Here is a 56,433-nt window from a genome sequence, read left to right as displayed (position 1 = left end):
GTAACGCGATAATCAAAATCGTCCCTTATTTGAAGGGGCGATTTTTTTATGTTTTCAACCTTCACGCCAGTAATGAACTTAAAGGAGAGTATGTAGGATATGGGTATTTTACAAGATCTTGAATTTCGCGGTCTAATTAATCAGCAAACAGATGCTGAGGGCCTTGAGCAATTACTAGAAAAAGAAAGCGTTAAATTATACTGTGGTTTCGACCCGACAGCGGATAGCTTACACATCGGTCATATGTTACCAGTATTAATGTTACGTCGTTTCCAATTAGCTGGTCACCAACCAATCGCACTTGTTGGCGGTGGTACTGGTATGATCGGTGATCCAAGTGGTAAAAAAGCAGAGCGTACATTAAATACGAAAGATACAGTTGCTTACTACACAGAAAGCATTAAAAACCAACTTTCAAACTTCTTAGAGTTTGAAAACGTGGACAACCCAGCAACAATGGCTAATAACTATGACTGGCTTGGTAACTTAGATGTAATTTCATTCTTACGCGATATCGGTAAAAACTTCGGTTTAAACTATATGTTAGCAAAAGATACAGTAGCATCTCGTTTAGAGACTGGTATTTCATTCACTGAGTTTAGTTACATGATTTTACAATCATACGACTTCTTAAACTTATACCAACACCATAATTGCCGCCTACAAATCGGTGGTAGTGACCAATGGGGTAACATTACAGCTGGTCTTGAATTAATCCGTAAATCAGAAGAAGATGCGAAAGCATTTGGTTTAACAATTCCACTTGTTACTAAATCTGACGGTACGAAGTTTGGTAAAACAGAAGGCGGCGCAATTTGGTTAGATCCAGAAAAAACAACTCCTTACGAGTTCTACCAATTCTGGATTAACACAGATGACCGTGATGTTGTTAAATACTTAAAATACTTCACATTCTTATCTCATGAAGAAATTCTTGAGCTTGAAAAGCAAGTAGCTGAAGCGCCAGAAAAACGTGTAGCACAAAAAGCATTAGGTTCTGAAATGACAAAACTTGTTCACGGTGAAGAAGCATTAGAGCAAGCAATTAAAATTTCAGCTGCATTATTCAGTGGTTCTGTAGCAGAATTGACTGCAAGCGAAATCGAGCAAGGATTCAAAGATGTACCATCTGTAGAACGTACTGCAGAAGATACAGTATTAATCGACTTACTTGTGGAAAGCAAAATCTCTCCATCAAAACGTCAAGCACGTGAAGATGTAACGAACGGCGCAATCTACGTAAACGGTGAGCGTACACAAGCATTAGACTACGTTGTAACAGAAAATGACCGCATCGAAGGTAAATTCACAATCATTCGCCGCGGTAAAAAGAAATATTTCTTAATTCGTTACTAATTAGAAACGAATATAAAACAAATAGTACCCCGAATTGTAGGCTGAAAAGTTTATGATTCGGGTTTTTTTATGTATGGATTTAAATCGCCGGATCTTTTCTTTTAAATAGAATATAAAGAATTAATATGAGCATATAAAGTAAACTAATTAGCATAACGATAAATGCCGCGGGATAAAATTTTGCTGCATATATAAAGAAATCGATTTGATAAATATCTTGGTAATTTGAGACAGTACCTTTAAAGTAATTGGTAAACTTAGCGCTATATTTCCATTCATCAGGATAATCTATTAAATTACTCCCCTGATACCAACTCATAAGTGCTGAAGTAATAAATAGCATACATGCACTGCCTAACTGAACCATTTGATTTATTGTCAAAAAGAATCCACCTCCTATTTTATGGTTATTATAGCGTGCATTCATATTCCTGTAACCTTTTTGTTGTAATCTCCTTTTCGAGTTCATACGGAAATCACATGTAAGCGGTATGATAAATGTATAACAACTAGAAAGGAGTGGTAAAACGAAATGTCACTAGAAGCGCTCATTATTTTTTCTTTGCTAAATGCGGGTCAGCTTGCAGAGAATTCGAAGGTGGATATACATAAAGAGCAGAAAGATGCTTATGTATATGTTCAGAAAGAGGAAAATAAATAATTTTATTTTATATATAAACGAAAAAAGCCAATCCACAGGATTGGCTTTTTTTTCGGAGAGGTAATTTCTATCCTTGTGATTCAGTATTTTGTTTCTCGATTTTTTAAATGATCTTGAACCATTGTTAGGGAACGGGAAAGGTGTTTATCTGTTCTAATTCGTGTAACGACATAATGCTCTACCATGAATATTACTTCATCTTGTACTAATTCTTCTAATAGCATTTTTATTTTTTTGAGGTTCTTTAAATGAAGAGGGATCGTGGTAAATTCTTCTTTCAAAACAAGTAGCTTCTTTTCTCATCTGTTTTTTGTACTTACCCATTTCTATATACACACCAGCTTTTTTATTTTTGGCCTAATTATATGTGTTTTATAAAATAAAAAAAGCCCAGGCCCCTCGATAAACAAGGTTCCTAGGGCTTTTAATAATACTCTTTTCAGAGTACCGAGATTAACGAGAGTAGAACTCTACGATTAATGCTTCGTTGATTTCAGCTGCTAACTCAGAACGCTCAGCGTGACGAGTGTAAGTAGCTTCTAATTTATCAGCATCGAAAGTTAAGTATTCTGGTACGAAGTTGTTAACTTCGATCGCTTCTTTAACAACAACAAGGCTGTTAGATTTTTCGCGAACGCTGATAGTTTGACCAGGTTTTACACGGTAAGATGGGATATCTACGCGAGATCCATCAACTGTGATGTGACCGTGGTTTACTAATTGGCGAGCTGCACGACGAGTGCGAGCTAAGCCCATACGGTAAACTAGGTTGTCAAGACGAGCTTCAAGAAGGATCATGAAGTTTTCGCCGTGCTTACCAGGCATTTTACCTGCTTGGTCAAATGTGCGACGGAATTGACGCTCAGTCATGCCGTACATGTGACGAAGTTTTTGTTTCTCTTGTAATTGTAAACCGTATTCTGAAAGTTTCTTACGTTGGTTAGGACCGTGAGGACCTGGTGCGTAAGGGCGTTTTTCTAATTCTTTTCCTGTGCCGCTTAGAGAGATTCCAAGACGACGAGACAGTTTCCAAGCTGGACCTGTATAACGAGCCATAGTTGACTCCTCCTTTAAAAATGTTTTTATTTACGTAAAATAAAAACAGACGTAATCGATATTTACGGGCATTTTGTTTTCATGTACCTTCGCTCCAGCAGCAGGGAGTTACGAGATACACCTCCGTAGAGGAACAAAATACAAACGATAAACTCACATTACAAGGCTGCCTTTTTATTTTACACAAACGCTATTATATCTTTTACCCAGAGTTTCGTCAAGCGAGTACGTTTTTGTTTTATGCATATAAATTTTGGAAATTAACAAGAAGGAATTTAAAAAGATATAAAAGAAGAGATAGAAACACAAATAAAACGCTTACATAAAATATGGTGAAAACGTTCATCAAATTTTTGTTGATGAATATGCGGCAGTAAAAACATAAAAGGGGATGTTTTTATGAAAAAGAAGCATATGGAGACAGCGTTAATTCATCACGGTTATACATCTGAGGAACATAAAGGAAGTTTAACACCACCTTTATTTCAAACGTCTACATTTACATTTGAGACTGCACAGCAAGGTGAGGCGAGTTTTGCGGGAGTAGATCCATCTTATATTTACTCAAGACTTGGAAATCCAACTGTAAAATTATTTGAAGAACGTATGGCGGTGTTAGAAGGAGGAGAGGAAGCACTTGCTTTCGGATCCGGTATGGCAGCTATTTCAGCAACCTTAATTGGTTTTCTAAAGGCTGGAGATCATATTATTTGTTCAAATGGATTATATGGGTGCACGTACGGTTTTTTAGAAGTGTTAGAAGAAAAATTTATGATTACGCATTCTTTTTGTGATATGGAAACAGAGGCTGATATTGAAAATAAGATTCGCCCAAATACAAAGCTTATTTTCGTTGAAACACCGATTAATCCGACAATGAAATTAATTGATTTAAAACAAGTGATTCGGGTTGCAAAGCGAAATGGATTACTTGTCATTGTTGATAATACGTTTTGTTCACCTTATTTACAAAGGCCGCTTGAACTCGGCTGTGACGCGGTTGTGCATAGTGCGACAAAGTATATCGGGGGTCACGGTGATGTTGTAGCAGGGGTAACGATTTGTAAAACGAAAGCGTTAGCTGAAAAAATTCGCCCGATGCGAAAAGATATCGGCGGTATTATGGCGCCGTTTGATGCGTGGTTATTGTTACGTGGATTAAAGACGTTAGCGGTAAGAATGGATCGTCATTGTGATAATGCAGAAAAAATTGTGTCGTTCCTAAAAAATCATGATGCGGTAGAAGGTGTTTGGTATCCAGAAGGGGAACTAGCATCTCGCCAAATGAAACGGGGCGGCGGTGTGATTTCTTTTTCAGTAAAAGGCGGGAAAGAAGAGACGCAAGCGTTTATCAATGACCTTCACTTTATTACAATTGCGGTAAGTTTAGGAGATACAGAAACGTTAATTCAGCATCCAGCGACGATGACGCACGCTGCGATTCCAGCTGAGCTAAGACAAGAAATGGGCATTTATGATAATTTAATACGTTTATCTGTCGGTTTAGAATCATGGGAGGATATTGCTTCTGATTTAGAGCAAGCGTTAAAGAACATATCTACGGTCAATCAATAAAAAAGAGCTAGCTATCGGTTTTGTACGTGATGTACTCAATCGATAACTCGCTCTTTTCCTTTTACATATGTGTTAGGAGTGTTTCCACAAACTTTTCTAAATAGCGCTGATCTACTTCGTCAAAACGATTTTTTTCAGGGCTATCGATATCAAGTACACCGATGACAGTTCCTTCTTTTACAATCGGTACGACGATTTCTGAATTTGAAGCACTGTCGCAAGCGATATGTCCTGGGAATTGGTGAACGTCTGCTACAAGCTGCGTTGTTTTCGTTTCAGCTGCAACGCCGCAAACGCCTCGTCCAAATGGGATGCGTACGCAAGCAGGCATTCCTTGGAATGGTCCAAGAACAAGCTGATTTCCTTCTGTTACGTAAAAGCCAACCCAATTCACACGATCTAAAAATTGGTTTAATAATGCGGACGCATTTGATAAGTTTGCGACTACGTTTGATTCGCCAGTTAATAATGCATCCAGTTGTTTAATTACTGTCTCATATTGCTCTTCACGAGATCCTGCATAACTTTCTTTAGTAAACATGGAAACAGCTCCTTTTTTATCGAGATGTGTAAAATATTAGCAAAACACGATGTATTTCACATGACTTTGTCGATAGAAAATTAAAGGAATTTGTCTTAAAAGTCAAGAAATTTAAACTATAGCTGTTCAGTGAGAGGAAGTGAGCGCATGAAACAGACGAAACAAAAAGTAATTGATGCGGCAATATCGTTGTTTAATACGAAAGGTTATGATGGAACCTCGGTGCGAGACATTGCAAAGCGAGCGGATGTGAATGTAGCGAATATTTCATATTATTTTGCTGGAAAGCAAGGTTTATTAGAACGGCTTATTACTGATTTTTTAGAAGGATATATTCATGTGATTGAAATGTCGTTTGAACAGAGAGAGTATTTGTCAGCTAAAGATGTGATGGTGCAAATGGTGCGCGGAATTTTACGATATCAATTTGAAAATAGGGAACTGACACGTTTCTTCTACCGAGAGCTTTCGCTTGATACGACATTAATTCGTGAAGTGATGACCGTTTATTTTTCTAAAGAAAGATATTATATAGAGCAAATAATTAGACAGGGACAAATGAAGCAAGAGTTTAGAAAGGTATCTTTTACAATGTTTATGACGCAATTAAAAGGCATGATGAATATGCCGTTTTTATATCCGCAATATATATCAGAAGTACTGCATTCTTTTCCGTCTGAAACATTTTTCTTAGAAATGTACACGAAAGAAATTGAACAATGGATGGAACAAACATTATGTATAACGAATATGTATTATGAATTGCCAAGAGCCGTTCATATGTGAAAAATCCCCACCTAACGAACTGAGGTGGGGATTCTTGTGCTTTCTTTTCTTTGCCATAAATTGTTGCATAATAGCGCGATAATTGTTAATGAGGCTCCGGTAACTTCAATTTTGTCGACTGTATAACCTCGAAAGATGGAACCGATAAGTGCAAGGACAGGAACTAAATTCATAAATAATATGCCGTTAATAGATGAAATATAGCGATTTCCTGTGTTCCAGCAAAATACAGCGATAACCCCTGCAATAATCGACATATATAAGAGTTCAAAACGAACGCTCATAATTGTAGAGAGTGACGGTACAGTAACGACGTTTGTGTAAGTGAAGAAAGTGACAATAACGATGAGTGAAATTGAGCCGAATAAACAAGTTAACGTCGTATATCGAAGTGGTGACCAAGATTGAAAACGAGCACCACCGTTCGTGTAAATGACCCAGCAAGTAACGCCGCATAGCATAAGTATATTTGTTGAGACGTGACTGGCAGCTCCAAATAATAAGTGAATATTTCCTTTTGAAATGACAAGCATAACACCGATTAGTGCAACGAACATACAAAGGAATGTGTAGTTTTGTGGGCGTTTGTTTTTTGTTATCCACTGCAATAATAAAGCGATGAGTGGCATAAGAGACTGAATCATAGCCGCATGGATGGCTCCAGAAGGTCCGGCAAGTTGTTGTCCGTAGAAAACGAGAAAACCATATCCAGCGAAACCGACTGTTCCGTAAAAGAATAACGAAAGTGTTCTCTTTTCTAAGCGGAGCGACTGTGTCCCTTCGGTAATTAATAACAGAATAAGAAAAATAATAGCTGCTGATCCGTATCGGATAGTTGTGAAGAAGAACGGATCGATAAACTGTAAGGCGTTTGCCATTACAGGAAACATAAATCCCCAAGCCGTTACGGCAAGTAAGCATAGGAGGGATCCGAGTAGCATTTGTTTTTTGTTCAAGAGTATCTTTCCCCTTTACATTTCGTTATAGTAAGTTGATGAAATAAGTATAAAGAGTAATTGTTTATAGAAGGAAATACCGATTTCTTATGACAGTTATAACTTTTTGTTAGAGGTGTGTACGATGGATTTAGAGGCAGTACGATCGTTTATTGAAGTAAAGAACACGCGAAGTTTATCAAAGGCAAGTAAGCTTTTACATATTTCTCAACCGGCGCTTAGTAAACAAATTCAAAGGTTAGAAGCGGATTTAGAGGTTACTTTACTCAAGCGTTCCGCGCAAGGAGTCGAATTAACAAGTGCTGGAGAGTTATTTATAACAAGAATGTTACCGGTTTTGGAACACATACATGAAGTGAAAGCCGAAATGAAGAAGTTTCAAGAGAAGCGGAGCATTTCTATAGGCATATTGCCAAGTTTAGCAGCACATTACATATCAAAATGTAAAGATATATTAGGTGACGGGTTCGAAGTAGAATGGAGAATTGAGCATACGAAAGTACTAATGGGACTCTTTAAAGAACGGAAGATTGAAGCGATGTTCATTGATTCAGTAGTAGAAGGCGCTACATGTATAAAAGAAATGCGAGAAGAAAAAATTGTTTGTGTCGTTTCAAATGATCATCTTTATAAAGAAAAAACAGTAATCCGAATGGAAGATTTTCAAAATGAAAAGTTAATCGTATATCCAGAAATCTGTGATGTAAGGAAAATGATTACGAATATGTTTCAAGGGATAGGTGCGAAACCAATCATTGCATTTGAAACTTCTTATGCAGAACCGATGCTTGCGATGGTCGGTGCTGGACTTGGTATCACGTTACTTCCAGAAATGTCAGTAGAGCAAGCGGTAAAGCAAGGGAATGTGCATGCGATTTCTATTGAGCCACCACTTGTGCGGAAAATTTATTTCGCATCTCATATGGAAGAAGGCCCTTTGTCCCGCTATTTGCCGGGCAGTAAGACCCCACCTCAAAATTCAGCGAAAGCAAAGAAGTTAGGTGGGGAATCAACTACCCGTAAAAGCCCGATTGGTGAGGGCTAATAATCAGTGGGCGGGAAACAACCCCCACTGATTAAAGTTTCACTTTATTGCATTTATTTGATGATGAGAGATAATCCAAATAGAATATTGAGAAAGATTACAATTGCATTGAAAGAAACATGAAATTTTAAAAAAACTAGGTCAAAAACAAGCCATTACATGGTATGATTAGTACATTGTTAGTTGTTAAATATAGGGGGATTCCCTTTTTATACATAATGCCTTCCATTTCATAAACGGAACGGACAAAAAAAGAGATATAACTAGGAGGCTTTTTTGCATGGATTCTATCCTGACGATCGTTATCATTGTAGTAAGCTCTATTCTAGTGCTGCTCATGATAGAGCTTGTGATAAGAAATCGTTCATATAAAGATATTGAGGCACTGGAGCAGTGGAAACAAGAGATAAAAGATAAACCTGTGGCAGATGAACTAAAGCGGGTAAAAGATTTAAATATGACGGGTCAAACAGAAGAGCTGTTTGGCAAATGGCGTGAAGAATGGGATGAAATTGTATCAACAACCCTTCCGAAAGCTGACAAAGATTTAGCGCAAGCGCGAAAATTCGCCTCGCAATTCTCCTTCCGAAAAGCAAAGCATGCGATGAATGAATCCATAAGTGGTTTAGATGACGCTGATAATCGTATTACAGACATTTTAAATGAATTACAGCAATTGTTAGAAAGCCATGAAAAAAATAGCTCGGAAATTGAAGAGTTACGTGATACATATCGTAGTATGAAGAAGAGTGTTCTTGCCCATAGACATATGTATGGAGCAGCAGAGCAGAAAATTGAAGAGATGCTAGATGCTGAATCTAATAAATTTAAAAGCTTTGAAGAGGCAACAGATAATGGTGACTATTTAAAAGCGAGAGAAATTGTTATTAGTTTGGAAGAAGGTTTAGCAGATTTAGAAATCATTATTCACCAAATTCCAGATTTATTGGTAGAGTGTCAAGCGACGTTACCAGTTCAGCTGGAAGACTTATTGCACGGACATAACGATATGGTAAGACAAGGTTATGTATTAGAGTATTTGGAAATCCCTAAAGAAGTTCGCGATATGACGACACAACTACACACATGTTTAATGGATATACAGGAGCTTCATATAACGGAAGCGACTGAAAAAGTAGAAAACTTAAAAACGCGTTTAGATGGTTTCTATGATCAGCTGGAGCAAGAGGTGCATGCGAGACATTATGTGGAGCAAAAAACACTTTCTGTTTATGAAGATTTAGAAGAAATTCGCACTGAAACGATTGAAACAAAAGCAGAAACACAACTTGTGAAACAAAGTTATCAGTTACAAGATAAGGACATTGAGTCTCAAAAAGTAATTGAAAAGCAAATGCACATTTTAACGAAACGTTTTGAAATGCTACAATTACGCGTTGCTGAACAAGATATTGCCTTCTCTATTATTCGTGAGGAATTAGAAGAGGTTTATGAGCAATGTGAAACATTGAAAGTACTTCATGCAGAATATAAAGAAATGCTGCAAACGATGCGTAAAGAAGAATTTGAAGCGCGTGAGAAATTACAAGAAATGCGAAATATCATTTTCGAAACGAAACGATTTATGCAAAAGTCGAATTTGCCAGGTCTTCCAGAGAGTATTATGGAAGATTTAAAAAGAGGACAAATGGCAATGCAAGCTGTATATGATCAATTAGAAGTGAAGCCATTAAATATGAACGCTGTAAATAGCAGTTTAGAAGAAGCATACACAACTGTTAATGGTGTAGCTGAAATGACAGAAGAGTTAATTGGACAAGCGTATTTAGTTGAAAAATTAATTCAATACGGTAATCGTTACCGTAGTCATGATGAGAGTCTTGCAGAGAGCTTAAATTATGCGGAGAAATTATTCCGTGAATATCAATACGATGCAGCTTTAGAACAAGCGGCTTCTATACTAGAGCAACTTGAACCTGGCGTTGTTCAAAAAATAGCTGAATATGTAGACAATGAACAAACCCTTTCATAAAGGGTTTGTTTTTTTGTGTAATTTTGAGGGCGATGTTGCTATAATGAATAGCGGAATACAGTAAGGTTATTCGTTTTAAAATAAAGTGAAACTGTAATCAGTGTGGGCATCCTCGCTAATTATTGTCCTTCACAATCGGGATAAAATGGAACCTTTGAGTAGTCTTAGCGTAATTACATGTATTTGTGATATGATTATATGATGTGATAGCGCTGAAAGGGGAAGAACGATGATCTATTTTGATAATAGTGCGACGACGAAGCCATATCCAGAAGCTCTTCAATCGTACGTAACGGTTGCTGGAAAATATTTTGGAAACCCTTCTTCTATTCATTCGCTTGGAGGAGAGGCAGAGCGTCTATTAACACAATCAAGAACGATTGCAGCGCAACTTCTTCACGTTAAACCTTCTGAAATTATTTTCACATCAGGTGGAACGGAAGGGAATAACCTTGCGATTAAAGGGATAGCGATGAGGAATCGTTCGCGCGGTAAACATATCATTACAACAAATATTGAACACGCGTCTGTGTTTGAAGCATATAAACAGTTAGAAGATCTCGGTTTTGATGTAACATATTTACCGGTTAATGAGCATGGTGTTGTATCGGTAGAGGATGTAAAACGAGCACTTCGTGAAGATACGATTCTTGTGTCAATTATTCACGTGAACAACGAGACTGGAGCGATTCAGCCTGTTGTTGAAATTGGAACGTTATTATCGAATTATCCGAAAATAAGATTCCATGTGGACCATGTACAAGGGATAGGAAAAGTACCGCTTGATTTATACGCTTCTCATATTGATCTTTGCTCAATATCTGGACATAAATTCCACAGTGTAAAAGGAACAGGTCTGCTTTATATACGTGATGGCGTAAGGTTAGATCCAATTTTATCAGGTGGTCAACAAGAGCTGAAGTATCGCTCTGGTACAGAGAACTTACCTGGCATTGTAGCGATGGTGAAAGCACTTCGCATGACAATGGAACAAGTGAAAGAAAAGGTAGCTCATTTGCAAAGTTTACAAGCAGAGCTTGTCCGTTTCTTTAAAGAGATGGAAGATGTAACGATCAATACGTCGCTTGCATATGCAGCACCGCACATTTTAAATGTATCATTTGTTGGTTTAAAACCAGAAGTGGTCGTTCATGCTTTAGAAGAACACGGTGTATATGTATCGACGAAGTCTGCTTGTTCTTCAAAAGCGAATGAAGTGAGCAGAGTATTAGTGTCAATGGGAGTACCGCATGCCGCTGCTGCAAGTGCGATTCGTATTAGTTTGGCACCAGAAAACACGATGGAAGAAGTAAAACAATTTGAAGGTATTGTGAAACAAACAATGCCAAAATTATATGAAGTGATGAGGTAAAGGAATATGATGACATATGAATATATTTTAGTTCGTTACGGAGAGATGACGACTAAAGGTAAGAACCGTTCTAAATTCGTAAGCACATTAAAAGATAACGTGAAGTTCAAACTGAAAAAGTTCCCAAATATTAAAATCGATGCAACACATGACCGTATGTACATCCAATTAAATGGTGAAGATCATGAAGCGATCTCTGAAAGATTGAAAGATGTATTTGGTATTCATAAGTTTAACTTAGCGATGAAAGTACCATCAGAATTAGAAGATATTAAAAAAGGTGCATTAGCAGCTTTCTTACAAGTAAAAGGCGATGTGAAAACATTTAAAATTACTGTACACCGTTCTTATAAGCATTTCCCAATGAGAACGATGGAATTATTACCTGAGATTGGTGGGCACATTCTAGAAAATACAGAAGATATTACAGTAGATGTTCATAATCCAGATGTAAATGTACGTGTAGAAATTCGCAGTGGTTATAGCTACATTATGTGCGATGAGCGTATGGGGGCTGGCGGTTTACCAGTTGGCGTTGGCGGAAAAGTAATGGTACTTCTTTCTGGTGGTATCGATAGCCCGGTAGCAGCTTACTTAACGATGAAACGCGGCGTATCTGTGGAAGCAGTTCACTTCCATAGCCCACCTTTCACAAGCGAGCGTGCGAAACAAAAAGTAATCGATTTAGCACAAGAGTTAACGAAATACTGTAAACGTGTAACACTTCACCTTGTTCCATTTACAGAAGTGCAAAAAACGATTAATAAAGAAATTCCATCTAGCTATTCAATGACAGTTATGCGCCGTATGATGATGCGTATTACAGAGCGTATCGCAGAGGAGCGTAATGCACTTGCAATCACGACTGGTGAAAGTCTTGGACAAGTAGCAAGCCAAACATTAGATAGTATGCATACGATTAACGAAGTAACAAACTATCCAGTTATTCGTCCACTTATTACGATGGATAAATTAGAAATTATTAAAATCGCTGAAGAAATTGGCACATATGAGATTTCAATTCGTCCGTACGAAGATTGCTGTACAGTATTCACACCAGCAAGCCCAGCGACGAAGCCGAAGCGTGAAAAAGCGAATCGTTTTGAAGCGAAATATGATTTCACACCATTAATTGATGAAGCTGTAGCAAACAAAGAAACAGTGGTATTGCAAACAGTAGAAGTAGTGGCGGAAGAAGAAAAATTCGAAGAACTTTTCTAAACCCATAAATTACCATATCTAAACCGTGTATGAAGTCATGTTATTTATCACACTCTATACTCACAAGGAGGTGATATAACATGGCACGTAGCACAAATAAATTAGCGGTTCCTGGTGCTGAATCAGCATTAGACCAAATGAAATACGAAATCGCTCAAGAGTTTGGTGTTCAACTTGGAGCGGATGCAACATCTCGCGCTAACGGTTCTGTTGGTGGCGAAATTACTAAACGTCTAGTTTCACTAGCTGAGCAACAATTAGGCGGTTTCCAAAAATAATCCCATATACGATGGCTTAGAAAGAGCGGGTTCTCCCGCTCTTTCTTTTTTTGTGTTGTGTCGCTATTTGTCGGTAAGTCAATATCCTTTGTCGAAACGTCGATATATTCCAAAAATCGTTGATATATTCCAAGTTGTGTTCGATATATTTAAAAAATCGTCGATACAATTTCATTTACCAATTCGACAGAACTAAAAAATTTGTCAAAAGAAGAGGGTTCAAAATAGACAGAAAATTCTTTATTATATAAGGGAGGCATAAAAAAGGAGGATGTTTATGAAGAGAGAACAATTGTTGGCACCGCCGTCTTATAATTTAGTTTCTGAAATAGAGAAATATACAGGTGATAAAGAGAAGCTTGCTTTAATTTGGCAAGATGATAAAGGGAATAGAAGAGAAGTTACATACGCTGAGTTAATGCAAGGTGCGAATAAAATTGGAAACGCTTTTATAAAGAGTGGTCTGCAAAAAGGGGACAAGCTCCTCATTATGATGCCGCGTTTAATTGAAGCGTACATGACGTATATCGCAGCGATTAAAGCAGGATTTGTCGTAATTCCAAGTTCGGAAATGTTGCGTAAAAAAGATATTGAATATCGAATCGGGCATGGTGAAGTAAAGGCAATTGTAAGTTATGAGCCGTACATTGGCCAGTTTGATGATATAGAAGTGATGGAATCTCTTCGAAAATTCGTTCTGAGCGAGCAGTCAGTAGATGGATGGATCAATTTAAAAACAGCGTTAGAAACAGAAAGTGACATGTTAGAAATGGCGAAGACAGATAAAGAGGACATGGTCTTTTTATCTTACACGTCAGGAACGACAGGAAATCCAAAAGGTGTTGTTCATACGCATGCGTGGGCATACGCTCATTTACGTACGAGCGCCCCAAATTGGCTTGGAATTGAAGAGAATGATGTTGTATGGGCAACGGCTAGTCCAGGCTGGCAAAAGTGGATTTGGAGCCCGTTTTTAGCAACTCTAGGCTCTGGGGCAACAGGATTTGTGTACAACGGTAAGTTTGAACCGAAAACATATTTAAATTTATTAAATGATAATAAGGTGAATGTGCTTTGTTGCACGCCGACTGAGTATAGATTAATGGCAAAAGTAGAGAATTTAAGTGAGTATAATTTAGAAGCGTTACATAGCGCTGTATCCGCAGGTGAGCCGTTAAATAGAGAAGTCATTGAGACGTTCCAAAAACACTTTGATATTACAGTAAGAGACGGCTATGGGCAAACGGAAAATACATTACTTGTTGGTATAATGAAAGGGATGGATATTAGACCAGGATCAATGGGGAAACCAACGCCAGGCAACCACGTTGATATTGTAGATGAGGAAGGTATGCCGGTAAAGGTAGGAGAAGTTGGTGATATTGCAGTTCACATTGAAACACCAGCCCTCTTTAAACAATATTATAAAGACGATGAACGCACAGCGATGCAATTTCGCGGTGATTATTATATTACCGGTGATAAAGCGAAGAAAGATGAAGATGGCTATTTCTGGTTTGAAGGGCGCGGTGACGATATTATTATTAGCTCTGGTTATACAATCGGTCCGTTTGAAGTAGAAGATGCGCTTGTAAAACATCCTTATGTAAGAGAGTGTGCGGTTGTCGCAAGCCCTGATGAAATTCGCGGAAGTGTCGTGAAGGCATTTATTGTATTAAGAGAGAATATAGAAAAGAACGAAGAAACATTAATTCCAATACTCCAACAACACGTCAAAGAACTCACTGCACCATATAAATACCCTCGCAAAATTGAATTTATAGATGAACTACCAAAAACAATTTCTGGAAAAATTCGCCGTATTGAACTTAGAAAACAAGAGATGGAGCTACCCTCAAAATAATTTTGAAAACAGTGAAGGAAATAGTTGAATGAAATGGAAAACAATGATAATATAAAAACGAACACAAGTTCGATTTTATAAACTTAAAAAAGAGGTGTCCGTATGATTTTAGGTATTAATCCTTACTTAGTTTTAGATGGTAGTGGGCAAGAAGCTGTACAGTTTTATAAAGATGCGTTAGACGCAAAAGTAGAAGTCATGCAAACTTTTGGTGACATGCCTGAAAATCCAGAATACCCGATTCCAGCTGAAGCGAAAGAGCGCGTTCTACATGCTACTTTAAAAGTTGGTAATACGGAACTTATGATTTCTGATACATTCCCAGGTCAAGGGCATGCAATTGGATCTCAAGTAACAATCGCAATTCAAATTAGTAACGCGGAAAAAGCGAAAGAAGTATTCGATAAGTTACAAGAAGGTGGAGAGGTTATCATGCCACTTCAAGAAACGTTCTGGAGCCCAGCATACGGACAAGTAAAAGATAAATTTAATATTGAATGGCAAGTTACAACGTCTACTACTGAACAAAAGTAATGTTTAGAAAAGCACCATGTTTTGAAATGGTGCTTTTTTTTATACAATAAAACAAAGGAGATGGGATATATGGGAGAAATTTGGTACGGCGGCATCATTTACACGATGAGGGAAGAAAATGAAAAAGTGGAAGCTATTTATGTTGAAAATGGCAGGATCGTTGATATTGGGAGTAAGGAAGAGTTAGAAAACCGATATGCTGCGATAGAATTGTACGATTTAAAAGGGAAAACAATGATTCCAGGTCTTGTTGATAGCCATATGCACCTTATTGGGCATGGAGAGAGGTTACTTCGTCTAGATTTATCAAATTGCACATCGTATAGTGACATGCTTACTCTCGTTCAGAAGCGAGTAGAAGAAGCACCAAAAGGCTCTTGGATTATTGGAGAAGGCTGGAATGAAAATAATTTTACAGATACGAAAGATGTTCATGCAAAAGATTTAGATGCGATTTCGAAAGAACATCCGATTTTATTAAAGCGCATTTGTCGCCACGTCACATGGGTGAATTCATACATACTGCAAGAAGCGAACATAACAGAAGCGACAAAAGATCCGAAGGGTGGAAGAATTGGCCGAGATTCATCCAATATGTTAACCGGGCTTTTATATGAACAAGGACAAGAATTAATAAAACATGTTCAGCCTGAAATTGATGAAGTCTACTTACAAAGCGCTTTGCAAACAGCGATTAAAGATTGTTGGCAATATGGACTCGTTGGTGGGCATACGGAAGATTTAAATTATTACGGTGGTTTTAGAAAAACGCATAATGCGTTTTCTCATGTTATAAAAGAAATGCCATTTAAAGCGCATTTGCTCGTTCACCATGAAGTAGCGCATGAGCGAAAAGAATATGAAAATGAACACTATATTGAATTTGGGGCGATGAAAATTTTTTCTGATGGCTCTTTTGGCGGAAGAACAGCTTTATTAAGTGAACCATATGAAGATGCGAAGGAAACAAATGGGGTTGCAATCTTCTCGCGTGAAGAGCTTGCAGAGTTAGTGAAAAAAGCACGAGACTTACATATGCCAGTTGCGATTCATACAATCGGTGATTTATCGCTCCAGTATGTTATTGATGCACTTGAACTATATCCACCAGCAGACAGATTGCGTGACCGCATTATTCATTGTCAGCTTGCCCGTGAAGAGTTGATTGAAAGAATGAAAAACTTGCAAGCCATTATTGATATACAACCAGTCTTTCTTTCATCGGATTTTCCATCAGTCATTGAAAAACTAGGCGAGCATCGTCTTCGTTATGCGTATGCTTGGAAGACGTTACTGGAAGCAGGATTACACTGTAACGGTGGCTCAGATGCTCCAATTGAACAAGTAAATCCATTTCTAGGCATATATAGCGCTGTTACACGTAGAAGTTTTATTGACGGCGTATGTTATATGCCAGAAGAAAGATTAACGGTATATGAGGCTGTTTCTTTATTTACAACAGGGAGTGCCTATGCAATCGGAAAAGAAGCGAAGCGAGGGCAGATTACAAAAGGATATGAAGCAGACTTTACGATAGTAGACCGCAATATTTTTGAAATAGAAGCAGAAGAAATAAAAGAAGTACAAGCAGCAATGACTGTAATAGATGGCCGAATCGTCTATAGAAAAGATGAGTGAAAATATATCAGCGATTTTCGGAATATATCGACCGCAACTTGAAATATATCAGCGATTATTGGAATATATCGACCACAATCCGGAATATATCAGCGATTATTAAATTATATCGACTTACCGACAAGAAATGACAAGAATAGTGACTGATAGCGAGAGAAATAAATAACCGCCGAATTATGGAATTCCATAATTCGGCGGTTATTTTCATGCTATAAAAACGTTCTCTGTACTTTTTCCCAGAAAGAATTGTTTTTTAGTTTAACTGTTTTAATTTGTTTATCGCTTAAGCGTACAACAGCTTTTTCCACTTGTTTAATGCTGAGCGCTTCATTATCCATACCGATAACAGGATAATCGTTACCGTCTGGTCTTAGTTTTAAAGTTAATGTACGTTCGTGATTTAAAATGAACGGTGAACCAAGTGTACGGTATGTGTTGTTATTTAAAGATGCTAATTCACTTACTTGGAAGCAAGGGATGAGCGGATCAACAACTGCACCGTGCAATGATTTATTGTAAGCTGTACTTCCTGTTGGGGTAGAAACAACTAAACCGTCACCTCTAAATGTTTCGAAATATAAATCATCAACGTGAACATCTACAACGAATGTTTTAATAATGCTAGAACGTAATGAGAACTCATTTAAACAATGGAAAGATGTACCGTGATCTACATCTACCTGAATTGTTGGATATTTTCGCACTTCAATTTCATTTTTTGTAATTTCTTGAAGGGCTGTATCAATGTGATCAAGGTGGAAATCGCAGTAGAACGAAATTTCATCTTTCGTAGAAATCCCTGCGTATAAACAATCTTCTCTAAAACCAGTTTTACGAACGGCTTGTAAGAAAGTTGCATCATCTCCAACACTGACGATAGCGTTTGCATTTTTTGGATGATCTAATATGGTAAATCCATTCTCTTCTAAAATACGATAGATTGGTTTCATTTTTTCAACGAGCGTTGCTTTGTCATCACCATAAAAGAAAAATAAATTGCGACGATCTGCCATTATGTATCCCTCCACTGCAGTTAAATTTTCTGTTTTTCGTGCTACATATCATTAGAGTCCGTTCCCTGATGATATGTTCAAATAATATATTTCGATATAAATTGTCAAAATACCTTTTTATTTTTAGAAAAATTTTTATATTCAATCTTATGGAACTCTGTTTAATGATGAATAAAGTTGTCGATAATGGGTACGGAGTGAAAGGATGATACGTATGAAGTGGCTTGCAATTGGAATAATAATTCTTCTCCTTTTTATTTTGTTTATACTATTGTCGAAAATAAAGCTTAAGGTGACATTTTTATATTCAGAAATGGAAAAGCAATGTTTGCTTCAAGTGAAAATATGGATGATTCGATATACATTTGATGTGTTGGAAAGAATTGAAAAACAGCAGAAGAAAACAGGACAAAAAATCGAAAAAGCTGAAGAGGACGGCGGACTAGATAATAAAATTATGGCACAACTTGATAGCATGGGGGAACTGATAAAAAAGCTTCAAGAAGTTCATACTATTGTTAAAGATTTTCTCAAACGAGTGAAAATCAATGGTTGGAAATGGCATACGCAAATAGGAGCAGGCGACGCAGCTAGTACTGGAATTGTCACTGGATATGCATGGGGGACAAAAGGAATGGCTGCTGGAGTTGTAGGACAATATATGCATATTGTCGACGTACCAGAATTTGAAATTACTCCTGTTTTTCAAGGGAAAGGATTTGCATCAAGATGTGAGTTAACGGCATCTTTTCGTATATTCCGTACTATAAAAACAGCGGTGAAATTACTCGTGTTTATGAGAAGACAAAGATCTGGTACGACAGAAAAATCTGTTCAAGCATAGGGGGGGATATAGAATGGACCATCCAATTCAAGGTTTAATGACAACTGCAATGCAGCATTTAAAACAAATGACTGATGTAAATACAATTGTTGGTGACCCAATTAAAGCGGCAGATGGAAGTGTAATTCTTACTGTTTCGAAAGTTAGTTTCGGATTTGCTGCTGGTGGAAGTGAATTTGGTAAAGTAGAACATTCAGGCCGTCATCCATTTGGCGGGGGAAGCGGTGGAGGAGTTTCTATCAATCCTGTTGCTTTTCTTGTTATAAATGGAGAAGGTGTAAAAGTGTTGCATTTAGATAAGCAAACACATGTCATCGATAAAATAATTGAATTAGCGCCACAAGCTGTTGATAAAGTGAAGGAAATGATGGATAAACGAAAAGAAGACGATCCTGAATTTCAAATTTAACGAACAAAGAAGCTGATCAATAGATTAGCTTCTTTAATTTTTTTGTAAATAAAGCGATTTTATTTGCATTATCGATAGGGACAAACTATCATTTACATTGTACATATTTTGTTTAAATAAGGGAGGATTCTCAAGTGGCAAACGTAACTTTTAAAGGTAATCCAATGACTTTAGTTGGAACAGAAGTTAAAGTTGGCGATCAAGCGCCAAACTTCCAAGTATTAGCAAATGACTTATCTCCAGTAAGTTTAGAAACATACAAAGGCGAAGTAAAATTAATTAGTGTTGTACCTTCAATCGACACAGGTGTGTGTGATGCACAAACACGTCGTTTTAACCAAGATGCAGCAGGTATTGAAAACGCAAAAGTATTAACAATTAGCGCTGATTTACCATTCGCTCAAAAACGCTGGTGTGCAGCAAACGGTTTAGAAAATGTTGTTACACTTTCTGACCACCGCGACCTTTCATTCGGTGAAGCTTACGGCTTAGTAATGAAAGAACTTCGTTTACTTGCTCGTGCAGTATTCGTAGTAGATAGCAATGACAAAGTAGTTTACGTAGAATACGTAAATGAAGGTACAAGCCATCCAAACTATGAAGCAGCATTAGAAGCAGCAAAATCTGCGAAGTAATGTGAAGAAAATGACCTCTTATAAAGAGGTCGTTTTTTCTCATATATTGCTGCGTAATGGTACCAATATATGAGAAAAAACGTTATATCATATATAATTAAAAGGGGAGCTCTTGACAGGAGGTCGCTTTTTCTTTTTGGAAAAAATCACTTTGTGGTATGATATAAGTTATGTGTAAAAGAGAAAAGGAGGAATGTACGTGAGTCAGACAGTGGAAACATTATTTTCTATTTTTGATTCTTCTGCGGTAGTTTTACGTAAAGAATTAGATGTAACATATTTAGAGGCGCTTGTAGAAACAGGGGATAACTTGTTTGAAGGAGCGATTTTACAAGAGGAATTATCCGAATCAGCAATTGAAAGGCTGAATCGTGAATATAGTACGTTTAATGAAGAAACATATAAAGGTGAAGAAATTCGTAAAGCATTTCAGTTAGCCATTCTAAAAGGAATGAAAGAAGGCGTACAAGCGAATCACGAAATGACGCCTGATGCAGTTGGTATGTTCATGAGCTACTTATTCCATAAATTTATGCAAGGGCAAAACGAAATTACTGTTTTAGATCCTGCAATTGGAACAGGTAATTTAATGACTACTGTATTTAATAGCGCCAAAGAAGAACTAGCAATGAGTGGATTTGGTGTAGAAGTGGATGAAGTGCTAATTAAACTTGCTTTAGTAAATGCGAATTTACAAAAGCATGCAATCGAATTCTTCCATCAAGATGGACTAGCGCCACTTTATATCGATCCAGTTGATGCAGTTATTTCAGACTTACCGATTGGTTATTATCCAAATGAGATCGGTGCAAGTGAATATAAGTTAAAAGCAGATGAAGGAATGTCGTATGCACATCACTTATTTATTGAACAAAGTGTGAAACATACGAAAGAAGGCGGATACTTATTCTTCTTAGTACCAAACTTCATTTTTGAAAGTGATCAAGCACCAAAATTACATGCATTTATTAAAGAAACATGTTTTATTCAAGGACTATTGCAACTACCTGTTTCCATGTTTAAAAACGAGAAAAATGCAAAAAGTATATTTGTTCTCCAAAAGAAAGGCCCTAGTGTAACGATGCCAAAACAGGCGTTATTAGTGGAGTTACCTAAATTCTCCAACATGAAGGCGATGGAGAACATTATGGACCGATTAAATACTTGGTTTGCAACGCATAAATAAGGCTAGGTATATGTAACAGGGTTAGTAATTCATGTAGTACAGTTTTATATGATATGTCATATTTTTAAATATATACAAGATTTAACTGAATTTTTTTGAAATCTGTAATATATTTTTTTTCTTGGTGTTACAATTTTTTCACTTGAAATATATGTCGTACGATGTTTAAATTAAAATCGTGAGTATAAAATTTGCTAATGATGAAACGTTTTCATATTTAGTAAATTTAATTAGATAAAATCGAGCGGTTTGTGGAAACATCCACACAACTACCAAGAGAAAAAGGGGCGAAAGACTAGATGTCAAAAATCATCGCGATTAACGCAGGAAGCTCTTCCTTAAAATTCCAATTATTTGAAATGCCAAGTGAAACAGTATTAACAAAAGGTTTAGTAGAACGTATCGGTTTAGAAGATAGTATCTTCACTATTACTGTAGATGGCGAAAAACAAAAAGAAATTACAAACATTCCAGATCACGCAGTAGCAGTTAATATGCTTCTTAAAAAATTAACTGAAAACGGAATCGTTAAATCTCTAGACGAGATTGGCGGTATCGGTCACCGTGTTGTTCACGGCGGCGAAAAATTTGCTGACTCTGTTTTAATTACTGATGAAGTATTAGCTGATATCGAAGAATTAAGCGATTTAGCACCACTTCATAACCCAGCAAACATTGTTGGTATTAAAGCATTCCAAGAAGTATTACCAAACGTACCAGCAGTAGCAGTATTCGATACAGCATTCCACCAAACAATGCCGGAATCTGCATTCCTATACAGCTTACCATATGAGTACTATGAAAAATTCGGCATCCGTAAATACGGTTTCCACGGAACTTCTCATAAATACGTAACTGAGCGTGCGGCTGAACTATTAGGTCGTCCACTTGAAAGCTTAAGCTTACTTTCTTGTCACTTAGGCAACGGTGCAAGTATCGCAGCAGTAGAAGGCGGTAAATCTATCGATACTTCTATGGGCTTCACTCCACTTGCTGGTGTAACAATGGGTACACGTTCTGGTAATCTTGACCCTGCGTTAATTCCATACATCATGGAAAAAACAGGCCAAACAGTAGAAGAAGTAGTTAATGTATTAAACAAGAAGAGTGGTATGTTAGGTCTTACTGGTTACTCTAGTGACCTACGTGACATTATTGCGAAAGAAGAAGAAGGCGACCACCGTGCGAAAGTAGCACTTGATGTATTCGTAAGCCGTATCCACAAATACATCGGTTCTTACACTGCTCGTATGAAAGGTGTAGACGCAATCATCTTCACAGCTGGTGTAGGGGAAAACAGTGCAATTATTCGTGAGCGCGTATTAGAAGGCCTTGAGTACATGGGCGTATACTTCGACGTAAAACGTAATAACGTATTTGGTGAAGAAGCATTCATCAGCTTCCCACACTCTCCAGTAAAAATTATCGTAATTCCAACTGACGAAGAAGTTATGATCGCTCGTGACGTACTACGTCTTGGAGATATTGGTTAATATACTATATGAAAAGAAAGACGAGATCCTATAGGATTTCGTCTTTTTTCTGTTGGAGATATTTCAAAATTCCATCTGGATATAGTGCTTTCTCTTTTTGAATGAATGCTGTAAAGGGAATCCATTTCGCATACGATACTGTTTGCTCATCTTGTATATTTATTTTTTCCATTTCATATAGTGATGTGTCTAATAAGCATAAAGAATATAGCTGAATGATTTCATGACCAATTTCCTCATCTAGCTGAAAGATGTTTTCTAAGCAGCCTAAATAATTGGTGATTTCCACTTCTGTATGAAGCTCTTCTTTAAATTCACGGATAACGGTATGTGCTGATTGTTCGCCAAGTTCAATTGAGCCGCCAAGAGGTCGGTAATACGTTTCATCGCCTGTATGATATTCTTGTACGAGAAGGCGACCGTGATGTGTGGCAAGACCGAATGCTTTTGCACGTGGATACATATAGAATCACTCCTTATTTATTTTGTATAAGGATGATTATAATGTATTGCTTGATAAAAAGTGTCGTGTATTTAAGCGTGCGGTCTAATTGAGATCCCATCAAATAAGTCATTCCAAAATCCTTCATTGTATTGGTATACATCCATAATAGGGCATTTTATAACGCAAATATTTTGTAATCCCCAATCTTCTTGGGTGACAGTTGTTACATCCGCAGGAATCAGTAATAGGACGGAGAATTTATGTTTGACTAGTTGAGATAAAATTTGTTCCAGAGATCGTGCTTCTTCGTATGTTCCTCCAGTCCGAATAAACAATATGGATTTTTCTATTTCAATTGTAGTTAGAAAACGAGTAATTCGATGCTCATAATTTAGCTTGATTTCTGAATAAGAAGGCCAAGAAGTTGGTGTGTTTACATCTGTTTTAAAATCGTGACAGGAGTCGATTTCATATAGGTTGTCCCTTAGTCTTAATTTGGCAGCATCATCCCAAAATGAGATGAAGGATAAGTTTTCGAAATGTAAAAAACGGTCAAATCGATTTTGTAATAATAAGTTCACTTTTTCTAATGAAGGGCTTAACATAAAATCAATAACGCCAAAAAATGGTGATAATCCGAATTGATATAACGCCCAAGCAGGCCAACAGTTTTGTCCTAAGCTGAATACGGCATTATATTCTTTTTTTATATTGGATAGATTCATGTGATTCATCTCATCCTTTTTGTTAATATTTTATGTCATTAAAAAATGGTATGTGAATGAAGATAGACAAGCAAATTTGCAAAGAATAAGCGGAAATATGTTACAATAGAAAAAAATCGAACGAGGTGGTTGTTACGATGCGATCGAAGCGAGAACAAGCCATTTTAGACAATATAAAAGAATGGGAATTGCAATTAGTTGAGCAAGAGGCGACTGATTTTCAAAAAATGTTTGATAAATGGGTACATAATACAATTGCAAAATTGCCTGAGAAAAAACGAAAAGATTTCTTTACGAAAGCAGATGGATGGCTCTTTCATTTGCATGCATTGATCCAAAGTTCACAATCACAGTTAGATGCGCGTAATCGTATTTTAGGAACATCGAGATTATTTGATGAATCGATTGAGCAACTAGAAGATTTGAAAGCATTATCTATTGATCAATTAACATACATAGCAGAGCAGCAAACAGCACGTCATCGCCTATATTCATTCGTGCAAGGCGGAGCAACGGGTGCTGGAGGTTTATTATTATTAACGGCTGATTTTCCGGTTATGATCGCATTAAATGTGAAGGCTGTCCAACTTATTGCAACGTCATTTGGGCATGATGTGAACAAGCCTTATGAAATGATGCTTGCATTAAAGGTATTTCATGCGTCATTACTACCAGGAAGACTTCAGCAATACGCATGGTACAATTTATTGCAAGAGCTAGAGCAAGAAGATTCATTCTTCTATGAAGGAGATGAAGCAGTGTTACAACCAGCTTCTACTGAAGTTGTGTTAAAACAAATTTTGAAAACATTTTCGATTTATGCTCTTCGTCGTAAATTATTCCAAGGTATTCCGGTAATTGGGATGGCAATTGGATCTACAGTGAATTATCGTTTAACAAGAAACGTTACTGAATTTGCCAATAGATTTTATCAAGTGCGCCACATAGTTGAAAAAGAAAAGAGAGCGTAAAAAAAAGCGAGAGGCCGAAGCCTTTCGCTTTTTAATTTGTTGCATGTTTTTTTGGCATTGGAACAGATACTGGTTGCTTTTCTGCTGTTTTTTCTGCTTTTGGATAATAAATTAAATCCAATGTTTTTGCCTGTACAGCAATCGAAAGAATAGTGAAAGCAATTTCTGTCCAATTTAAATAATATAATGAAAGCGCAAGAACAATCGCGTCAAAGACGAAGAAAATTTGCCCAATTGTAAAGCGAGTTCGTTTACTTATTACAATTGTTAAAATATCGTCTCCACCGGTTGCACCGCCAAATCGCAATATAAAACCGAGTCCAATACCAGCTAACGCACCGCCAACTATTGCAGCTACAAATAAATTATTTGATAAATCTACCGTAAATGGAGAATAATTTTCCATAAGAGAATAAAATACTCCGAATGAAATGGAACCTAGGAATGAATAACCAACCATTTTTCTACCTAAAAATGAAGCACACAGTAAAATAATTGGGATATCCATGATTACAGTTGAAATAGATGGTGAAATATCATAAAAATTTTGGATGAATAGTGCAATACCTACAAAGCCACCTTCTGTTAAGTGGTTTTGGAAGTGAATGTGATATAGCGCTGCTGCTAAAATAAATGAACCGATTAAAACCATAAAAACTTCTTTAATAATTTGTCGACTTTGGATGTTCCTCATCGTTATTCCTTCTTTCCGTAGTTAGTAGTCCTTTTTGTGTTGTAAACTAACTACGAGCTCACATGTAGCTTTCAGTTAGTTTACGAAAAAACTAACTACGCTATATGTCGCTGAAGAAATAACGAATAATCCTCTCGTCCATCAATTCTCCCTACCTTCGTTTTAGTTTAAGTCTTAAAAACGACTAAACAAAACGTGGAGTAGGATTCTTCATTTAGCAATCCTGCTCTTCTTTGTTTTGTTTAGTTAGTAACAATTAAGTCCTAAACAAAACGCTATGTGTAAGAAGAGTCTTTTTTTTGCCAAATTATCCTTCGGGCAATCATAATTTCCCCACTCTCGTATTTTTTTCGCTAGACTAAAGTATCTAAGCTGAAAAATACGCTACGTGTATGATTCGTCAATACGATGCCACATGCTCCTTCGAGCGATCATGATATCAAAATCCCTTCCTTCAAGATTTATATTATTATATCATACTTTCAAAAAATGTATGCGGATGGAAACCGACAATAAACGGAGGGAATCTACAAAAATTGTTATGTTTAAATATTTTTGTAGAAAAGCCTAAGTTATTTTGCGGAATTGGACAGTTTTTAACGGTTTGTCCAATAAGTAAGAAAAAATGAGTTTTATTCAGTTGTATTCTTTTCATCACTTTTATCTTTAAAAAACGCATCCCAGCTAATCACACTTAAAAAAGTTAAAGCGATAATAATGAAAGCGCGCATAAGCTTTAGACCTCCTTTTGCACATAGTATATGAATGATTCAATTCAGAATGTGTCATTTTTTTACAAGTCTTAACTATTATGAGAATATATTAATATAGATAGATAAAGGAGAGATTGAAGGTATGCTAAAAGACATGTTCAAAAGAAAAGAATTAACATGCGTTTCATGTCAGAAAAAGATTCAATATGAAGAAGAGCTAGTTGCTTTTGTGAAACTGCCTAAGGAGAGAAATCTGTTGGTAGGTCCATTTGATGTATGTTTGGCAAAAACAGCACAAGAGATATATTGTAAATCGTGTTACGACAAAAAAGCATGACCCAAAGTAATTGAGGGGCATGCTTTTTTCATTGGTGTGCTTTTCCCTCAGATACATTTTGAGTGAGTCGATACCAAAGCCAAAGGTCATTAATAATGGAAGCGAAATCGGCAATTTCTGAATTAAGTTTGCAAGAAATTTCGAAGTCTTCTTCGTTATTTAAATGATGTTGCTTTGCATTTATATAGTGTTCCAGTTCTTTTATACGATCAGGGATTCTCCCGCGAATTTGTTCCCATTTTAATAAAATCGCATGTTGCATTTTTTCGGGGATATCTTCCCAGTCTTCTTGTAAATGTGGAATTTCAATTCCTAGATGTTCATTGTATAAGAAATACTTTTCCATAAGTTCACCCCCGTTTTCCTGCTTATATTGTACATAAAAACAGAAAGAAGTTCGACGAAATTGTTTGAAAAAATTTGAAAATGACTCTTGATACATTTTGTAAAAGGTGTTAAAGTGTGAATTATTATAAAAGAAAATGAATATTTATTCTTTAGGGGGATGCAAAATGGAGAAGAAAAAAGTTGTATTAGCATATTCCGGAGGTCTTGATACTTCCGTCGCAATTAAATGGTTACAAGAGAAGAATTATGATATTATCGCGCTTTGTTTAGACTTAGGGGAAGGTAAAGACTTAGCATTTGTAAAAGAAAAGGCACTTTCAGTAGGTGCAATTAAATCATATATGATTGATGTTCAAGAAGAATTTGCAAATGAATATGCATTGATGGCGATGCAAGCACACACGTTATACGAAGGGAAATATCCTCTTGTCTCTGCATTATCTCGTCCGCTTATTGCGAAAAAATTAGTAGAAATCGCAGAACAAGAAGGAGCGACTGCAGTTGCACACGGATGTACAGGGAAAGGGAATGATCAAGTTCGTTTTGAAGTTTCTATTCAAGCGTTAAATCCTTACTTAGAAGTAATTGCACCTGTACGTGAATGGAAATGGTCACGTGAAGAAGAAATTGCCTATGCAAAAGAAAACGACGTACCGATTCCGATTAATTTAGATAGCCCGTTCTCGATCGATCAAAATTTATGGGGACGCAGTAATGAATGTGGAATTTTAGAAGATCCATGGGCAGCGCCGCCAGAAGATGCATATGAGATGACATTGGCATTAGAAGATACACCGAATAAACCAGAATTTGTAGAAATCGGGTTTGAAGCAGGCGTACCAACTACTTTAAATGGCACTGCATATCCACTTTCAGAATTAATTAAAACGTTAAATGCGCTTGCTGGAAAACATGGCGTTGGACGTATCGATCACGTAGAAAATCGCCTTGTTGGTATAAAATCGCGTGAAGTATACGAATGCCCAGCAGCAATGACATTAATTACGGCGCACAAGGAACTGGAAGATTTAACACTCGTAAAAGAAGTAGCGCATTTTAAACCGATGATTGAGCAGAAAATAACAGAACTTATTTATAACGGTTTATGGTTCTCTCCTTTAAAACAAGCGCTGAATGCTTTCTTACAAGAAACGCAAAAGAATGTAACAGGTACAGTGCGTGTGAAATTATTTAAAGGCCATGCGATTGTAGAAGGACGTAAATCTGAGTACTCTTTATACGATGAAAAGCTTGCAACATATACTGCCCAGGATGAATTTAATCATGATGCAGCAGTTGGATTCATCTCATTATTCGGTTTACCGACGAAAGTATACAGCCAAGTGAATCAAAAGAAGGTGGAAGCGTGAGCAAACTTTGGGGCGGACGTTTTACAGAAGAAGCGGAAGCGTGGGTTGAAGAGTTTGGAGCATCTATCTCCTTCGATCAACAATTAGTAAATCAAGATATAAAGGGTAGTATTGCACACGTAACGATGCTAGCAAAGCAAGGCATCGTTACGAAAGAAGAAGCAGAGAAAATAAAGGTAGGGCTTCAGTATTTATTAAAAGAAGCGAAACAAAATAAATTGCATTTTTCAGTTGAAGCTGAAGATATTCACTTAAACATTGAAAAAATGTTAATTGAACAAATCGGCGAAGTAGGAGGGAAACTTCATACAGGTCGAAGCCGTAATGATCAAGTAGCGACTGATATGCATTTATATTTAAAAGAAAAAGTAGAACATATTATAAAAGCTACAAAACAATTGCAAACGGTTCTTGTTCATCAAGCAGAAAATAACATTGAAACCATTATGCCTGGCTATACGCATTTGCAGCGTGCCCAGCCAATTTCATTTGCTCATCATATTCTCGCTTATTTTTGGATGTTAGAGCGTGATGTGAATCGTTATGAAGATTCGTTAAAGCGTATTAACGTGTCGCCATTAGGAGCAGGGGCGTTAGCTGGTACAACATTCCCGATTGACCGAGAATATAGTGCGGAGCTTCTTGGATTTAATGGAATCTATGAAAATAGTTTAGATGCAGTAAGCGATCGTGATTTCATACTGGAGTTCCTAAGTAACTCATCCATGCTCATGATGCACTTATCACGCTTTTGCGAAGAACTTATTTTATGGAGTAGCCAAGAGTTTCAATTTATTGAAATGAGCGATCAATACGCAACGGGAAGCAGTATTATGCCACAAAAGAAAAATCCAGATATGGCGGAACTTATTCGTGGTAAAACAGGCAGAGTGTACGGTAATTTATTTAGTTTACTTACAGTAATGAAAGGATTACCGCTCGCTTACAATAAAGACTTGCAAGAAGACAAAGAAGGAATGTTTGATACAGTAAAAACAGTAGAAGGCTGCCTTCATATTATGGCAGGCATGTTAGAGACGATGACTGTCAACAAAGAAAAGATGGGGCAAGCTGTAACGCAAGATTTCTCTAACGCAACAGAAATTGCTGACTACTTAGCAAGTAAAGGACTACCATTCCGTCAAGCGCATGAAATTGTTGGGAAGTTAGTGCTATACTGCACACAAAAAGGAATTTATTTATTAGATGTACCACTTGAAACGTATAAAGAAATGAGCTCGTTATTTGAAGAAGATTTGTATGAAGTTCTTTCGCCGTATGCAGCTGTAAAGCGTCGTAACAGTGCTGGCGGGACTGGATTTGAGCAAATTGAAAAAGCTTTGGAGAAGGCGAAAGGATTAGTTGGAGAGTTTGTAGGAAGTTAATTGATAGGAAAGAAGGTACGCTAATCTTGATGGAGATAAGCTTACCTTCTTTTTTTTATAGCCCCAAATTAATCATACTTATGTCGATCTTCCGTAATTCGAATATACTCAATATCCATCAAATCTCGCAGCAATGCACCATTACTTAGTTCCACGCCGTGTTTCTCTTTAAAATGAGTACGAATCATATCTAGCATTTCGAGTTCTTTCCCATTCACATCTAAAATAATACGTTCAGAATCATCCATGTAGCATCCTCCTTTTTTAAACATATATATTTTGTCCGTCTATTTCTAAAAAATGTATGTTAACCTAAAGTTAGGAAATAAGAAAGGGATGGAAAATGAGACGTATTTATTTTGTAGGGTAACTAACTGTTACGATTTATTTAACCAATTATAACGAAAGTTAATTAAATATATCAGTAAGCCCTGCTAGTCAAGTAATTGGCTAGTAGTGAGGGTTAACTGCGGGCAATCCCTAAAGCTGATTGAACTACAACGTGGCTAGAAATAGCGAGCGTGAATGTCGCGAAAGCAGAAAAAATCAATCAGATGATGCAAGGTTAAATCCTAAACATTAGAACAATGGGTCTTCCGCCTCGAATCATCTAAGTCAAAATGGATAAGATGAACGTTCAACGACTATCTCGTATAACTGACGAGAGTACATCACAAGCCTATGGTGGTGGAAAAATCCTCTATCTTTAAGTAGATAAACATATAGTCTGCGCTCATGTGAAAACATGAGAAGTTCATAAGAGAACTGGCTAAGGAATTGCGCCCTTAGTTGAACGAGATAAATTTAATTAAATCTATCAAGTCTCATTGAATCTACCGAACCTATGCATGATGATAAATGCAATGAGGTGAGAATAATAATGAAATTTTCACGAGTTAGTCAAGTATCAGAATTAACAGGTTTGCATCCGAGTAGTCTAAGGAGAATGCTGGTGGAACACGCTACGATTCAGAAGAACAAATCTTTCATTAAAGGAGTTACATTCTGATGATATTGGCGAAGAAAGTCAGACTAATTCCGACGCCTGAACAAGAAAAAGTGCTTAGAGACCATGCTGGCGCTGCAAGATTCGCTTATAACTATTGTAAAAGAATGAGTGATAGATACTATAAGCTATTTGGAAAATCTGTTTCACAGTTAGCTTTACAGAAACGATTTACAAAGATCAAGAAGCGAAAGAGATATGAGTGGTTAAAATACATCAATGCACAAGTTCCCAGACAGGCCTCAAAAGATTTTGATACGGCGAGAAAACATTCGTTCAAAAAGTACAAAAATGGTTATCACACTTCTTATAAATCCAAAAAAGATTTAATCCAAGGATTTTATGCCAATTATGAAAGACTGATTATAGGAAAGAAAGTAGTTCATATTCAGTCCATTGGGGAAGTGAAAACAAGCCAACAACTACCAAGAAACAAAAAAACATCCAATCCAAGAGTTACCTTTGATGGTCATCACTGGTGGATTAGTGTAGGGTTCCAAGAAGACTTTGAAGCACAAGAATTAACCGATGAGTCGATTGGTGTGGGTTTTGGTTTAAAAGAGCTGTTTGTAGCTTCTAATGGTATGAAAGAACGAAATATAAACAAAGATGCTAAGGTTAAAAAACTTTTGAAAAGGAAAAAGTCAGCGCAAAGAGATATGTCTAGGAGATTTAAAAAAGGTGTAAAAATTCAATCTGCTGGATATGAAAAAGCGAAAGCTGAGCACCTGCGGTTATCTAGGAAAATTACGAATATCCGAAATAACCATATCCATCAAGCAACAGCTAAATTGGTGAAAACCAATGAGGATGGTTGTGGAAGACTTATCTATCTCAAACCTGTTAAAAAACAAAAGACTATCGAAAGCATTTTCATTTCAAAAATTAAACTTCTTCTTTCAATGTTTATCATACAAGTGTGAGAAGTACGGCATTGAGTATGTAAAAGCTGATAAATGGTTCGCTTCAAGCAAGATTTGTTCATGTTGCGGAGTTAAATACGACCATTCAGTTCAACCAGAAGGACAGTGGAGTTTAAAGATTCGTGAATGGGACTGTGTTGGGTGCAATAGCCATCACGATAGGGATATAAATGCTGCGATAAATTTATCAAGATGGGTAAAATAAATGCTTGATAATAGGAGGTAACGATATTGCCTCGTGTGGAGTGTTATACCCCTCGTCCCTTTGGGGCTGCGAGAACACGATGGAGCACTAACTTGTGTAAATTTGATTGAATTGTATAGATTTAGTTAAGTTTATCGTATCGGTTAATTTTGTACACGCTAATTGTATTACACGTTGCATTCCCAAATATCTTTTCATTTGAGGATGTAGAAATAGTACACATCGGGATATTTATCTTTATTCTATTTGTAGTAGATTGCTGTATTTCGATATGGCTTTCGAAAAGAAAACATGTACAAGATAAAAAAGAAATGGAACGAAAAAAGAGAAAACGTTCATTTTGGATGATGACGTACTGTTTATCTTTAGTGCTTATTGCTGCTTTTTTTAGTGAACATATTCCATTAGAAAGATTAAATATTGGATTTGGAGCGTTCGTATTTGCATACTATTTTTTCATGCACTTTCTTCCTTATATGAAAGAAAAGCGAGGAGAAGAGGAAGATCCGCTTGTAGGAGAAACGAGAGAACAAGAGCATAAGAGAATAGAAGAAGACATAAAGAAGCTCGGGGAACAAAAATGGTATTTGAAATCAAAAATCATATATGTTCTTTGCTTTATTACGCCGCCAATTGGCTATTTGTATGTTTTCTTATTTCGTAAAAAAATGACAGAAGATGCAAAGCAATCTTATTTAACGGTAGCTACGATCATGATGGCACTGTGGTCCTTAAAATTTCTTCCGCCTTATGTATTAGCAATTACTGTTGTTATTGTGGCTTGTCTTGTATTTATAGTAAAATATGTGAAATAAAAAACACCAAGCCCATGTGGACTTGGTGTTTTTATTTATAAATTAAAGCTCACCTTGCTCTTCATCACCACGAACAACAAGGACATCGCATTTCGCATAGCGAATAATATGTTCAGAGACGCTACCAATTAGGAAACGCTCAACAGCATTTAAACCAGTTGCACCACACATAATTAAATCTACTTTATGGTTTGGAGCGATTTCTTTTGAAATTTTAGATTTAGGATTACCGAATTCTAATACAGTTTCAATTTTTTCAAGGCCAGCTTCAAGCGCAGTTTTTTTGTAGTCTTCTAATAAGTCTTCTGCAAATAGATTTGCACGTTCAGCAATTGCACGGCTATAAGCTTCTACTGCTGAGTATGCTTTTACATCAACGATATGAGCAATTGTTAATGTTGCGTTGTTTCGTTTTGCGACTTGAATTGCTTTTTTAAAGGCTCTTTCTGCTTCTTTAGAACCATCCACCGCGATTAAAATATTTGTATATGTATTATTCATAGTAAATTCCTCCCAATCATTTTTATTACCGTTTACAACTTTATTATAAAACAAATTTTGGTAATGTGCTTGTCGGAAACGTTACAGAATTTCGAAAACTCTGTTTTGATTCATTTTAGTTGTAATTGGTGCGAGAACTTGTTACATATGAAGTATAGCAATTTAAAAGGAGGCATGTTTGTGAGACACGCGCTCATTACAGCCGGTACGAAAGGTTTAGGAAAGCAAGTAACAGAAAAGTTATTGGCTAAAGGATATTCAGTAACAGTAACATATCATAGCGATATAGCAGCTATGGAAACGATGAAAGAAACATATAAAAATATGGAAGAGCGTCTACAATTCGTGCAAGCGGATGTCACGAAAAAGGAAGATTTACATAAAATAGTAGAAGAAGCGATAAGCCGTTTTGGCAAAATTGACTTTTTAATTAATAATGCTGGTCCATATGTATTTGAACGAAAAAAGTTAGTCGATTATGAAGAAGACGAATGGAATGAAATGATTCAGGGTAATTTAACAGCGGTGTTTCATTTGTTGAAACTTGTCGTTCCAGTTATGAGAAAACAGAACTTTGGCCGTATTATTAATTACGGATTCCAAGGGGCAGATAGCGCACCGGGATGGATTTATCGTTCAGCTTTTGCAGCAGCGAAAGTAGGACTTGTTTCATTAACGAAAACAGTTGCTTACGAAGAAGCAGAGTATGGTATTACTGCAAACATGGTATGTCCTGGTGATATTATTGGTGAAATGAAAGAAGCAACAATTCAGGAAGCACGTCAGTTGAAAGAACATAACACACCAATTGGTAGATCTGGAACAGGCGAAGATATCGCAAGAACGATTTCGTTTTTATGTGAGGACGATTCCGATATGATTACCGGCACAATTATTGAAGTAACGGGTGCAGTTGATGTTATTCATAGACATCGATAGAGTAAAATAAAGTGAAGTGAAGTTTCGAATAATTGGACAGTTTATCCTTTGTGCTGATAGGTGCGGATAATACTGTCCTTTAATGTAAGATTAAATCTATCGGAAAACTTGTATTATTTTTTGTCAAATATTGAGATATTATGTTAAAATATAAGAGCGTAGAAAGCGCTTTAAAAAATGATTCAGGGGTCATTTCATAACTCAAGGGGGAACTAATAATGCGTATCGGTATTCCAACAGAAATTAAAAACAATGAAAACCGCGTGGCAATGACGCCAGCGGGAGCAGTACATTTAGTACAAAATGGTCATGAAATTTTTGTTCAAAAAGGAGCAGGTTTAGGATCTGGCTTTACGGATGAAGAATACGTACAAGCTGGTGCAAAACTTGTTGAAACTGCTGAAGAAGCATGGAATCAAGATATGGTTATGAAGGTAAAAGAGCCAGTAGCAAGTGAATACGGCTATTTCCGTGAAGGTTTAATTTTATTCACATACTTACACTTAGCTCCAGAACCAGAATTAACGAAAGCATTAATTGATAACAAAGTTGTATCAATTGCATACGAAACAGTACAATTAGACAATCGTTCATTACCATTACTTGCACCTATGAGTGAAGTAGCTGGTCGTATGTCTGCACAAATCGGTGCACAATTCCTTGAGAAAAACAAAGGTGGTAAAGGTATTTTACTTGCAGGCGTTCCAGGGGTAAAACGCGGAAAAGTAACAATTATCGGCGGTGGTCAAGCTGGTACAAACGCAGCGAAGATTGCAGTAGGTTTAGGTGCAGATGTAACAATCATCGACTTAAGTGCAGAACGTCTTCGTCAACTAGACGACATTTTCGGTAACCAAGTAAAAACATTAATGTCTAATCCATATAACATCGCAGAAGCTGTAAAAGAATCTGACCTTGTTATTGGTGCGGTATTAATTCCAGGTGCAAAAGCGCCAAAACTTGTAACAGAAGAAATGATTCAATCAATGGAACCAGGTTCTGTCGTTGTAGATATCGCGATTGACCAAGGTGGTATTTTCGAAACAACTGACCGTATTACAACTCATGACAACCCAACTTACGAAAAACATGGCGTTGTTCATTATGCAGTTGCTAATATGCCAGGTGCGGTTCCACGTACATCAACTCTTGCATTAACAAATGTAACAGTACCATATGCAGTACAAATTGCGAACAAAGGCTATAAAGATGCTTGCCTAGGCAACACTGCATTACTAAAAGGTATTAACACATTAGATGGATATGTAACATTCGAAGCAGTTGCAGAAGCTCATGGTTTACAATACGCTGATGCAAAAGAGCTACTTGAAAAAGCTCCTGCTTTATCATAATAGAAATACATGTAAGCCCCTCCTTTCGTAAGGAGGGGCTTTTTATTTAAATTAATTGTCTAGTTTCTTTACAATTCTCAATCCGAACATCATTGTAAAGAAAAGAATGCCGAACAAGTAATATAAGGCATACTCAACTCGTATCATCGAATTTTTGTCAGTGATATATAAAATAAATAGTATCGCAGAGCCGATTAAATGAGAGAGACCGAAAATTTGTGCCATAAGTTTTAAACTCATCTTCTCGATTCTTTCATCCATCTCAGGTAATGGATATTTCTCGGAAACGCTCTTTTTTTTCTTAAAGAATATTTTTTTCACTACTAATAGTATTAAATCTAAGAGTATGTATACGCCAACGAATAGAAGGACAGAACTAATCTTTTCTTCGTCATTACTATTGAAATAAAGTAAAGATGATCCTAACACTAAAAAAGTAAAATGTGAAATGAACTTTTGATTAAAAGTATTTTTCATTCTTTTTCCTCCCCAGTTTTATCTAATTGAAATAAATCTTCTACTTTACAGTTGAAAAACTCACATAATTTCAATGCTAATTCTAAACTTGGGTTGTATTTATTCTTCTCGATAGCGATGAGGGATTGTCTAGTGATTTGAACAGAGGAAGCTAATTGTTCTTGGGTGATGTCTCTAACGACGCGGAATTGTTTTACCTTATTTTTAATCAAATATACAAAGTCTCCTTTTTGTAAATTTGTTACATTAATTATATCCATTTTTAGGTAATAAGTAAATGAAACTTTACAAAAAGTAAACAAAACTTTACGTGAAATATAGCTTGTTATAATGTTATTTTTTGTGATAATTTGGAATTAAATGAAAAATAGAAGTCGAAAGAGGGAATTGGATGGGGAGCAAAAAGAGGAAACAAAAACAAGCTAAAAGACAAAAATATATAAAGAAAAAACAGGAACAGAACATACCTTTTTCACAAAAAGTAGTCATTATGATAGAGAAAACATTTCGGTATATTTGTATGGCTCTGTATGTAATTTTGTGTATGTATTCATTTGGAGTGTTTTACAGTTTTGAGATAACTCCTAATATTATTGAGAGTATTTTAGAATTTCTCCTTGTTGCAATAGAATTAGTCTTATTCTTTATATTTTTTGATACAGTATGGCCTAGTCATGAAAGTAAGAAAGATAAGCAAAGAAAAAGGAGCAAAAAATCTTCGTACGCTTCAAGCTCATCAAGTGGATTTGGTGACTATAGTAGCAATGATTGTAGCAGCTCAGGTGATAGTGGAGGTGACTGCGGAGGTGGTGGCGACTAAGTTAGTTTTTCAGAAGAACGACTAATGAAAGGATGAGACGAAAGATGGAAACTGTGAACTTAATAGAATTAACAAAGGATATTCAAGATCAACACAAAAACTTTGTTGTCTCAAATATAAATAATCATTGCTTACGAATCGCCGTATTTACTGGTGAATATGATTGGCACTATCATTCTAATTCGGATGAATTATTTATTGTGTTAGAGGGAGAATTACTTATTGATTTTGAAGATGGAGAAACAGCGGTATTAAAGCCAAATGATTCTATTTTAATTCCAGCATGCAAGATTCATAGAACGAGAGCATTAAAGAGAACGGTAAATCTTTGTTTTGAAAATATAGAGGCTGATACGATTAAAGTGGAGCAAGTATGAGGGAATTATCTGTAGCTGAGTATAGACAAGTACTTTCGATTTTAGAAAGTGATACAAGAACCACGACTTTTGCTTATGCGGTATGTGATCAAATGATAGATGGTGAGGTTTTTGCAAACGAGGAGTTAACAGCAGGACTAATTATTACAGCTAACGGCATTTATTATTTATTTGGTAATACGCAAAATGAAAGTTATAACGAAGATTTATTTTCGTATATAAAAACAGCCATTGAAAAAACAGAAAAACGATTTACACTCTTCACTTCTAGCGAAGAATGGGAAATGATGATTGAAGGGTGTTTTAGTCATGCACTTCGGAACATCCCGCGAATGAAATTTCAAAGAGTAACCTTTGAAGAGAGAGAACGAGATTGTAACAAAAATACATATGAAGTGAAGCGTATTGATAGAAGAAATATAGAACGAAGCAATGAATTTACAGAGGAATATTATAAAGAATATTGGGGGTCAATTGAAGCGTTTTTGAATGATGGTTTTGGATTTTGTATAGAACAAGATGGGATAATTGTAGCGGAATGTGTTTCGATATTTAGCGGGAATGGATTTGCTGAAATTGATATTGCGACGCATAAAGCATATCAAGGGAAAGGATTAGCCCAAGCTGTTGCAACACGGTTCATTAAACATTGCATACAAAATAATATTACACCGTGCTGGGATTGTTATGTAGACAATATTCCCTCGCAAAAATTAGCTAGTAAATTAAGTTTTCATCATCCAGTAGAATATAGTTTATTTGTACGTAAGAAAACGGGGGAATGAAAATGAATGTAGAACTAACGAGATTTAAAGTGAAGCCGGGTAAAAGTCAGCGAGTAGATAAATGGATGCAGCTTCTGAATGACAATATGAAAGAAGTGCTTTTGACATTAAACGACGAAAAGATGTATGTAGAGACAATTTTCCGGGAAATAAGAGATGGAGAAGAGTACTTATATTGGTATTCTGTGCAAGGAGAAGATGGAGCTCCTGTCGAAAATTCTCATCATGAAATTGATAAAAAGCACTTAGCGTTTTGGTATGAATGTATTGATGAAGAAGCACCCTCTGTTGATATGAAAACAGAAGTTGTTATGATTCAGGATATTGTGAAGGACGCGATGAAATAATAGAATAGTATTTTTGAGAGAAGCACATCAAAATGGATGTGCTTTTTATTTTGAAAAAAATTTAAAGGAAAGTTGTATTTAGATATCTTTAAGTGAAAATAAAGGGGGATATCAAAAATATTTTAGGGAAAACTATAATGAGATAAAAAACTTCGAAGCAAAAGAATTAGCGATATACGGTGTAGTTGTAACAGATAAAACAGAGGATTTACAAAGTTTACAAGGAGCACTATATATTAAGGCTGCTGTTAGAGGTGTAACAGTTGAGAAATATTAATTACAGTCTATTAATGTGAATAATCAGAAAATTTATGTTATACTATATGAAAAGGAGGTTAATATGAGGCAAATACATGGAGCAATTTATATTTACATAACAATGTTTTTCGTGGCAATATCCTATGGATTAGGGCACGTGTATTCGCATCCTATACTAACTTTTTTAAGCGGAGCATGTATGGCATTTGCGCTTCTTGTCCACCTTTTCTCAGTTTGGATCGTGAAATTTCAATTAAATATTAGTGAAATAGAAGAAGGCACTTTCTAAGTGGCCTTCTTTTTTTAATAATATTTTGGAAGCTCTTGTAGCAATTTTTCAATTTCGCATTCAGTTTCTTCACATATAGACAGTGTACGTAGTCTGAAAAATAAGATACGTAAGAAAGATTTTATATTTCCATATAGAAACTCGTACGATTTAATATGTAGTGTTTGTTTTTGGACTGGTAATTGGGCTACTAAGTCATGAAGGGCTAATATGAGTACGTCTTCCTTTAGACCATTTTGTAGCATTGCGACAATTGGATAAACGAGACGTTCATCTTCTTCATATTTGTAGTAAATAGAATGGACACAAACTTTGTTTAATAAAGTTTGTAATATTTCTTCGTAATATAAAGTTTCCAGTTTAGGATTACGAACAAGCGCTTCAAACGTATCGGAAGCATGAGCAATACTATGTGCCCAGCCGTGGTCTGGAACATATCCGCGGAAATCATGCTCATTGTTCATATATAGAATTAATTGATCTTTTACAGTTAAAATATCATTCTGTGATAAGAAATTATAATTCGTATCGGCATCAATAATAAGTGCAATTAATAATGTTGTAAATGCACGGGTAAATACCGCATCTTCGTTATCCGAATGAATCTTATACAATAAATATTTTTCACCGCTGCTTTCTAATAATAGTCTCTGTAATTGCGTGTGTGAAATGTATTCCTTTTTGATGAGATGATAAAAAGTAGAGTAAATAAGTTTGTCTCTTAAATAGCTATCAGTATCCCCAATATGCTCAAGCATACTGGAACTTAAGGAATCAATATTGAGAGTACCATTGATTACGTAATTATTATTACGAATTTCTTCTAACTGTTGTTGTAACATATAAACCTCCTAATTTAGAAAATTCTGTATTTTAATAGTATAATAAGAGGAAGAAATAGGCAATAAAGTGAAACTTTAATCAGTGGGGGGTTCATCCCCCGCTGATTATTAGTTGAAACAATCGGGCTTTTACGGACAGTTGATCCCCCACCTAACTTCTTTGCTTTCACCGAATTTTGAGGTGGGGGTCTTACTGCCCGTTAATGCGGGATAAATAAGGGCATTTGAATGGAGGGCATGATGAAGAGAGCATTATTCTTTTTCATTAGTATTTTCTTTTTAGGAAGCTGCTCAATTTGGTATTTTACTTTTTCTAGCGAGAGCAAAAGTTGGACGGGACAATATAAAGGCCATATTAAGGATGACAGTGAAGATGGAATGTTTATATTTCAGTATAAGGGCGGAGATGGGAATACAGAATTTAAAAATTTGGAGATTTCTATTCATGGGACCTTTAGTACAATGACACAAACGTTAGAAGTTCATAAAGGAGCAAGAATTGAAATGAAGTCTTCTTGTGTAAGTTGCGCGCCGCTTTCTAAAGATGAACCGATAGAGATTGTGATTAAATGGGATGATAAGTATGAAGAGAAGATGGTGTTAAAGCGGAAATAGTGTAGGATAAGGAGTTAAGAATGAATAGGCATGTGAAAATTTCTATGTATATATTTTTTAGTGTATTGCTACTCGTATTATCAGCGTGTACTACAAAACAAGTAGAGGTAAAAAAAGTGCCTGAAGAAGGGTATATCGTAGTAAGAAATGATGCGGTATTTTTTGTCGGTGATAAAACGTTTCATACAAAAGTAGAGTTGCAACATTATATAGAACAACAAATGAATAAAGAGCATCCATCAGATATAGTGTTGAGTTTTAAGGATAAAGACGCATATAATCAATTGAACACAGGGGATAAAATAAAAGTATGGTCTTCTCAAACGCTTGAGAGTTATCCAGCAAAAATGATTGTAGAGAAATTTGAAATAGTAGAGAAATAAAAAAGGCAGCACTCACGCTGCCTTTTTCTTATTTTACAAATTGTAATTCTTTCGGGAATTTCGTTAAAATTTCTGATCCGTCTTTTGTGATATAAATATCATCTTCAATACGAACGCCACCTACGTTTGGTACGTAAATACCAGGCTCGATTGTGAAGACCATACCTTCTTTTAATGGAGATTCGTTACCAGCTTTTACATCTGGATATTCGTGTACGCTAATTCCAAGTCCGTGACCAAGGCGGTGCGGGAAGAAGTCTCCGTAACCTGCATCTGTGATAACAGAACGAGCAGCATTATCGATTGCGCCAAGTGTAACACCTGGTTTACATGCTTCAACTGCTTGTAGTTGTCCAGCAAGTACAGTGTTGTAAATGCGAGTTTGTTCTTCAGAAATGTCACCGAATGCTACTGTACGTGTAATGTCAGAGCAGTAACCGTCAATGATTACGCCTAAATCAAATAGTACGAAATCGCCGCGCTTCATTTTGTTTGCACCTGGAATACCGTGTGGAAGGGCAGAGTTTGCACCTGCTAATACCATCGTATCGAATGACATTTTATGTATGCCTTTTGTTTTTAATTCGTGTTCAATAATTGCTAATACTTCTAACTCGCTACGATCTTCTTTAATTGCATTTACACCAACTTCAACAGCATAGTCTGCCATTTTAGCTGCTTCGCGTAAAATAGAAAGTTCTTTTTCGTCTTTAATTAAACGAAGTTCACGAACTTTCTCCTCAGCTGATTTGAAAGCTGCATTTGGGAATAGTTTTGTTAATTCTTCGTAGCGCTCTACGTTTAAATGTTCTTTTTCAATTGCAACTGCATTTGCATTGATACCGCGGTCTTTAATTGCTTTTGCAATCATATCCCATGGTCTGTCAGTATCAGTAAATCCGATAATTTCATGTGCCCAGCCAGCATTACGCGCTTGACCTTCTTCCATTTTAGGACAAATTAAAATAGGCTCTTTGTCTTGGAATACAAACATACCAAGAAGTCTTTCGTGTGGTTCACAGTGGAAGTTTGTCATGTAGAAGACGTTTGGTGTAGAAGTTAGGAACGCAGCTTCTACGTTTTTTTCTTTTAGCCATTGCATTAAATTTTCTAATCTAGCATTCATTGATTGGCACCCCCGAGATATTTAATTACAAATATAACTTTACATCGGAGGAAAGTGTTATGACAAGTAAATAGATGTTAGAAAAGACAGGGAATTGAAAAATCATGTAGAATAAAAAGTGTGAATGTAATAAGGGGAGGAATGTAATAATGAAAGTATCTTATCATGGACATTCAGTTGTGAAAATTGAGACGAATGGAAAAGTCATTTTAATTGACCCGTTTTTAACAGGAAATCCGAAAACAGATTTAAAGGCTGAAGATGTAAAAGTAGATGCGATTCTTTTATCGCACGGTCATGGTGATCATGTTGGAGATACAGTAGAGCTTGCGAAGAAAAATAATGCGGTTGTTGTAGCGCCATTTGAACTAGCGACATTTTTAAGTTGGCAAGGTGTGAATACACATCCGATGCATATTGGTGGTTCACATGAATTTGACTTCGGCAAAGTGAAGTTTACACAAGCATTCCACGGTTCTAGTTATATTGATGAAGAAAATAAGACGATTACATATACAGGTATGCCAGCGGGTATTTTATTTACAGCAGAAGAGAAAACTGTGTACCATGCAGGGGATACCGCTTTATTCTCTGATATGAAATTAATTGGGGAACTACATAACATTGATGTAGCATTTTTACCAATTGGTGATAATTTCACAATGGGACCAGAAGATGCTGTTTTAGCAGCAAAATGGGTTCAGGCGAAAACTGTTGTACCGATGCATTACAATACGTTCCCAGTAATTGAACAAGATCCATATCAATTTGTAGAAAAGCTACAAAATTGTACAGGGAAAGTATTAGAAGCTGGAGAAAGTATTACACTATAAAAAAGAAACCCTTCATTTGAAAAGACAAGTGAAGGGTTTTTTATGTGTGTAGGGCAGCTTTTAAAGGTTGTAATTGTTTTGATGATTCTTTTCTTTTTGGAAGTGGTTGTTCAGGTGTTTCATTTAATTCCATTGCAACTTTTTTCCCGTCTACGAAAGCTAAAAATACAGCACCTACAACTTCTAATAATTTTTTCATCATCTATCCGCTCCTTTGTTTCATTTCTTGTCTTCATTGTATATTGAAGCGGCTGGACAAACTATCGAACGAGATGACAATACCATTACATTGTTGTAATGGAAGAAGTGGTGTAATGTAAGGCGTATTTTGTTATAAAAAAAATAGTACAGATATATAAAGAGAGAGTGTAACAGTTTTGAAAATATAGTATACTGAAAATACAACACATGAAGAATTTAGGGAAAAGAAAGTATGGTGAAACCATTTGGCTACCAAGCATAACCAAATTTTAGAACATATTAATAGCCTGCCAGTAGGGCATAAAATTTCTGTAAGGCAAATTGCAAAAGATTTGAGTGTAAGTGAAGGTACAGCTTATCGTGCAATTAAAGATGCAGAAAATAAAGGGTATGTTAGTACGATTGAACGTGTCGGAACAATTCGAATTGAACAAAAGAAGAAAGAAAATATTGAAAAGCTGACATATGCAGAAGTCGTTAACATTGTCGATGGTCAAGTACTTGGAGGCAGAGAAGGACTACATAAAACGTTAAATAAATTCGTAATCGGGGCAATGAAATTAGAAGCGATGATGCGCTATACAGAAGCTGGAAACTTACTTATTGTCGGTAATCGTACGAACGCACATCAATTAGCGTTAGAAACTGGAGCTGCGGTGTTAATTACGGGCGGATTTGATACGGAAGATCATGTGAAGAAATTAGCAGATGAATTAAAACTGCCGATTATTTCAAGTAGTTACGATACATTTACAGTTGCAACGTTAATTAACCGTGCGATTTACGATCAGCTGATTAAGAAAGAAATTGTACTCGTTGAAGATATTTTAACACCTATTGAAGAAACGTTATATTTAAAACCAAATGATACAGTGCAGCAATGGCATGCATATAACGAAGAGACGATGCACGGAAGGTATCCAATTGTTGATGAAAATAAAAAGGTATTAGGTATTGTGACTTCTAAGGATATGATTGGTGTTGCAAAAGAAACACCAATTGATAAAGTAATGACAAGGCATCCAATTACGGTAAATGGAAAAATGTCTGTCGCAGCGGCGGCACGTATGATGGTGTGGGAAGGTATTGAGTTACTTCCTGTTGTTGATGAAGGAAATAAGTTGCAAGGTATTATTAGCCGTCAAGATGTACTTCAGGCGTTGCAAATGATTCAGCGTCAACCACAAGTCGGCGAAACAATTGATGATATTGTAACGAATCAATTTATGACGCCGAAAGAAGCGAAAAATGAACATCTATATCAATTTTCAGTGACGCCGCAAATGACGAACTCGATTGGAACGTTATCTTACGGTGTATTCGCAACAATTGTGACGGAAGCAACGAATCGCGTTATTCGTGCGCAAAAGAAAAGCGATTTAATTGTTGAAAACTTAACAATTTATTTCGTGAAGCCAGTCCAAATTGATAATGTTGTATCGGTTCATCCGAAAGTATTAGAAATTGGACGTAAATTTGGTAAGGTTGATGTAGAAGTGCATCATGAAGGTAATGTTGTTGGGAAAGCATTACTTATGGTGCAGTTGATTGATAAATAAAAAGATGGAGCAGACCGCTTTGGTTTGTTCCTTTTTTTTAGAAGGTACAGTAGGGCGTTTTAAAATTTAGTTATCAACTGAATCCATTATGTTTTGAACTGCAAAAGAGAAAATTAAATCACGTTCTGTTTCATATTTATAAGTAGGGCATGCAATCACTTGAAGATGCTTGGACAATAATTGTGGAGGTGTCGAATGGGAGTAATATTTTTCTTTTTAGGTTTAATATCTGTAATTACTGTTCATGTGATAACTCATAGAATAATGGATTCAAATAAAAAGAAATTGTATGTAATAAGTTTGATTTTCGCTATTATTTTTTCCTTTATCCCTACAACTGGAGAAAATAATAGCGATTTTCTTTACTTTGGTATGCCAGCAGAAAATTTCATTTATTATGGCGGATGGGAAATTTCGTTTCATCCATTAGGCTTTTTCTTTAACTTTATTTTGTTTTATTGGATTTTGAAGCTGTTATTTAAGCTGCGTAAGAGTTTGGGTAGTGAAGTGCAAAAATAGCAGGATATGTTGGAGACTTTAGCTAATCTATATCAGGTTAGAGAATTGGTTGTTAGTCGATAGAAAAGCTTACACTACTAATTATTAAAGGGAAACTATGCTGCACTATATGTACTAGGGGGGAGAAGAATGGATTTTCACATTAAAGAGCAGTTATGTAAGCAATATAATTTAAATAGTCTTATGAAAGTTTCATTATTGCATGGAGGAGAAAATCAAACATATATATTCGAATCGGAAAAAAATAAATTTGTAGTTAGGCAGTATAGAGGAGGACGTTATACAGCCGAGCAAATAGAGGCTGAAATACACTGGTTAATAGCGATACAAAAACAAATGTTAGTACCAGAAGTAGTTGTAAATAAAAATGGTGGTTGGATCACATCTGTTAAGAAAGATGTGGGAAGTATCCAGTATTTTGTTGTCTTTAGGTTTATAAGCGGAAGTGAAATTTTAGAACCAAAGGATAAAGATTATGAAAAGCTTGGATCATTAATGCGAATGTTTCATGAAAAAACAAATGGAGTGCTCAAAAGAATGCCGCAAACTTGGAGAGGTTATGAAAGGCCTATATATAGCGAGAAAAAGACAATTCACGAGCCTTTACAACGTTTATTACATACTTCATTTTTATCTTATGCGGATAAAAATAAATGCTTGAGAATTGCAGAAAGAATACAAGAACTTACAAATTCAACTCAACTAGGAGAAAAACAATTTGTTCATGGCGATATGCATTTTGGCAATGTTCTTGTAGATAAAGAGGATTGGTATTTACTTGATTTTGATGAATGTGGATTTGGGTATAAAGAGTTTGATATTGGTGTTCCGAGATTGCATTTAATTGCTTCGGGACAGTTAGAAGAAGTATGGGGGAACTTCATGATGGGATATGGGGAAAATATTTCGGAAGCAGCCATTCGACTTGGGACCGCTTCAAGAATCTTTTATATGGCCGGAAAAATACCATTAAGACTTGATATTGAACCGATTAAAAAGAATCCCGGAAGTTTTATTCGGCGGTATATTCAGTATGTCGAAGAAGAATTATGTGGTGAGACAATTGTCTGATTAAAAAACAGAATATTAATTTAATTAGATCCTAGACTATGTTATAATTAAATTGTAAGAAAATGGATTACAGGAAGGTGGTATGCATTATGTCATCAACAGTACTCTTTTTTGGTAGTATCGCACTATTTTACTTTCTTGTGATGATACCGCTTCAATATTTATACTTACAAGGATTACATGAAAAAAAGAAAAAAACAGGATTATCTCAGCGAGAACTATATGAAAAAATGTCTTTTGAAGAAGAACAATTACATTTTCACGTACAAGGCAACCCATTTAATATACCTTCTGCTTTTGTCGCATATATGATTTTGAAAGTTAGAGGACGTAAAAAAGCATCACAATGTTGATGCTTTTTTACGTTGCTTCATAGCCTTCTGCTTCTTTAACTGCTAATGGTAAGAAATGTTTATATTGGCGAAATCCATTAAATACACTTGCACTACCAAATAGAACAAATAAGACACCAACGATAATACGAGCGGTTGAAAGTTCTAAAAAGAATTGGTTTATCCCGAAGAATAAGACGAATGAACCGAGTGCCATTGCAGATTTTCCGGAGAGCCAACCTTTCTCCATTGGGCGGCTTGTACGAAAGTATTTTGTTTTGTAGAAGAGATACAACATAAATGAGACGATAATACAGAAGACTAATACTGGCATAATACACACTCCCATCGTTTTGTGAAAAATAATAGTGGAGAAAAAAGAAATATCTAAACTTTCTAACTTTTATTATAAAGCAATTGTTCGCATGTATGAAATACTTTCCGTTATAATGAAGGATAAAGTGAAACTTTAATTAGTGTGAGGATGTTTCCACGCGCTAATGATTAGCCCGCACCAATTGGACTTTTACTGCACGTTAATGCGGAATCAAGTGAAGAAGTTGAATAAAAAGGAGATTATACATATGCATGAGCAAATTTTAGGAGCAATTAAAGAGTTTGATACGATTATTATTCATCGTCACGTACGTCCAGATCCAGATGCACTAGGTTCACAGGGCGGTCTTAGTACAATTCTACAAGAATCGTTTCCAGAGAAAAATATTTATACGGTTGGGTATAATGAACCGTCACTAGCATACTTACGAGTAATGGATGATATTGAAGATAGTGTATACGAAAATGCACTTGTTATCGTTTGTGATACCGCGAACCAAGAACGTGTTGACGATCAACGCTATACAAAAGGGAAAATGTTAATCAAAATTGATCATCACCCAAATGAAGATCCATATGGAGATATTACATGGGTAGATACGACAGCAAGTTCTACAAGTGAAATGATTTATGAGTTTTACAGTTATGGAAAAGATAAAGGATTACAAATAACAACAGAAGCTGCTCGCCTTATTTTAGCAGGAATTGTTGGAGATACAGGACGTTTCTTATTCCCGAATACAACAGCAAAAACACTTCGTTACGTAAGTGAGCTTGTTGATATGGGTGTGAAATTCACAGATTTATACAATGAAATGTATAAGACGAAAGAAAAGATCGCTCGTTTAAACGGCTATATTTTACAGAATTTTACGATGGTAGAAGAAGGAGCAGCTTACATTAAATTAACGAAAGAAGTATTAGAAGAATTTGATGTACTTCCTTCTGAAGCATCTGGTGTTGTTGGAGCGCTTGGTAATATTGATGGATTAAAGGCATGGGTTCTATTCTTAGAGGAAGACGATGTGATTCGTGTTCGCCTTCGTTCAAAAGGACCAGTGATAAATAAATTAGCAATGCAATATAATGGCGGAGGGCATCCGATGGCTTCTGGTGCAAAAGCATCTTCTTGGGAAGAAGCGGATCGTCTGTTTGCTGATTTACGTGAGATTTGTAAATAAGAGAGTATATATTAAAACGAAAAGAAGGAGTGGCGCTAAAGCCCTCCTTCTTTATTTTTCTTTCTCTATAGCAATGCTAATTTCAAGCACGGTATCGAAAGATATGGTGTCGACTTTAAAACGATATAGACGATCGTAATGTTTATACGTTTTATTTTCGATTGCTTTTTTGAGTAGGTCTTTATTTTTTGCGATACTTTGTATGTTTTTCGTTAAAAGATGCTGGAGGTCATTATGGATAGAAGTGGTCATATTTTCGAGTGTAAGGTTGTCTAAATCGTATTTTTCCCGATTTATAATTTTTATTTTAATCTCTTGAATGGTTAAGAGCCGTTTATTTTCTGTATTCAATTTTTCTTGATCTTCGAGAAGGACGTGGAGCTTTGCTTCTTGTTTTTCTATAATTTCTCTTTGTTCTGCTATTTTACTAGTTTGTTCTTCTTGAAAAACACCGTATATGTACAAAAAAATGAACCAGCTCAACACGCCCCCAACAGCAGCACCAGCTAAAACTAAATACCATCTTTTTGCTGTATTGGCACTTGGTACTCTCATACATGTTCCTGCGTTAGCCATTTAATAATAGTAAGACCGGTTTGCATACCACCCGTTGCGAAAAAAATAAGGAGAATTTGTTTTACGATATCTTTCATATCCCCGCCAAAAAAACTTCTTTCAAAGCTATAAAAGGTATCAAATGTTCCGCCAATCGCTGCAACGAGTGCCCAAATTCTTAAATTTTGGGCGAATTGATTAATGTAAGTTAGAGTTGGTTTTCCGATAAGAAATGCACCAAATCCACCAATTAATGAACCACCAAGTATAACCCCAAAGGCAATAAAATAACTAATAATAAGCAGAGAGAAAAAAGTATGTTCTCTTACATCCATCGTCATTCCCCTTTCTTCTTCATATATATGGACAAAGTATAAGAAGTATGTTTTGATTTCCGCTTTCCTCTTCACCTATAATAAAAGTAGTCAAATAGGTAAAGAGAGGGTACAACAGTGAAGTTTGTGCATTTACAATGTCAAACCGTTTTTAGTTTATTAAAAAGTGCTTGTAAAATTGATGAGCTTGTAGTCAGGGCGAAAGAGCTCGGTTATTCATCGTTGGCTATTACAGATGAAAATGTTATGTATGGCGTTATTCCGTTTTATAAAGCATGTAAGAAACATGATATACAGCCTATTATCGGTTTAACAGCTTCTATTTTTAGTGAAGAAGAAGAAAAGTCTTATCCGCTTGTCTTACTCGCTGAAAATGAAATGGGCTATCAAAATTTATTAAAGATTTCTAGTAGCATTATGACAAAGTCAAAAGAAGGTATTCCTAAGAAATGGCTTGCGCATTATGCGAAAGGGCTAATTGCTATTTCACCAGGTAAAGATGGGGAAATTGAACAATTATTATTAGAAGACAAAGAAAGTCAGGCTGAAGAAGTAGCTCGCACATATCAAAATATGTTCGGCAATTTTTATATGAGTTTGCAGCATCATGCGATTCAAGATGAACTGCTCCTGCAAGAGAAATTACCTGAATTTATGAGTAGGATAAATGTTCCAGTCGTTGCAACAAACGATGTACGCTACATCAATCAAAGTGACGCACTTGTTCATGAATGTTTATTATCTGTTGAAAGTGGAACGAAAATGACGGATCCAGATAGACCGAGGCTGAAAACAGATCAATATTATTTAAAATCATCAGATGAAATGGAAGCACTATTTTCTCACGTAGAAGAAGCGATTTATAACACAGTAGAAATTGCAGAACGTTGCAGAGTAGAAATACCGTTTCATGTAAATCAATTACCGAAATTCCCTGTTCCAGCTAACGAAACAAATGATATGTATTTACGCCGCGTTTGTGAAGAAGGGTTGCAGAAACGTTATGGTACGCCGAAAGAAGTACATATAAAGCGTTTGAATCATGAATTAAACGTTATTTCTAGTATGGGGTTTAGTGATTATTTCCTCATCGTATGGGATTTTATGAAGTATGCGCATGAAAATCATATTTTAACAGGGCCAGGCCGTGGATCGGCAGCTGGCTCACTCGTTTCTTACGTATTAGAAATTACAGATATTGATCCAATTGAATACGATCTATTATTTGAAAGGTTTCTAAACCCTGAACGTGTGACACTTCCAGATATTGATATCGATTTTCCGGATATAAGACGTGATGAGATGATTCGATATGTGAAAGATAAATATGGTCAGCTTCGTGTTGCACAAATTGTAACGTTCGGGACGCTTGCAGCGAAAGCGGCAATTAGAGATATTGCGCGTGTAATGGGGCTTCCGCCGCGAGATATTGACATATTCTCAAAACTTATCCCATCAAAGCTTGGTATAACGTTAAAAGATGCATATGAGGAATCGCAATCACTTCGTGAGTTTATACAAGGGAATCTTCTGCATGAGCGTGTGTTTGAAATTGCAAAACGTGTAGAAGGCTTACCACGTCATACGTCTATCCATGCAGCTGGCGTTATTATGAGCCAAGAGCCGTTAACCGGAAGTGTTGCAATTCAAGAAGGGCATAACGATGTGTATGTTACGCAATACCCAGCTGATGCATTAGAAGAACTTGGATTGCTCAAGATGGACTTTTTAGGATTACGTAATTTAACGTTACTTGAAAATATTATAAAGTTTATCGTGAAAAAGACTGGGACACAAATTGATATAAGAAATTTACCACTTCAAGATGAAAAGACGTTCCAATTGTTAGGTAGAGGGGACACAACAGGTGTATTCCAGCTTGAATCAGGTGGTATGCGAAATGTACTTCGCGGGTTAAAACCGAATGAATTTGAAGATATTGTCGCTGTTAACTCGTTATATAGACCAGGACCGATGGAACAAATTCCAACCTTTATTGAATCAAAACACGGAAAAAGACAAATTGAATATTTACATCCAGATTTAAAGCCGATTTTAGAAAGAACATACGGTGTAATTGTATACCAAGAACAAATTATGCAAATTGCGTCGAAGTTGGCGGGATTCTCGCTTGGAGAAGCAGATTTATTACGCCGTGCAGTGAGTAAAAAAAATCGTGATATTTTAGATCAGGAACGTAAGCATTTTGTACAAGGGTGTTTACAAAACGGTTATGACGAGACATCCGCAGAGAAAATTTATGATTTAATTGTAAGATTTGCGGATTACGGTTTTAACCGAAGTCACGCTGTAGCCTACAGTATGATTGGATATCAGCTTGCTTACTTAAAAGCGAATTATACGCTGGAATTTATGACAGCACTATTATCAAGTGCAATTGGAAATGAAGATAAGATTGTACAGTATATACGAGAAACGAAGCGAAAAGGTTTTCACGTTTTGCCGCCGTCCCTTCAGAGGAGTGGTTACAATTTCCAAATAGAAGGCAATGCGATACGTTATAGTTTACTTTCCATTCGGAATATCGGAATGGCTACAGTGACAGCTTTGTTAGAAGAACGAGAGAAAAAAATGTTTGAAGATTTATTTGAATTTTGTCTTCGCATGCCATCAAAGTTTGTAACAGAGCGAAATTTAGAGGCGTTCGTTTGGTCTGGATGTTTTGATGACTTTGGCGTTTCAAGAACGAATTTATGGAAAAGTCTTAAAGGGGCGTTAGAGTACGCAAACCTTGCACGTGATTTAGGAGATGCGGTTCCAAAATCAAAATATGTACAAGGAGAAGAACTCCCTTTTATTGAACAATTAAATAAAGAGAAGGAAGCACTAGGTTTTTATTTATCAAGTTATCCGACAGCGCAGTATGTGAAGTTAGCGAAAGAATTAGAAATTCCATCTCTCGCGCAAGCAATGAGACATAAGAAAAAAGTACAAAGAGCTATCGTGTATATAACAAGCGTGAGAGTGATTCGTACGAAAAAGTTGCAAAAGATGGCGTTTATTACATTTTGTGACCAAAATGATGAAATGGAAGCAGTGCTTTTCCCTGAAACGTATATACATTTCTCAGATAAGTTACAAGAAGGAGCGATTGTTTTAGTTGACGGCATGATTGAGCTTAGAAATCATAAGTTGCAATGGATTGTAAATGGACTATATCCGTTAGAAGAAATGGATGTGTATGAAGAAAAGAAAGATGCATCTGTTTACGTGAAATTGCCGTCTCAGTATGAGAAAAAGCTTTTGAATCAGGTTACTAAAATATTGTTTGACTATTCAGGTTTTGCGAAAGTACTAATTTATTATGAAAAGGAACATAAAATGGTACAATTATCTCGAAGTTTATCGATTCATCCAAGTGAAGAATGTTTAGGAGCACTTCGTGAAATTGTCGGGGAAGAAAATGTAGTTGTGAAAATATAATGGACAATTTCCCTACACTTCGATTATTATAGTAGTAGTGTTCGTGGTCAGACCACTTGGAGAAATTGATATCAGCTAGAATAATTTGAGGAGAGTGGATAGTTTGTCAACACTTCGTGAAGAAGCACTTCACATGCATAAAGTGCATCAAGGAAAATTAGAAACTGTATCAAAAGTAAAAGTAGAAAATGCAAAAGATTTAAGCCTTGCATATTCTCCAGGGGTTGCAGAGCCTTGTAAAGAAATTTATGACGATAAAAGTAAGGTATATGAATATACAATGAAGGGAAATATGGTAGCAGTTGTGACAGATGGAACGGCTGTACTTGGTCTTGGAAACATTGGACCTGAAGCATCTCTTCCAGTAATGGAAGGTAAAGCTGTATTATTCAAGAGCTTTGCTGGTGTAGATGCATTCCCGATTGCCTTAAATACAAACGATGTAGATAAAATTGTTGAAACTGTAAAATTAATGGAGCCAACTTTTGGCGGCGTTAACTTAGAGGATATCGCAGCACCAAACTGCTTCATTATTGAAGAACGTTTGAAAAAAGAAACAAATATTCCTATCTTCCATGATGATCAACACGGAACAGCTATCGTAACAGTAGCGGGTCTTGTGAACGCGCTAAAATTAGTTGGAAAGAAAATGTCTGACATTAAAGTTGTCGCAAATGGCGCAGGTGCAGCAGGTATCGCAATTATTAAACTTTTATATCGCTATGGCGTACGCGACATTATTATGTGTGACCGTAAAGGGGCAATCTATGATGGTCGTCCTACAGGTATGAATCCGGTGAAGGATGAAGTTGCAAAATATACAAATAAGAATCGTATCGAAGGTTCTTTAGCTGATGTTGTACAAGGTGCGGACGTATTCATTGGTGTATCTGCAGAAGGTGCATTAACAGAAGAGATGGTTCGTACAATGAATGACGATGCAATTATTTTTGCAATGGCGAATCCAGTTCCAGAAATTATGCCAGAATTGGCAAAAGCAGCGGGCGCAGCTGTTGTTGGAACGGGTCGTTCTGACTTTGCAAACCAAGTAAATAATGTACTAGCGTTCCCTGGTATTTTCCGCGGTGCACTTGACGTTCATGCGACACAAATTAACGAAGAAATGAAGATGGCAGCTGTACAGGCTATTGCTGAGCTTGTAGCAGAAGATGAGTTAAATGCAGACTATATCATTCCAGCACCGTTTGACGCGCGTGTAGCGCCTCAAGTGGCAGCTTACGTTGCGAAAGCAGCAATGGAAACAGGAGTAGCTCGCCGTCAAGTAGATCCAAATGAGATTGCTGAGAAAACAAAACAATTAGCGCTGATTGGTAAAGAATAAGCGAGGAATTTCCATTGACATCATCAAACACAAAAGTATATCTCGAAATTGTAAAAAAAATCCGTTCCATTATGGGAGAGGATGGATTGGTAGCGGGGGATCGTTTGCCGTCTGAGCGTGAGTTAAGTTCACGTTTAAATGTAGGGCGTTCCTCTGTAAGAGAAGCGTTGCGTGCTTTAGAACTTGTAGGATTGATTGAAACAAGACGTGGTGAAGGGACGTTTATTCGAAACTTTTACGATAACGGTCTTGTACAATTGATTGCTCCGTTCTTGCTGCAAGATGAGAAAACAATTCGTGATTTATTACAAACAAAACGATTGCTTGAGAAAGATATGATTCGAATTGTATGTAATTTACCGAAAGAAACGTTTTCTAAAGTGCTAAGTAAGTTACATCAAGTGCTTGAAGAAAATGAAAATTCAATTCCGACGCTTCATCAAACGTTCTTTAAAACACTTATTGAACAAGTCGATAATTATTTACTATATCGCATTTGGATGATCGTAAATGATTACGTAGCAACTCTTTCTTGTAAAGTTTCAGGAGATTCTATCGATATGTATAGAAAGCTTTATGCTACTTTGGAAGAAAAACAAGAAAATGATGCACTAAAAATTTACGATGAATTAGTAGAGAATATACAGTTTCACTCGTAATGTATAAAATTTGTCGAAATGACCATGACACGTTATGACAAACATTCTATCGCGTAGCGGTTAAAGTTAAACGTAAAGAGTGAGGTTATTAGACAGATTGAGAAGATAAGGCTAACATCAAACTTTGGTGTTAGCCCAATTTTCTTCTTACGCTAACCTTAGCTCTCAACGAAGGGGGTCAAATTGTGCTAAGAGATTTATTCGTGAAAAAGAAAAAGTATGCTGCAATACCTTCAGAACAAGTACGAAAAGATGTACCAGATGGCGTTATGACAAAATGTCCGAAATGTAAAAAAATCATGTATACGAAAGAACTTCTAAAAAATTTAAAAGTATGTGTGAATTGTGGATATCATCATCCTATGAATGCATGGGAACGTCTTGATAGTATATTGGACGAAGGGTCATTCCGTGAGTATGACAAAGAAATGGTTTCATTAAATCCACTCGAGTTTCCAGATTATGAAGAGAAACTAGAGAGCGATCGTAAGAAGACTGAATTGAACGAAGCGGTTGTAACTGGTGAAGGAACAATTGATGACATGCTTGTTGTTGTTGCAGTAATGGATTCTCGTTTTCGAATGGGGAGCATGGGCTCTGTTGTAGGAGAAAAAATTGCCCGTGCGGTTGAAAAGGCATACGACTTACAAGTTCCATTTATTATCTTTACTGCTTCGGGTGGTGCCCGTATGCAAGAAGGGATATTAAGTTTAATGCAAATGGCAAAAACAAGCGTAGCTTTGAAAAAGCATAGTAATGCAGGAGGATTATTTATTTCTGTTATGACTCACCCAACGACGGGCGGGGTTTCAGCAAGTTTCGCTTCACTTGGTGATTATAATCTTGCAGAACCAGGGGCACTGATCGGATTTGCTGGTAGACGTGTAATTGAACAAACTGTGCGTGAGAAACTACCGGAAGATTTCCAAACGGCAGAATTCTTACTAGAACATGGTCAATTAGATGCGGTGGTGCATCGTGATGATATGAGAGAATCGCTCCGTAAGATTTTAGAAGTTCATCAAGGAGGGGAAATGGCTGTATGGCAGAGCTAGAATTTGAGAAACCAGTTGTTGAGCTAAGAAATAAGATTCGTGAACTGAAAGACTATACGAAAAACAGCCAGATGGACTTCAGTGAGGAGATTCGTATTTTGGAAGACAAGCTAGAAAAATTAGAGGAAGATATATACGGCAATATGAAAGTATGGGACCGTGTTCAAATTGCTCGTCATGCAGAACGACCGACAACGCTCGATTATATTGAGCACTTATTTACTAATTTTTTTGAATGTCATGGAGATCGCCTATTTGGCGACGATGCAGCGATTGTCGGCGGCATTGCGAAATATAAGGGGATGCCTGTAACTGTAATTGGGCACCAACGCGGAAAAGATACGAAAGAAAATATTCGTCGTAATTTTGGGATGCCTCATCCAGAAGGATATCGAAAAGCACTGCGTCTAATGAAACAAGCGGAAAAGTTTAATCGTCCTATTATTTGTTTCATCGATACGAAGGGAGCTTATCCTGGTAAAGCAGCTGAAGAGCGTGGACAAAGTGAGGCAATTGCCCGTAATTTATTTGAAATGGCGGGTTTAACTGTACCTGTTATTTGTATTGTTATCGGTGAAGGTGGTAGCGGTGGTGCGTTAGGTCTTGGAGTAGGAGATTACATTCATATGCTAGAAAATTCCACGTATTCTGTTATTACACCAGAGGGTGCGGCAGCAATTCTTTGGAAAGATGCTAGTAAAGCAAAAGAAGCTGCAGAAGCGATGAAAATTACAGCAGCGGATTTGAAAGAATTAGGTGTAATTGACGAAATTATTCCAGAGGCAAAAGGCGGAGCACATCGTAATCTTTTAAAACAATCAGAAAACATAGATTTAATGCTTAAAAAAACTTTTGAACAATTAAGCGGAATTTCGAAAGATGAATTAATCGAAAAACGTTATGAAAAATATATGAAAATTGGGCAAGTTTCGTTTTCAAACGCTTCCATTGGGATAAAATAAGAAAAGCGTGCGTTCCTCTTCGCGAATGCACGTTTTTATTATGAAAAGACACATCTTCTCCATTGTGTTTTTATATTTTTTCGTGTTATTTTATTATAAGGCAAATAATCTTTATGAGGTGAGTACAAATGAAACGTATTGGTGTATTAACAAGTGGTGGAGATTCACCTGGTATGAATGCTGCCATTCGTGCAGTTGTTCGTAAAGCGATTTTCCATGATATTGAAGTATATGGTATTTACCATGGATACGCTGGATTAATTTCTGGTCACATTGAAAAATTAGAACTTGGTTCTGTTGGCGATATTATCCACCGCGGTGGTACGAAATTATATACAGCAAGATGTCCTGAGTTTAAAGACCCAGAAGTACGACTAAAAGGTATCGAGCAATTAAAGAAACACGGTATCGAAGGACTTGTTGTTATTGGTGGAGATGGTTCTTACCAAGGCGCTAAAAAATTAACTGAACAAGGATTCCCGTGTGTTGGTGTACCAGGTACAATTGACAATGATATCCCTGGAACAGACTTCACAATTGGTTTC

The 56,433-nt window shown here is 36.4% G+C and carries 62 protein-coding genes, 3 pseudogenes and 1 other annotated feature (2 of these 66 running past the window's edge); of the genes and pseudogenes, 46 read left to right on the top strand and 19 right to left on the bottom strand.

The annotated features are described in order from the left end of the window. Positions 1 to 29: a binding site (T-box leader), on the top strand (it extends 200 nt beyond the left edge of the window). Positions 30 to 99: 70 nt separating this feature from the next. After that, the gene (tyrS, locus tag ACQVV1_RS20660; protein ID WP_242252480.1) at positions 100 to 1,356 is read left to right on the top strand and encodes a tyrosine--tRNA ligase; all 1,257 of its coding nucleotides are present in this window, start codon (positions 100 to 102) and stop codon (positions 1,354 to 1,356) included. 79 nt (positions 1,357 to 1,435) lie between these two features. On the opposite strand, the gene ACQVV1_RS20655 is transcribed toward tyrS, so the two are convergent. Continuing rightward, positions 1,436 to 1,783 carry a YjdJ family protein gene (locus ACQVV1_RS20655; protein WP_242252481.1) on the bottom strand — a complete coding sequence of 116 codons (348 nt, stop codon included), beginning with the start codon at positions 1,781 to 1,783 and terminating at the stop codon, positions 1,436 to 1,438. Between the two features lie 105 nt (positions 1,784 to 1,888). On the opposite strand from ACQVV1_RS20655, the gene ACQVV1_RS20650 reads away from it, so the two are divergent. Further along, on the top strand, positions 1,889 to 2,017 hold the full coding sequence (locus ACQVV1_RS20650; RefSeq protein WP_000050940.1) for a hypothetical protein: 129 nt from the start codon (positions 1,889 to 1,891) through the stop codon (positions 2,015 to 2,017). Between the two features lie 453 nt (positions 2,018 to 2,470). Here the strand turns inward: ACQVV1_RS20650 and rpsD are convergent, their stop codons facing one another. Further along, the gene (rpsD, locus tag ACQVV1_RS20645; protein ID WP_000135322.1) at positions 2,471 to 3,073 is read right to left on the bottom strand and encodes a 30S ribosomal protein S4; all 603 of its coding nucleotides are present in this window, start codon (positions 3,071 to 3,073) and stop codon (positions 2,471 to 2,473) included. A gap of 399 nt (positions 3,074 to 3,472) precedes the next feature. Here rpsD and megL point away from each other — a divergent pair, with 399 nt between their 5' ends. Next, positions 3,473 to 4,648, top strand: a complete 1,176-nt coding sequence (megL, locus tag ACQVV1_RS20640; RefSeq protein WP_242252485.1) for a methionine gamma-lyase — start codon at positions 3,473 to 3,475, stop codon at positions 4,646 to 4,648. Positions 4,649 to 4,709: 61 nt separating this feature from the next. Here megL and ACQVV1_RS20635 read toward each other — a convergent pair whose 3' ends face one another. Next, positions 4,710 to 5,189 (bottom strand): GAF domain-containing protein, encoded by a 480-nt coding sequence (locus tag ACQVV1_RS20635; RefSeq protein WP_063222481.1) that lies wholly within the window; start codon positions 5,187 to 5,189, stop codon positions 4,710 to 4,712. Positions 5,190 to 5,336: 147 nt separating this feature from the next. On the opposite strand from ACQVV1_RS20635, the gene refZ reads away from it, so the two are divergent. Continuing rightward, positions 5,337 to 5,975: a forespore capture DNA-binding protein RefZ gene (gene refZ / locus ACQVV1_RS20630; protein WP_242252487.1), complete on the top strand. Its 639-nt coding sequence runs from the start codon at positions 5,337 to 5,339 to the stop codon at positions 5,973 to 5,975. 11 nt (positions 5,976 to 5,986) lie between these two features. Here the strand turns inward: refZ and ACQVV1_RS20625 are convergent, their stop codons facing one another. Then, positions 5,987 to 6,931, bottom strand: a complete 945-nt coding sequence (locus ACQVV1_RS20625; protein WP_242252488.1) for a DMT family transporter — start codon at positions 6,929 to 6,931, stop codon at positions 5,987 to 5,989. A 124-nt stretch (positions 6,932 to 7,055) separates the two neighbouring features. Here ACQVV1_RS20625 and ACQVV1_RS20620 point away from each other — a divergent pair. The 8 genes and pseudogenes from ACQVV1_RS20620 to ACQVV1_RS20585 form a co-directional block, all read left to right on the top strand. Beyond that, a pseudogene (locus ACQVV1_RS20620) lies at positions 7,056 to 7,871 on the top strand (LysR family transcriptional regulator); the annotation flags it as partial. Positions 7,872 to 8,256: 385 nt separating this feature from the next. After that, the gene (gene ezrA, locus ACQVV1_RS20615) at positions 8,257 to 9,969 is read left to right on the top strand and encodes a septation ring formation regulator EzrA (protein WP_242252490.1); all 1,713 of its coding nucleotides are present in this window, start codon (positions 8,257 to 8,259) and stop codon (positions 9,967 to 9,969) included. Positions 9,970 to 10,198: 229 nt separating this feature from the next. Beyond that, the gene (locus ACQVV1_RS20610; RefSeq protein WP_063222485.1) at positions 10,199 to 11,341 is read left to right on the top strand and encodes a cysteine desulfurase family protein; all 1,143 of its coding nucleotides are present in this window, start codon (positions 10,199 to 10,201) and stop codon (positions 11,339 to 11,341) included. 6 nt (positions 11,342 to 11,347) lie between these two features. After that, the gene (gene thiI / locus ACQVV1_RS20605; RefSeq protein WP_431169447.1) at positions 11,348 to 12,562 is read left to right on the top strand and encodes a tRNA uracil 4-sulfurtransferase ThiI; all 1,215 of its coding nucleotides are present in this window, start codon (positions 11,348 to 11,350) and stop codon (positions 12,560 to 12,562) included. Between the two features lie 80 nt (positions 12,563 to 12,642). Continuing rightward, positions 12,643 to 12,840, top strand: a complete 198-nt coding sequence (locus ACQVV1_RS20600; protein WP_000124490.1) for an alpha/beta-type small acid-soluble spore protein — start codon at positions 12,643 to 12,645, stop codon at positions 12,838 to 12,840. Between the two features lie 277 nt (positions 12,841 to 13,117). Beyond that, complete coding sequence (gene mbcS / locus ACQVV1_RS20595; protein ID WP_242252492.1) at positions 13,118 to 14,704, top strand: acyl-CoA synthetase MbcS; 1,587 nt, start codon at positions 13,118 to 13,120, stop codon at positions 14,702 to 14,704. Positions 14,705 to 14,806: 102 nt separating this feature from the next. After that, entirely contained in the window at positions 14,807 to 15,238 is a 432-nt protein-coding gene (locus ACQVV1_RS20590) for a VOC family protein (protein WP_063222487.1), read from the top strand. A 69-nt stretch (positions 15,239 to 15,307) separates the two neighbouring features. Further along, the gene (locus ACQVV1_RS20585; protein WP_431169446.1) at positions 15,308 to 16,876 is read left to right on the top strand and encodes an amidohydrolase; all 1,569 of its coding nucleotides are present in this window, start codon (positions 15,308 to 15,310) and stop codon (positions 16,874 to 16,876) included. Positions 16,877 to 17,085: 209 nt separating this feature from the next. Here the strand turns inward: ACQVV1_RS20585 and ACQVV1_RS20580 are convergent, their stop codons facing one another. Then, positions 17,086 to 17,889, bottom strand: coding sequence for an NAD kinase (locus ACQVV1_RS20580; protein WP_063222489.1), 804 nt, complete (start codon positions 17,887 to 17,889; stop codon positions 17,086 to 17,088). A gap of 205 nt (positions 17,890 to 18,094) precedes the next feature. On the opposite strand from ACQVV1_RS20580, the gene ACQVV1_RS20575 reads away from it, so the two are divergent. The 5 genes from ACQVV1_RS20575 (at position 18,095) to ackA (ending at position 22,456) form a co-directional block, all read left to right on the top strand. Further along, positions 18,095 to 18,733: a DUF2953 domain-containing protein gene (locus tag ACQVV1_RS20575; RefSeq protein ID WP_242252496.1), complete on the top strand. Its 639-nt coding sequence runs from the start codon at positions 18,095 to 18,097 to the stop codon at positions 18,731 to 18,733. A gap of 13 nt (positions 18,734 to 18,746) precedes the next feature. After that, positions 18,747 to 19,142, top strand: a complete 396-nt coding sequence (gene ytfJ, locus ACQVV1_RS20570; protein ID WP_000350005.1) for a GerW family sporulation protein — start codon at positions 18,747 to 18,749, stop codon at positions 19,140 to 19,142. A gap of 134 nt (positions 19,143 to 19,276) precedes the next feature. Continuing rightward, on the top strand, positions 19,277 to 19,777 hold the full coding sequence (gene tpx / locus ACQVV1_RS20565) for a thiol peroxidase (protein ID WP_060632534.1): 501 nt from the start codon (positions 19,277 to 19,279) through the stop codon (positions 19,775 to 19,777). A gap of 199 nt (positions 19,778 to 19,976) precedes the next feature. Further along, on the top strand, positions 19,977 to 20,963 hold the full coding sequence (locus tag ACQVV1_RS20560; RefSeq protein ID WP_431169444.1) for a class I SAM-dependent methyltransferase: 987 nt from the start codon (positions 19,977 to 19,979) through the stop codon (positions 20,961 to 20,963). A gap of 299 nt (positions 20,964 to 21,262) precedes the next feature. Further along, positions 21,263 to 22,456, top strand: a complete 1,194-nt coding sequence (ackA, locus tag ACQVV1_RS20555; RefSeq protein ID WP_000034570.1) for an acetate kinase — start codon at positions 21,263 to 21,265, stop codon at positions 22,454 to 22,456. A gap of 28 nt (positions 22,457 to 22,484) precedes the next feature. Here the strand turns inward: ackA and ACQVV1_RS20550 are convergent, their stop codons facing one another. Both ACQVV1_RS20550 and ACQVV1_RS20545 read right to left on the bottom strand, forming a co-directional pair. Further along, positions 22,485 to 22,919 carry an NUDIX hydrolase gene (locus ACQVV1_RS20550; protein ID WP_431169442.1) on the bottom strand — a complete coding sequence of 145 codons (435 nt, stop codon included), beginning with the start codon at positions 22,917 to 22,919 and terminating at the stop codon, positions 22,485 to 22,487. Positions 22,920 to 22,990: 71 nt separating this feature from the next. Continuing rightward, on the bottom strand, positions 22,991 to 23,626 hold the full coding sequence (locus ACQVV1_RS20545) for a DUF1796 family putative cysteine peptidase (protein WP_063222493.1): 636 nt from the start codon (positions 23,624 to 23,626) through the stop codon (positions 22,991 to 22,993). 137 nt (positions 23,627 to 23,763) lie between these two features. Here ACQVV1_RS20545 and ACQVV1_RS20540 point away from each other — a divergent pair, with 137 nt between their 5' ends. Continuing rightward, positions 23,764 to 24,597, top strand: a complete 834-nt coding sequence (locus tag ACQVV1_RS20540) for an EcsC family protein (protein WP_060632529.1) — start codon at positions 23,764 to 23,766, stop codon at positions 24,595 to 24,597. Positions 24,598 to 24,628: 31 nt separating this feature from the next. On the opposite strand, the gene ACQVV1_RS20535 is transcribed toward ACQVV1_RS20540, so the two are convergent. After that, positions 24,629 to 25,291, bottom strand: a complete 663-nt coding sequence (locus ACQVV1_RS20535; protein WP_242252501.1) for a YitT family protein — start codon at positions 25,289 to 25,291, stop codon at positions 24,629 to 24,631. 855 nt (positions 25,292 to 26,146) lie between these two features. Here ACQVV1_RS20535 and ACQVV1_RS20530 point away from each other — a divergent pair. Then, positions 26,147 to 26,341 (top strand): hypothetical protein, encoded by a 195-nt coding sequence (locus tag ACQVV1_RS20530; protein ID WP_060632527.1) that lies wholly within the window; start codon positions 26,147 to 26,149, stop codon positions 26,339 to 26,341. A 28-nt stretch (positions 26,342 to 26,369) separates the two neighbouring features. On the opposite strand, the gene ACQVV1_RS20525 is transcribed toward ACQVV1_RS20530, so the two are convergent. Then, on the bottom strand, positions 26,370 to 26,687 hold the full coding sequence (locus ACQVV1_RS20525) for a hypothetical protein (RefSeq protein WP_063222496.1): 318 nt from the start codon (positions 26,685 to 26,687) through the stop codon (positions 26,370 to 26,372). Between the two features lie 166 nt (positions 26,688 to 26,853). On the opposite strand from ACQVV1_RS20525, the gene ACQVV1_RS20520 reads away from it, so the two are divergent. Then, positions 26,854 to 28,059: an argininosuccinate synthase gene (locus ACQVV1_RS20520; protein ID WP_042512163.1), complete on the top strand. Its 1,206-nt coding sequence runs from the start codon at positions 26,854 to 26,856 to the stop codon at positions 28,057 to 28,059. Continuing rightward, on the top strand, positions 28,056 to 29,444 hold the full coding sequence (gene argH, locus ACQVV1_RS20515) for an argininosuccinate lyase (protein WP_309259413.1): 1,389 nt from the start codon (positions 28,056 to 28,058) through the stop codon (positions 29,442 to 29,444). The genes ACQVV1_RS20520 and argH overlap by 4 nt, the downstream gene beginning before the upstream one ends. Positions 29,445 to 29,512: 68 nt before the next feature. Here argH and ACQVV1_RS20510 read toward each other — a convergent pair whose 3' ends face one another. Beyond that, positions 29,513 to 29,692 (bottom strand): hypothetical protein, encoded by a 180-nt coding sequence (locus ACQVV1_RS20510; protein ID WP_029440113.1) that lies wholly within the window; start codon positions 29,690 to 29,692, stop codon positions 29,513 to 29,515. A gap of 632 nt (positions 29,693 to 30,324) precedes the next feature. Between ACQVV1_RS20510 and ACQVV1_RS20505 the strand changes: the two genes are divergently transcribed. The 3 genes and pseudogenes from ACQVV1_RS20505 to ACQVV1_RS20495 all read left to right on the top strand — a co-directional run bounded on the left by ACQVV1_RS20505 (position 30,325) and on the right by ACQVV1_RS20495 (position 32,393). After that, positions 30,325 to 30,453, top strand: a complete 129-nt coding sequence (locus tag ACQVV1_RS20505) for a hypothetical protein (RefSeq protein WP_000672785.1) — start codon at positions 30,325 to 30,327, stop codon at positions 30,451 to 30,453. Further along, positions 30,453 to 31,578, top strand: a pseudogene (locus ACQVV1_RS20500) (RNA-guided endonuclease InsQ/TnpB family protein). Before ACQVV1_RS20505 ends, ACQVV1_RS20500 begins: the two are co-directional and overlap by 1 nt. Positions 31,579 to 31,727: 149 nt before the next feature. Next, entirely contained in the window at positions 31,728 to 32,393 is a 666-nt protein-coding gene (locus ACQVV1_RS20495; protein ID WP_309259412.1) for a hypothetical protein, read from the top strand. 42 nt (positions 32,394 to 32,435) lie between these two features. Here ACQVV1_RS20495 and ACQVV1_RS20490 read toward each other — a convergent pair whose 3' ends face one another. Next, entirely contained in the window at positions 32,436 to 32,894 is a 459-nt protein-coding gene (locus ACQVV1_RS20490) for a universal stress protein (protein ID WP_001066681.1), read from the bottom strand. Positions 32,895 to 33,041: 147 nt separating this feature from the next. Between ACQVV1_RS20490 and ACQVV1_RS20485 the strand changes: the two genes are divergently transcribed. Both ACQVV1_RS20485 and ald read left to right on the top strand, forming a co-directional pair. Continuing rightward, positions 33,042 to 33,833: an SDR family oxidoreductase gene (locus tag ACQVV1_RS20485; protein ID WP_061677493.1), complete on the top strand. Its 792-nt coding sequence runs from the start codon at positions 33,042 to 33,044 to the stop codon at positions 33,831 to 33,833. Positions 33,834 to 34,051: 218 nt separating this feature from the next. Next, complete coding sequence (gene ald, locus ACQVV1_RS20480) at positions 34,052 to 35,185, top strand: alanine dehydrogenase (protein ID WP_242252504.1); 1,134 nt, start codon at positions 34,052 to 34,054, stop codon at positions 35,183 to 35,185. A gap of 51 nt (positions 35,186 to 35,236) precedes the next feature. Here the strand turns inward: ald and ACQVV1_RS20475 are convergent, their stop codons facing one another. Both ACQVV1_RS20475 and ACQVV1_RS20470 read right to left on the bottom strand, forming a co-directional pair. After that, positions 35,237 to 35,662 carry a hypothetical protein gene (locus tag ACQVV1_RS20475; RefSeq protein WP_309259411.1) on the bottom strand — a complete coding sequence of 142 codons (426 nt, stop codon included), beginning with the start codon at positions 35,660 to 35,662 and terminating at the stop codon, positions 35,237 to 35,239. Then, complete coding sequence (locus ACQVV1_RS20470) at positions 35,659 to 35,922, bottom strand: helix-turn-helix transcriptional regulator (protein WP_002003636.1); 264 nt, start codon at positions 35,920 to 35,922, stop codon at positions 35,659 to 35,661. The genes ACQVV1_RS20475 and ACQVV1_RS20470 overlap by 4 nt, the downstream gene beginning before the upstream one ends. A 131-nt stretch (positions 35,923 to 36,053) precedes the next feature. Between ACQVV1_RS20470 and ACQVV1_RS20465 the strand changes: the two genes are divergently transcribed. The 6 genes and pseudogenes from ACQVV1_RS20465 to ACQVV1_RS20440 all read left to right on the top strand — a co-directional run bounded on the left by ACQVV1_RS20465 (position 36,054) and on the right by ACQVV1_RS20440 (position 38,538). Then, positions 36,054 to 36,482, top strand: coding sequence for a hypothetical protein (locus ACQVV1_RS20465; RefSeq protein ID WP_063224704.1), 429 nt, complete (start codon positions 36,054 to 36,056; stop codon positions 36,480 to 36,482). 44 nt (positions 36,483 to 36,526) lie between these two features. Beyond that, positions 36,527 to 36,859, top strand: a complete 333-nt coding sequence (locus ACQVV1_RS20460) for a cupin domain-containing protein (RefSeq protein ID WP_431169440.1) — start codon at positions 36,527 to 36,529, stop codon at positions 36,857 to 36,859. Further along, a complete protein-coding gene (locus ACQVV1_RS20455) occupies positions 36,856 to 37,644 on the top strand; it encodes a GNAT family N-acetyltransferase (protein WP_431169439.1) in 789 nt (262 codons plus the stop codon). Before ACQVV1_RS20460 ends, ACQVV1_RS20455 begins: the two co-directional genes overlap by 4 nt. A 2-nt stretch (positions 37,645 to 37,646) precedes the next feature. Next, entirely contained in the window at positions 37,647 to 37,991 is a 345-nt protein-coding gene (locus tag ACQVV1_RS20450) for a DUF6176 family protein (protein ID WP_309259409.1), read from the top strand. An 85-nt stretch (positions 37,992 to 38,076) separates the two neighbouring features. Then, positions 38,077 to 38,268 (top strand): annotated as a pseudogene (locus tag ACQVV1_RS20445) (hypothetical protein); the annotation flags it as partial. Between the two features lie 63 nt (positions 38,269 to 38,331). Next, positions 38,332 to 38,538: a hypothetical protein gene (locus tag ACQVV1_RS20440; protein WP_001248905.1), complete on the top strand. Its 207-nt coding sequence runs from the start codon at positions 38,332 to 38,334 to the stop codon at positions 38,536 to 38,538. A gap of 14 nt (positions 38,539 to 38,552) precedes the next feature. Here ACQVV1_RS20440 and ACQVV1_RS20435 read toward each other — a convergent pair whose 3' ends face one another. Continuing rightward, on the bottom strand, positions 38,553 to 39,380 hold the full coding sequence (locus ACQVV1_RS20435; RefSeq protein ID WP_431169438.1) for a DUF2785 domain-containing protein: 828 nt from the start codon (positions 39,378 to 39,380) through the stop codon (positions 38,553 to 38,555). A gap of 240 nt (positions 39,381 to 39,620) precedes the next feature. Here ACQVV1_RS20435 and ACQVV1_RS20430 point away from each other — a divergent pair, with 240 nt between their 5' ends. Continuing rightward, positions 39,621 to 39,995, top strand: a complete 375-nt coding sequence (locus tag ACQVV1_RS20430) for a hypothetical protein (RefSeq protein ID WP_242252513.1) — start codon at positions 39,621 to 39,623, stop codon at positions 39,993 to 39,995. A 20-nt stretch (positions 39,996 to 40,015) separates the two neighbouring features. Next, positions 40,016 to 40,378 carry a DUF3221 domain-containing protein gene (locus ACQVV1_RS20425; RefSeq protein WP_242252514.1) on the top strand — a complete coding sequence of 121 codons (363 nt, stop codon included), beginning with the start codon at positions 40,016 to 40,018 and terminating at the stop codon, positions 40,376 to 40,378. A gap of 28 nt (positions 40,379 to 40,406) precedes the next feature. Here ACQVV1_RS20425 and pepQ read toward each other — a convergent pair whose 3' ends face one another. Then, complete coding sequence (gene pepQ, locus ACQVV1_RS20420; protein ID WP_242252515.1) at positions 40,407 to 41,504, bottom strand: Xaa-Pro dipeptidase; 1,098 nt, start codon at positions 41,502 to 41,504, stop codon at positions 40,407 to 40,409. A 149-nt stretch (positions 41,505 to 41,653) separates the two neighbouring features. Here pepQ and ACQVV1_RS20415 point away from each other — a divergent pair, with 149 nt between their 5' ends. Then, a complete protein-coding gene (locus tag ACQVV1_RS20415; protein ID WP_242252516.1) occupies positions 41,654 to 42,337 on the top strand; it encodes a metal-dependent hydrolase in 684 nt (227 codons plus the stop codon). A gap of 40 nt (positions 42,338 to 42,377) precedes the next feature. Here ACQVV1_RS20415 and ACQVV1_RS20410 read toward each other — a convergent pair whose 3' ends face one another. After that, entirely contained in the window at positions 42,378 to 42,539 is a 162-nt protein-coding gene (locus ACQVV1_RS20410; protein ID WP_063224713.1) for a hypothetical protein, read from the bottom strand. Positions 42,540 to 42,783: 244 nt separating this feature from the next. Here ACQVV1_RS20410 and ACQVV1_RS20405 point away from each other — a divergent pair, with 244 nt between their 5' ends. The 4 genes from ACQVV1_RS20405 to ACQVV1_RS20390 all read left to right on the top strand — a co-directional run bounded on the left by ACQVV1_RS20405 (position 42,784) and on the right by ACQVV1_RS20390 (position 46,040). Next, a complete protein-coding gene (locus ACQVV1_RS20405; RefSeq protein WP_000201587.1) occupies positions 42,784 to 44,097 on the top strand; it encodes a CBS domain-containing protein in 1,314 nt (437 codons plus the stop codon). 195 nt (positions 44,098 to 44,292) lie between these two features. Next, positions 44,293 to 44,616 carry a hypothetical protein gene (locus tag ACQVV1_RS20400; RefSeq protein ID WP_242252518.1) on the top strand — a complete coding sequence of 108 codons (324 nt, stop codon included), beginning with the start codon at positions 44,293 to 44,295 and terminating at the stop codon, positions 44,614 to 44,616. A 129-nt stretch (positions 44,617 to 44,745) separates the two neighbouring features. Next, positions 44,746 to 45,687, top strand: coding sequence for a phosphotransferase enzyme family protein (locus ACQVV1_RS20395; protein ID WP_242252519.1), 942 nt, complete (start codon positions 44,746 to 44,748; stop codon positions 45,685 to 45,687). Between the two features lie 89 nt (positions 45,688 to 45,776). Then, on the top strand, positions 45,777 to 46,040 hold the full coding sequence (locus tag ACQVV1_RS20390; RefSeq protein WP_063224715.1) for a DUF3949 domain-containing protein: 264 nt from the start codon (positions 45,777 to 45,779) through the stop codon (positions 46,038 to 46,040). Between the two features lie 7 nt (positions 46,041 to 46,047). On the opposite strand, the gene ACQVV1_RS20385 is transcribed toward ACQVV1_RS20390, so the two are convergent. Then, complete coding sequence (locus ACQVV1_RS20385; RefSeq protein ID WP_063224716.1) at positions 46,048 to 46,353, bottom strand: YtpI family protein; 306 nt, start codon at positions 46,351 to 46,353, stop codon at positions 46,048 to 46,050. A 250-nt stretch (positions 46,354 to 46,603) separates the two neighbouring features. Here ACQVV1_RS20385 and ACQVV1_RS20380 point away from each other — a divergent pair, with 250 nt between their 5' ends. Beyond that, the gene (locus ACQVV1_RS20380; protein ID WP_063224717.1) at positions 46,604 to 47,536 is read left to right on the top strand and encodes a DHH family phosphoesterase; all 933 of its coding nucleotides are present in this window, start codon (positions 46,604 to 46,606) and stop codon (positions 47,534 to 47,536) included. Between the two features lie 51 nt (positions 47,537 to 47,587). On the opposite strand, the gene ytrI is transcribed toward ACQVV1_RS20380, so the two are convergent. Next, entirely contained in the window at positions 47,588 to 48,091 is a 504-nt protein-coding gene (gene ytrI, locus ACQVV1_RS20375; protein WP_063224718.1) for a sporulation membrane protein YtrI, read from the bottom strand. Continuing rightward, positions 48,088 to 48,501 (bottom strand): sporulation membrane protein YtrH, encoded by a 414-nt coding sequence (gene ytrH, locus ACQVV1_RS20370; protein WP_286676864.1) that lies wholly within the window; start codon positions 48,499 to 48,501, stop codon positions 48,088 to 48,090. The genes ytrI and ytrH overlap by 4 nt, the downstream gene beginning before the upstream one ends. Before the next feature lie 42 nt (positions 48,502 to 48,543). On the opposite strand from ytrH, the gene dnaE reads away from it, so the two are divergent. From dnaE to pfkA, 6 genes are all read left to right on the top strand, one after another. Beyond that, complete coding sequence (gene dnaE / locus ACQVV1_RS20365; RefSeq protein WP_242252520.1) at positions 48,544 to 51,870, top strand: DNA polymerase III subunit alpha; 3,327 nt, start codon at positions 48,544 to 48,546, stop codon at positions 51,868 to 51,870. A 133-nt stretch (positions 51,871 to 52,003) separates the two neighbouring features. Next, on the top strand, positions 52,004 to 53,212 hold the full coding sequence (gene ystJ, locus ACQVV1_RS20360) for an NADP-dependent malic enzyme (RefSeq protein ID WP_161796084.1): 1,209 nt from the start codon (positions 52,004 to 52,006) through the stop codon (positions 53,210 to 53,212). Between the two features lie 14 nt (positions 53,213 to 53,226). Continuing rightward, positions 53,227 to 53,871: a FadR/GntR family transcriptional regulator gene (locus tag ACQVV1_RS20355; RefSeq protein ID WP_309259406.1), complete on the top strand. Its 645-nt coding sequence runs from the start codon at positions 53,227 to 53,229 to the stop codon at positions 53,869 to 53,871. Between the two features lie 185 nt (positions 53,872 to 54,056). Beyond that, positions 54,057 to 54,926 carry an acetyl-CoA carboxylase, carboxyltransferase subunit beta gene (gene accD / locus ACQVV1_RS20350; RefSeq protein WP_060632501.1) on the top strand — a complete coding sequence of 290 codons (870 nt, stop codon included), beginning with the start codon at positions 54,057 to 54,059 and terminating at the stop codon, positions 54,924 to 54,926. Continuing rightward, the gene (accA, locus tag ACQVV1_RS20345; protein ID WP_063224721.1) at positions 54,914 to 55,888 is read left to right on the top strand and encodes an acetyl-CoA carboxylase carboxyl transferase subunit alpha; all 975 of its coding nucleotides are present in this window, start codon (positions 54,914 to 54,916) and stop codon (positions 55,886 to 55,888) included. Before accD ends, accA begins: the two co-directional genes overlap by 13 nt. A gap of 128 nt (positions 55,889 to 56,016) precedes the next feature. After that, on the top strand, positions 56,017 to 56,433 hold the start of the coding sequence (gene pfkA / locus ACQVV1_RS20340; RefSeq protein ID WP_000821156.1) for a 6-phosphofructokinase. 543 nt of this gene lie beyond the right edge of the window; the window shows 417 of its 960 coding nt (coding positions 1-417); its start codon is at positions 56,017 to 56,019; its stop codon lies beyond the right edge, outside the window.

Source organism: Bacillus basilensis, from assembly GCF_050630465.1.
In the GTDB taxonomy this organism is placed as follows: Bacteria; Bacillota; Bacilli; order Bacillales; family Bacillaceae_G; genus Bacillus_A; species Bacillus_A basilensis.
This window is presented reverse-complemented; position numbering and strand designations above follow the sequence as displayed.

Bases quoted from the DNA above. Each gene is read 5' to 3' on its own strand.
- tyrS (WP_242252480.1), top strand. From the start codon at position 100: ATGGGTATTTTACAAGATCTTGAATTTCGCGGTCTAATTAATCAGCAA.
- ACQVV1_RS20655 (WP_242252481.1), bottom strand. From the start codon at position 1,783: ATGAATGCACGCTATAATAACCATAAAATAGGAGGTGGATTCTTTTTG.
- ACQVV1_RS20650 (WP_000050940.1), top strand. From the start codon at position 1,889: ATGTCACTAGAAGCGCTCATTATTTTTTCTTTGCTAAATGCGGGTCAG.
- rpsD (WP_000135322.1), bottom strand. From the start codon at position 3,073: ATGGCTCGTTATACAGGTCCAGCTTGGAAACTGTCTCGTCGTCTTGGA.
- megL (WP_242252485.1), top strand. From the start codon at position 3,473: ATGAAAAAGAAGCATATGGAGACAGCGTTAATTCATCACGGTTATACA.
- ACQVV1_RS20635 (WP_063222481.1), bottom strand. From the start codon at position 5,189: ATGTTTACTAAAGAAAGTTATGCAGGATCTCGTGAAGAGCAATATGAG.
- refZ (WP_242252487.1), top strand. From the start codon at position 5,337: ATGAAACAGACGAAACAAAAAGTAATTGATGCGGCAATATCGTTGTTT.
- ezrA (WP_242252490.1), top strand. From the start codon at position 8,257: ATGGATTCTATCCTGACGATCGTTATCATTGTAGTAAGCTCTATTCTA.
- ACQVV1_RS20610 (WP_063222485.1), top strand. From the start codon at position 10,199: ATGATCTATTTTGATAATAGTGCGACGACGAAGCCATATCCAGAAGCT.
- thiI (WP_431169447.1), top strand. From the start codon at position 11,348: ATGATGACATATGAATATATTTTAGTTCGTTACGGAGAGATGACGACT.
- ACQVV1_RS20600 (WP_000124490.1), top strand. From the start codon at position 12,643: ATGGCACGTAGCACAAATAAATTAGCGGTTCCTGGTGCTGAATCAGCA.
- mbcS (WP_242252492.1), top strand. From the start codon at position 13,118: ATGAAGAGAGAACAATTGTTGGCACCGCCGTCTTATAATTTAGTTTCT.
- ACQVV1_RS20590 (WP_063222487.1), top strand. From the start codon at position 14,807: ATGATTTTAGGTATTAATCCTTACTTAGTTTTAGATGGTAGTGGGCAA.
- ACQVV1_RS20585 (WP_431169446.1), top strand. From the start codon at position 15,308: ATGGGAGAAATTTGGTACGGCGGCATCATTTACACGATGAGGGAAGAA.
- ACQVV1_RS20580 (WP_063222489.1), bottom strand. From the start codon at position 17,889: ATGGCAGATCGTCGCAATTTATTTTTCTTTTATGGTGATGACAAAGCA.
- ACQVV1_RS20575 (WP_242252496.1), top strand. From the start codon at position 18,095: ATGATACGTATGAAGTGGCTTGCAATTGGAATAATAATTCTTCTCCTT.
- ytfJ (WP_000350005.1), top strand. From the start codon at position 18,747: ATGGACCATCCAATTCAAGGTTTAATGACAACTGCAATGCAGCATTTA.
- ackA (WP_000034570.1), top strand. From the start codon at position 21,263: ATGTCAAAAATCATCGCGATTAACGCAGGAAGCTCTTCCTTAAAATTC.
- ACQVV1_RS20550 (WP_431169442.1), bottom strand. From the start codon at position 22,919: ATGTATCCACGTGCAAAAGCATTCGGTCTTGCCACACATCACGGTCGC.
- ACQVV1_RS20545 (WP_063222493.1), bottom strand. From the start codon at position 23,626: ATGAATCTATCCAATATAAAAAAAGAATATAATGCCGTATTCAGCTTA.
- ACQVV1_RS20540 (WP_060632529.1), top strand. From the start codon at position 23,764: ATGCGATCGAAGCGAGAACAAGCCATTTTAGACAATATAAAAGAATGG.
- ACQVV1_RS20535 (WP_242252501.1), bottom strand. From the start codon at position 25,291: ATGAGGAACATCCAAAGTCGACAAATTATTAAAGAAGTTTTTATGGTT.
- ACQVV1_RS20530 (WP_060632527.1), top strand. From the start codon at position 26,147: ATGCTAAAAGACATGTTCAAAAGAAAAGAATTAACATGCGTTTCATGT.
- ACQVV1_RS20525 (WP_063222496.1), bottom strand. From the start codon at position 26,687: ATGGAAAAGTATTTCTTATACAATGAACATCTAGGAATTGAAATTCCA.
- ACQVV1_RS20520 (WP_042512163.1), top strand. From the start codon at position 26,854: ATGGAGAAGAAAAAAGTTGTATTAGCATATTCCGGAGGTCTTGATACT.
- ACQVV1_RS20510 (WP_029440113.1), bottom strand. From the start codon at position 29,692: ATGGATGATTCTGAACGTATTATTTTAGATGTGAATGGGAAAGAACTC.
- ACQVV1_RS20505 (WP_000672785.1), top strand. From the start codon at position 30,325: ATGAAATTTTCACGAGTTAGTCAAGTATCAGAATTAACAGGTTTGCAT.
- ACQVV1_RS20490 (WP_001066681.1), bottom strand. From the start codon at position 32,894: ATGAATAATACATATACAAATATTTTAATCGCGGTGGATGGTTCTAAA.
- ACQVV1_RS20485 (WP_061677493.1), top strand. From the start codon at position 33,042: ATGAAGTATAGCAATTTAAAAGGAGGCATGTTTGTGAGACACGCGCTC.
- ald (WP_242252504.1), top strand. From the start codon at position 34,052: ATGCGTATCGGTATTCCAACAGAAATTAAAAACAATGAAAACCGCGTG.
- ACQVV1_RS20475 (WP_309259411.1), bottom strand. From the start codon at position 35,662: ATGAAAAATACTTTTAATCAAAAGTTCATTTCACATTTTACTTTTTTA.
- ACQVV1_RS20470 (WP_002003636.1), bottom strand. From the start codon at position 35,922: ATGGATATAATTAATGTAACAAATTTACAAAAAGGAGACTTTGTATAT.
- ACQVV1_RS20465 (WP_063224704.1), top strand. From the start codon at position 36,054: ATGGGGAGCAAAAAGAGGAAACAAAAACAAGCTAAAAGACAAAAATAT.
- ACQVV1_RS20460 (WP_431169440.1), top strand. From the start codon at position 36,527: ATGGAAACTGTGAACTTAATAGAATTAACAAAGGATATTCAAGATCAA.
- ACQVV1_RS20455 (WP_431169439.1), top strand. From the start codon at position 36,856: ATGAGGGAATTATCTGTAGCTGAGTATAGACAAGTACTTTCGATTTTA.
- ACQVV1_RS20450 (WP_309259409.1), top strand. From the start codon at position 37,647: ATGAATGTAGAACTAACGAGATTTAAAGTGAAGCCGGGTAAAAGTCAG.
- ACQVV1_RS20440 (WP_001248905.1), top strand. From the start codon at position 38,332: ATGAGGCAAATACATGGAGCAATTTATATTTACATAACAATGTTTTTC.
- ACQVV1_RS20435 (WP_431169438.1), bottom strand. From the start codon at position 39,380: ATGTTACAACAACAGTTAGAAGAAATTCGTAATAATAATTACGTAATC.
- ACQVV1_RS20430 (WP_242252513.1), top strand. From the start codon at position 39,621: ATGAAGAGAGCATTATTCTTTTTCATTAGTATTTTCTTTTTAGGAAGC.
- ACQVV1_RS20425 (WP_242252514.1), top strand. From the start codon at position 40,016: ATGAATAGGCATGTGAAAATTTCTATGTATATATTTTTTAGTGTATTG.
- pepQ (WP_242252515.1), bottom strand. From the start codon at position 41,504: ATGAATGCTAGATTAGAAAATTTAATGCAATGGCTAAAAGAAAAAAAC.
- ACQVV1_RS20415 (WP_242252516.1), top strand. From the start codon at position 41,654: ATGAAAGTATCTTATCATGGACATTCAGTTGTGAAAATTGAGACGAAT.
- ACQVV1_RS20410 (WP_063224713.1), bottom strand. From the start codon at position 42,539: ATGATGAAAAAATTATTAGAAGTTGTAGGTGCTGTATTTTTAGCTTTC.
- ACQVV1_RS20400 (WP_242252518.1), top strand. From the start codon at position 44,293: ATGGGAGTAATATTTTTCTTTTTAGGTTTAATATCTGTAATTACTGTT.
- ACQVV1_RS20395 (WP_242252519.1), top strand. From the start codon at position 44,746: ATGGATTTTCACATTAAAGAGCAGTTATGTAAGCAATATAATTTAAAT.
- ACQVV1_RS20390 (WP_063224715.1), top strand. From the start codon at position 45,777: ATGTCATCAACAGTACTCTTTTTTGGTAGTATCGCACTATTTTACTTT.
- ACQVV1_RS20385 (WP_063224716.1), bottom strand. From the start codon at position 46,353: ATGCCAGTATTAGTCTTCTGTATTATCGTCTCATTTATGTTGTATCTC.
- ACQVV1_RS20380 (WP_063224717.1), top strand. From the start codon at position 46,604: ATGCATGAGCAAATTTTAGGAGCAATTAAAGAGTTTGATACGATTATT.
- ytrI (WP_063224718.1), bottom strand. From the start codon at position 48,091: ATGAGAGTACCAAGTGCCAATACAGCAAAAAGATGGTATTTAGTTTTA.
- ystJ (WP_161796084.1), top strand. From the start codon at position 52,004: ATGCATAAAGTGCATCAAGGAAAATTAGAAACTGTATCAAAAGTAAAA.
- accA (WP_063224721.1), top strand. From the start codon at position 54,914: ATGGCAGAGCTAGAATTTGAGAAACCAGTTGTTGAGCTAAGAAATAAG.